Source organism: Dactylosporangium maewongense (assembly GCF_039531485.1).
GTDB lineage: Bacteria > Actinomycetota > Actinomycetes > Mycobacteriales > Micromonosporaceae > Dactylosporangium > Dactylosporangium maewongense.
In genome coordinates this window covers 1-57,075 of record NZ_BAAAQD010000015.1, presented here as the reverse complement: position 1 = coordinate 57,075, position 57,075 = coordinate 1, and the positions used below count along the sequence as shown (strand labels likewise).

Here is a 57,075-nt window from a genome sequence, read left to right as displayed (position 1 = left end):
CTGGGTGAGCACCATGATGACGTCGAACACCTTCAGCGTGTAGATCAGCCCGAGCGTGAGCACGACCGTCGTGACGGGCCGCAGCAGCGGGAGCGTGATGTGCCGGAACCGCCGCCACGCCCCGGCGCCGTCCAGCGCGGCGGCCTCGTAGAGCTCCTCGGGGATGGACTGCAGCCCGCCGTACAGGATCACCATGTTGAACGGGATCCCGACCCAGACGTTGACCAGTGTGACGGCGGTGAGCGCCACGCTCGTGCTGGCCAGCCACGGGATCGGCTCGTCGATGAGGTGCAGGCCGAGCAGCGACTGGTTGAGCACGCCCGAGTCCGTCTCCAGAATCCACCGCCACGCCGTGCCGGACACCACCAGCGGCAGCAGCCACGGCACCAGCAGCAGCGAGCGCAGCACGCCGTTGAGCGGGAACCGGCGGCGGAAGAACACCGCCAGGGCCAGGCCGATGCCGAACTGGAAGGCCAGCGACGCGGCGGTGAACAGGACCGTGTTCGTGACGGTGCCGGCGAACGCCGGGTCACGGAACACCTCGCGGTAGTTCCGCAGCCCGGCGAACGGCGCGGCGCCCGTGTAGAAGGACGAGACCGTGTAGTCCTGGAAGCCCATCCGCACGTTGGTGGCGAGCGGATAGAGGTAGAACAGGATCAGGTACAGCCACGCCGGGGCGACGAAGGCGAGCCGCTTCACTTTCGGGCAGCCGCCTTGAGCGCCTCTTCCGGTGACTTCCCGCCCGCGAGGCAGGCCTGGATCGCGTTGAACAGCGCCTCGCTGGCCTTCGGGTAGTCGGTGCCGAGCTCGGCGGTGCGGGCCTGGGCGGTGGCGATCTCCTCGACGAACGCCGACAGCTGCGGGTCGCTCTGCGCGAGCTGGGCGGCGGCGGCCTGGTTGCTCGGGATGTAGCCGGCCGCCTTCGACCACTCGAGGCTCTTGTCCTGGCTCAGCAGGCACTTGAGCACCGACATGGCCTTCGCTTCGCGCTGCGGGTTGCTGCGCCCGACCGTCCACATCTCGCCGCCGAGCGGGGTCACCGGCTTCGCGGTGGGCGAGGGGATCGGGATCGGCACGATGCCGAACTTGAGGTCGCTCTTCTTGTTCAGCGTCGGCAGCTGCCACGGCCCGTTGACCATCATCGCGGCGTTGCCGGCCATGAACTGGTCGTTGACGTCGGCCTGGGTCCAGGTGACGACGGACTTGGACGCGGCCTTGGCCTCGACGAGGTCCTTCCACAGGGTCAGGGCCTTGATCGCCTCGGGGGAGTCGAGCCGGCTGAGGCTCGCCCCGGCGGTCCAGAAGAACGGCTCGAACTGGAAGCTGCCCTCCTCGGTGCCGACGGCGGAGAAGGCGATGCCGTAGCGGGTGCCCTTGGTGAGCGCCTTCGCGGCGGCGGTCAGCTCGTCCCAGGTCTTCGGCGGCTGGAGGCCCGCGGCGGTGAAGAGGTCCTGGTTGTAGTACAGCGCCAGGCCGTTGACGCCGGGCGCGATGCCGTAGGTGTCGCCCTTGTACTTGCCGGCCGCCACGATGGAGGGGTACAGCCCGTCGGTGGACAGCTCCTTCAGCGGCACCAGGCCGCCGGACGCGGCCAGCTGGGGCAGGTCGGGGTTGTCGACGAGGGCGAGGTCGGGCAGCGACCGGGCGGAAGCCTGCTGCAGCAGCTTCGGCATGAACTGGGCCCGCGGCACCTGCTGGTGCTGGACCTTGACGCCGGCCTGGGCGCCGCACTCGTCGAGCAGCTTCGGCAGCTGGCTGTTCTGCGGCGCGGCCTCGTAGTAGTCGATCTCGGTCAGGGTGTCGGCGCCGTCGTTGGTGCCGCCGGCTCCGTTGCCGCACGCGGTGAGGGCGAGGGCGGTGAGGACGGTGGCCGCGAGCTTTCTCATGGGGGTGGGCCTCTCTCGATTTGTCGAACTGATTCGACAACCGGCGGAAGGGTGTGCGGTGGGCGGGGGTGTCGGTTCAGCGGACCTTGAGCAGCGGGGCCAGCATCGTGACGGAGGGCTGGACCTCGTTGTTGAGCAGCCCGGCGAGGCGCTGCACCGCGGTGCGGGCGAGCTCCTCCACCGGCAGGGACACCGAGGTGACCGGCGTGGTGAGCCGGTCGACGGCGTCGTCGGGGCAGATCGCGACGATGTCGACGTCGGGCCGGCCGAGCCCGGCGAGCCGGTCGGCCACCAGCGGCAGCGCCCACTCGTTGTAGACGACCATCGCGGTGATGTCCGGGTCGCGTTCGAGCAGCTCGCCCAGCGCGTCGACGACCCCGCCGGCGGTCGGCAGGCAGGGCGTCCAGGTCGCCGCGGCGCCCTGCTCGCGCAGTGCGTCGAGGGCCCCGTCGCGGGCGTGGGCGGCGTAGGCCGCGCCGCGGCGGTAGGTTTCGGGGTGCTGCCCGAGGAAGCCCACGTGCGTGTGGCCGCGCTCGACGATGTGCTCGGCGGCGGCGCGCCCGCAGGCGACGAAGTCGAAGTCGACGTACGGCAGGCCGTAGGGGTTGTCCGGCGTGCCGACGAGGACGGCGGGGCACTGCAGCGTGCGCAGGAGCTTGGCCCGGGGGTCCTTCTGCTGCACCTCCATGAGCATCACCCCGTCGACCAGCGCGGTGCCGACGGCGTCCCGGATCGCGGACGTGCCGTCGTCGTCGGTGAGCATGAGCAGCTTCAGCCCGGCGTCCTGGGCGGCGGTGAGGGCCGCCCACACGTACGGCATCTGGACCTGGTTGTGGGGTCCGTGCACGAGCGGCAGCGCCATGGCGATGACGCCGGAGCGCCTGGTGCGGATGGAGCGCGCCCCGGCGTGCGGCCGGAACTGCAGCTCGGCGATGCTCGCCTCGACCCGGGCGATCGTCTCGGGCGAGATGGAGCGGTTGCCGCTGAGCACGTAGGACACCGTGCTGCGCGACACCCCCGCGTGCCGGGCCACGTCCGCGATGGTCACTGCCATTGCCCGAGTCTCCTCCCATCGCCGCGGTCCGGCCGCACTGGGTCGAGCCGGCTCCGTCGAACTGTCGAATCAGTTCGACGCGTGGACCGTAACACCGCGGCAACACGGCGGCAAGACCCGCCGGCAAGGACCGGTCAGTCCGTCGCCGCGATGGCGTCTCTGATCGCTTGCGCGTCGCTGTCGAGGAGCGACCGCTCGCGCTCCGGCGCGTCGTGCTGGAGGGTCCAGCCGTCTCCCGCGTAGCGGGGGATGACGTGAAGGTGGAAGTGGAAGACCGTCTGGTAGGCGACCTCGCCGTCGCAGAGGAGGACGTTGATTCCCTCGCAGCGCATGGTTGAGCGCCGCAACGCCCGTGCCATGTCGTGACCGACCGACCAGGCGTGCGCGCTCGTGACTCCGTCGAGGTCTTCGAGGCCCACCGCGTGCACGCGCGGCACGACGAGGAGGTGGCCGGGTGTGACGGGGTTGAGGTCCATGAAGACCACTACGGTCTCGTCCTCGTACACCACACTGGCCTCGGCCTGCCGGGCCGCGATGGCGCAGAAGATGCACCCCTGCGCCGCCGGCGTCGCGTTCTGTGTCATGCGCGCAATGGTCCCCAGTGCGCCCAGACGGGCGCTACCGGGTTTGCTGCTCTACCGATCGGGGCCGGTGCCTGGCTCGGCCCGCGTGTAGCTGTCGGTGTAGTAGCGGCCGACCTGGTCCCGGTAGCCGGACTGGGTGAAGGTGTCCGGGTCGTACGCGGGGGAGTCCTTCACCTGCTGCCGCGTCCGGTCCACGTGGACGGTGCGCTCACGGTGGTCGACGTGGTCCACGGTCCCGGCCGGGAGCAGCACCTTCCGGCCGAAGATCCACGGGCCGGTGTCCACGACCAGGTGGGCGGTGCCGGTGTCGTGGTTCGCCTCGTCGACGGTGCCGATCCGGCCGTCGGTCGCCTCGACGTGGTAGCCGGTGAGGTCGACGTCGGTACGGCCGTCAGGGGGAGGCGCCGGTGCGGCGGTGTCCACGCCGAGGTCCTCGTCGGGGACGCCGCTGTAGCCGCCGGCGAGTGCCGCCGGGTCACGCCAGGTCCAGGGATCGAACATATCCACGGGTTACCCCGATGGCCGCCGCTCATGCGGATCGAGTCCGTCGAACAGGATCTGGCGGTCGTCGATCACAATGAGAAACCGCCGTCGAGCGTCAGCAATCCGCAAACGACAAACGTGGGAATGGTGCCGTGCCGGCGCCGCCACGAATTCGGCCGGTCTATTCCGGCCCTCAATGCCGGAAGTTCTATTTCGGAATCGGTTTGCGGTCCAGCGGAATGGCGCAACCTTGACATGGGCCAACTGTCCGCCACGCCACAAGTCGACCTGCAGGTCCGGGAGTGAGCCATCGGGCAGATTCCGGGAACCGAATCGACGGCTTGCTGGTCAGGCCTGGTGGCGCTGGCCAAACGGCTATGTGGCTGTATGATTTGCGGCATCGCCGAAACGACGAAGACCGTCATTCTCGGCCGCACCAACAGGTGTGATCTGAGTCACTCCAAACCTGCGCCGATTTGTCCGATCCGGGGCTTACGTGGGTTTTCTGAATCGTACTGCTTCTTAGCTTTGACTTAAGGCTGTTAAAGGTAGCGGTGTGTCTATACCTCAAGGATTCATTCCCTCGCCGAACCGTGGCATGCTTTCGAACGGAATGGTTACGGCAATGTCTCGGACGGCGCTGAACGCCGGTCATCACGCAGCCAATGAGCGTGTACCGCAGACAAAGGAAAGTTGTAGTTAGGTCTGGAACCCCGACCGAACTTTCATGCCGACAAGATCCGACAGGCCAATGGCCGTCGACGGACGGATGTCGACTGACCGGGAGGATTCCCACAGCATGAACCAGCACTCCACCTCGCATGACCTCACCGACGGGCTGCCCAGCGTCCCCGCCGACGAGTCCCCGCTCCACCCCGCGCAGACCTCTTCGCGCTCCGCGACCGGCCGCAGCCCGCTGCGCCGCGCGGGCGTCGGCATCGTGGCGGCGGTGCTCGCCGCCGGCAGCCTGAGCGCGTGCAAGGATCTCCCCGACCTTGGCGCTCTCCCCGCCTATGGCGCGCAGCCCGGCGCCTCCGCGAGCACGGGCGTCGCCCCGTCCGCCTCCACCGGCCTGGGTAGCCCCTCCGCTTCGGCCTCGGCCTCGGCTTCTGCTTCGGCTTCGGCTTCGCCGTCCGGCTCCACGGCTCCCACGCCGACGAGCACCAGCACGACGACGCCGGGCGCGGGCGGCAACCCGACCTACACGGTGGCCGGCTTCCCCGCCGCCAACAACACCGGCTACCCGCAGGGCCTGCCCGGTGACACGCGCAAGAAGGTGACGCTGACGCCGTACACCGGCCCGATGACGATCACGGTCGCCGGCACGGTCATCGACGGCAAGGACATCAACGGCCACATCGAGATCAAGGCCAAGAACGTGACGATCCGCAACAGCCGGATCCGCGTGGCCAACGTGCAGGCCGTGACCTCCACCGACGACAACGCCAACCTGCGCATCGAGGACACCGAGATCGACGGCCAGCTCAAGGACGCGTCGACCGGTGGTATCGCCCTCATCGGCCGCACCGGCTACACCCTCCTGCGGGTCAACGCCCACGGCTCCGGCGACATCCTGCGCATCGACGGCCGCGGCACGGTCCAGGACTCCTGGCTGCACGACCCGGGCGGCTCCGGCTCCGCCCAGCACAACGACGTCATCCAGTCGACGAACGCGACGTACGTCCGCATCCTGCACAACCGCCTGGAGAACCAGCACACCCAGACGTCGTGCATCCTGCTCAAGGCCGACATCGGCCCGATCAGCGACGTGGTCGTCGACAGCAACCTGATGAACGGCGGCGGCTACTCGTTCTACTGGTACGACGCCGGCTACAAGATCACCAACGGCAAGGTCACGAACAACAAGTTCATGCGCCAGTCCGGCGGCGGCTTCTGGCCCAAGGGCGGCTACTACGGCACCCAGGCCCTGAACGCCTCGACGCTCCCCACGTGGAGCAACAACACCTGGGCCGACAACGGCCAGCAGATCGGCAGGTAAGTCAGCGGGACCATCAGTCAGGGGGCGCGACCCGGAACTCCGGGCCGCGCCCCTGACTGTGTACGCAGACCCCGGCGTAGCGGCGGTGTGACACGCCGGATGCGCGGACCGTCCGATGGGTCGTGGCGTGTGTTGAACTGGGGCGTGCAGATGCGTCCGGCGGAGTTGGCGGCGATCCGTGCCGGTGATGTCGATGTGGCGTTCCGCCGGTGGGACCGGCCTCGTGTCAAGGTCGGTACCCAGATGCGTACGGCGGTCGGGCTGGTCGAGATCACGTCCGTCGACCGGGTGCCGGTGAGGTCGTTGACCGCAGCGGACGCCCGCCGGGCCGGTGCGGCGTCGCTGGTCGCGTTGCGGGAGGGGTTGGACCGTGTCCACCCGGAGCGTCCGGTGTACCGGATCGGGCTGCGGTACGCGGGCGTGGACCCGCGGCACGCGCTGCGGGAGTCGGTGCCCGACGACGCCGAGATCGACGCGATCGTCGTGTGGCTCGACCGGCTCGACCGTGCCTCTTCGACCGGGCCGTGGACCCGCCAGACGCTGCTGCTGATCGACGAGCTGCCGGCCACCCGGGCACCCGACCTCGCGCAACGGATGGGGCGCGACACCCCGTCGTTCAAGCAGGACGTGCGCAAGCTGAAGGAACGCGGCCTGACCGAGTCGCTCGACATCGGGTACCGGCTGTCGCCGCGCGGCGCCGCCGTCCTGGACCACGAGGGCCATCCCCGGCCGTCCCGGGACCGACCGATGCCCGAGCCGGGTATCCCGCTGCCGCACATCGGCGCGGCCGCGACGCGTGCGCTCACCGCACTCGGCGTGGTCCGGCTCGAACAGGTGGCCGGCCTCAGCGAACGCGAGGTGCTGGCGCTGCACGGCGTCGGGGCCTACGCCCTTCAACGCCTACGAGCGGCGCTGGATGAGGCCGGGCTGAGCTTCCGCGACGATCCAGGCGCATCGTCGTAAGGCCTCAGCGCAGTCGCAATTCAAGTTGTCACGTGGTCGCGGTGCCGGAAGGGCCGAATCCGGGCGAACCGCTTGACGGTGAAAATGAAAACCGATACCACTAACGTTGTGAAGACAGCGTTTGTGGGCAAGGGTGGCAGCGGCAAGACGACGCTGGCTGCGCTCTTCGCCCGGCACCTTGCCCAACAGCACGTCCCGCTCCTGGCGATCGACGCGGACATCAACCAGCACCTGGCCGTGGCGCTCGGCGCCGGACAGGACGAGGCCGCGCTGCTGCCGGCGCTCGGCGACCACCTCGACGAGATCAAGGAACACCTGCGCGGGGACAACCCGCGGATCGCCTCGGCCGCGGCGATGCTGAAGACCACGCCGCCCGGCGCGGGGTCGCGGCTGGTCGGCGTCGGCGACGGCAACCCGATCTACGACCGCCTCGTCCGGCCGGTCGGTGGCGTCCGGCTCGCGGTGACGGGCCCGTTCGCCGTCGACGACCTCGGCGTCGCGTGCTACCACTCGAAGGTCGGCGCGGTGGAGCTGCTGCTCAACCACATGCTCGACGGGCCGGGGGAGTACGCGGTGGTGGACATGACCGCCGGCGCCGACTCGTTCGCCTCCGGGCTGTTCACCCGCTTCGACCTGACGTTCCTGGTCTGCGAGCCGACCGTGCGCAGCGTCGGGGTTTACCGGCAGTACACCGGCTACGCCCGCGACCACGGGGTGCGCGTCGCCGTCGTGGGCAACAAGGTCGACGACGCCGACGACGTGGCGTTCCTGCGCGACGAGGTCGGCGACGACCTGCTGGGCTGGATCGGCCGGTCCGCGTTCGTGAAGGCCGCCGAACGCGGCCGGCACCTGCCGATCGGCGATCTGGAGGCGGGCAACGCCGAAGCCCTGCGCACCATGCGGGCCGCGCTGGACGGCTGCGGCAAGGACTGGCCCCGGTACGCCGCACAGGCCGCCGAGTTCCACACCCGCAACGCGACCGCCTGGGGCAACGCCCGCGCCGGCGCGGACCTGACCGCGCAGATCGACCCCGACTTTGTCCTGCAGCCGGCGACCGTCGCCGCGCACTGACCGAAGGAGCACACGATGTCACTCGACGTCCCCACCGCACTGCTGGAGCGGGCCGAGGCCGGCCCCGTCGACGATGCCGAGTTCGTCGCCTGCGTGCGCGACTCCCTGCCGTACGCGTGGACGGTCATCAGCGGCGTCGCCGGCGACCTGCACGCCACCGGCGTCGACTTCGCCGACCACGAGGTGCCGCCGCCGAGCGAGGCCGAACGTGGCCAGCTGCTGCGCGCCCTGGCCAGCGACGCGATCCGCGGCGGCCTGGAGCGGCACTTCGGGGTGAAGCTCGCGTTCCAGAACTGCCACCGGGTCGCCGCGTTCACCCCGGCGGCGGTCGGCGGCGAACGGTACCAGGCGTTCGTCTCCCCGCGCGGTCAGCTGCTCAACCAGTCACCGGAGCTTCGTGACTGCTGACCCGGGCACGGGCATCGGCCCGGCCGGCGGGGCGTTGCGTGTCGACGCGTTCCTGCTGGCCGGGCAGTTCCCCGGCGCCGGCCACGGCGACGCGCTGCGCGCCGCGGTCACCTATGCGCAGGCGGCCGAGCGGGCCGGCTTCGACGGCGTCTGGCTCGCCGAGCACCACTTCGTCACGTACGGCACCTGCCCGTCCGCCGTCGCGATGGCGGGGTTCGTCCTCGGCCGGACGCACCGGCTGCGGGTCGGCACCGCCGCGGCGAACCTGTCCAACCGGCACCCGGTCGCCTTGGCCGAGGAGGCCGCGCTGCTCGACGCCGTCTCCGGAGGCCGGTTCGATCTCGGCGTCGCCCGCGGCGGCCCATGGGTCGACCTCGAGGTCTTCGGCACCGGCCTGGACCGTTACAGCCCGGACGGCTTCGCCGAGGCCCTCGACGTCCTGCTCGCCACGCTCGGCGGCGCCGGTACCGTCCGCGGCGAAGGAGCACGGTTCGGCTTCCGTACCGTCCCCGTCGTACCGCGGCCGCCGCGTGCGCTGCCCGTCTGGGTCGCCGCGACCTCACCCTCCACTGTGGACCTCGCCGCCGGTCGCGGGCTGCCGCTGCTGCTCGGCGTGCACGACACCGACACCGGCAAGGCCGATTTGATCCTGCGTCACGCCCAGCCGGGCGCCGGACACGTCTCGGCGCATCTGGCGTACGTCGCGGACACCACCGCACAGGCCGAGGACGTCCTCCGCGACACGCTACCCACCTGGCTGGCCAGGGCGGGCGAACACGTCCGCATCGACGGCACCACCACGACCAGGAACCTCGCCGACTACGTCGAACACCTGCTGGCCATCCACCCGGTCGGGCCACCCGACCGGTGCGTGCGGCGGCTCGCCGGCACGCTCACCGGCACCGGCGTCCGGCGGGTGCTGCTCATGGTCGAGGCCGGCGGCACGCCGGAGCGGACGATCCGCAACATCGACCGGTTCGGCGCCGAGGTGCTCCCCGTGCTGCGCCGCCTGCCGGCCGCCGCTCAGCCTCCAGCCGGGCAACGATAGCCCGCACCACCGGCCCACATCACCGGCCGCACCGCCTGCCTGCGCCGGCGTGCGTTCCGCATGCGCACATTGCGATGCGACGGCTCGTTATTGAAAATGAAAACGAGTATCGTCTGGCTCGCTCGGGCGGCTGACTGCCCGACGGACGACTCGAATCCGAGGAGCAACCGATATGAAGCTGCGAACACTCGCAGTCGCCGCCGCGCTCACCGGCCTGGCGGCCGGGCTCGCCGCGTGCGGCGACGACGCGGGCACGACGGCCCAACCGGCGAACGCCGCCGGCGCCAAGCTGGCCGTGGTCGCGACCACCACCCAGGTCGCCGACTTCGCCCGCAACATCGGCGGCGACCGGGTCGCCGTCACGCAGCTCATCAAGCCCAACATCGACCCGCACGACTACGAGCCGACCCCGGCCGACCTCACCGCCATCAGCGCCGCGAAGGTGCTCGTCAAGAACGGCGTCGGACTGGAAGGCTGGCTCGACGCGACCATCAGCTCCGCCGGGTTCAAGGGGACCACGGTCGACGCCAGCGCCGGTGTGAAGATCCGCCAGGGCGAGGGCGACGAGGCCGAGCACGGCGACCCGCACATCTGGCACGACCCGCGCAACGCCAAGCTGATGGTGCAGACCATCGAGAAGGCGTTCAGCGCCGCGGCGCCGGCGGACGCCGCGACGTTCGCCGAGCACCTCGCCGACTACAGCGCCAAGCTGGACCAGCTGGACGCCGACATCGCCGCGAAGATCGGCAAGCTGCCCGCCGGCGACCGCAAGCTGGTCACCAACCACGACGCGTTCGGCTACTACATCGACCGGTACCAGCTGCAGTTCGTCGGCTCGATCATCCCAAGCTTCGACACCTCCGCCGAACTGTCCGCCAAGGACGTCGACGACATCGTCGCGAAGATCAAGCAGAGCGGCACGAAGGCCGTGTTCTCCGAGAGCTCGCTGCCGCCGAAGACCGCCGAGGCCATCGCCCGGCAGGCCGGCGTCAGGGTCGTCGCGGGCGAGGACGCGCTGTACGGCGACACCCTCGGCCCAGAAGGCTCCGCCGGCGACACCTACCTCAAGATGGAAGCCCACAACACCGACACCATCGTCAAGGCGCTCGGTGGCTGAGCCCGCGTCGGGACCGGCGACGCCGACGGCCCTCCCCGTCGGCGTCGCCCTGCGCATCGAGCACGCCACCGTCGCCTACGACGGCACCCCCGCCCTGCAGGACGTCGACGCGCAGGTGCTCCCCGGCGAGACCGTCGCGCTGATCGGCCCCAACGGCGCCGGCAAGTCCACCCTCATCAAGGCCGTCCTCGGCCTGGTACCGGTCACCGCCGGCACGATCACGGTCCTGGGGAAGCCGCCGGCCGCGGCCCGCCGCGACGTCGCGTACGTCCCGCAGGCCGACACGCTGGACCCCGAGTTCCCGATCTCCGTGGCGCAGGTCGTGCTCATGGGCCGCTACCGCCGGACCGGCTGGCTGCGCCGGCCCGGCCGCGCCGACCGGCGCATCGCCGCGGAGGCCCTCGCCCAGGTGGGCCTCGCCGACCGGGCAAAGGCCAGGTTCGGCACCCTGTCCGGCGGGCAGCGCCAGCGCGTGCTGCTCGCCCGGGCCATCGCCCAGCAGCCCCGGCTGCTGCTGCTCGACGAGCCGTTCAACGGCGTCGACGCGCTCAGCCAGGACGCGCTGCTCACGGCGATCGCGGTACTCAAACGCCGCGGCGCCGCCGTCGTCATCAGCACCCATGACCTGACCCTGGCCCACCTGGCCTGCGACGCCGCCTGCCTGCTCAACCGGCACATGTACGGGTTCGGGCCGGTCCACGACGTGATCACCCCAGCCCTGCTGCGCGCCACGTACGGCAGCCAGGCCCTGGAACTGCGCGGCGACCGCGTCATCGTCGCCCACCCGATCGCGAACCGCCATGCGTAGCGTCCTCGTCGAGCCGTTCACCACGCCGTTCATGGGCCGCGCCCTGGCCGAACTGCTGCTCCTGGCACTGCTCGCCGGCGTCGTCAGCACGTTCGTGCTGGTCCGGCGGCTCGGGTTCGTCGCCGACACCATGACCCACACCGTCTTCCCCGGCGTCGTCGTCGGGTTCCTCGCCGGCGGCGCCGGCGGCGTGTTCCCCGGCGCGCTCGTCGCCGCGGCGGTGACCGCGGTGCTGCTGACCCTGCTCACCCGGTCCCGGCGGGTCACCGACGACACCGCCCTCGCCGTCCTGCTCGCGGCGATGTTCGCCGTCGGGGTCATCCTCGTCTCCCGCCGCAGCTCGTACAGCGCCGACCTCACCGCCTTCCTGTTCGGCCGGCTGCTGGCCGTCACGCCCACCCAGCTCGCCCAGACCGCGGCCGTGACCGGGGTCGTCCTGCTCACGCTCGGCCTGCTGGCCAAGGAGCTTCGGCTGCGGGCGTTCGACCCGCAGACCGCGGCGGCCATGGGCTACCGCGTGTGGCTGCTGGATCTGCTGCTCAACCTGAGCGTCGCCCTCGTCGTCGTCGCGGCCGCCCAGTCCGTCGGCACCATCCTCGTCGTCGCGCTGCTCGTCGTCCCCGCCGCGACCGGCCGGCTGCTCTCCGTCCGCCTCGCGGTGATCGCTGCCGCCGGCGTCGTCGCGGCAGCCGCCGCCGGCTACGCCGGCCTCGTCGTCAGCTACCACGCATCCGTCACCTACGGGCTGCGCCTGGCCAGCGGCGCCACCGTCGTGCTCGCCCTCGTCGCGCTGTACCTGCTCGCGCTGCTCGTCCCGCCGCTGCGCCGGCTCGCCGGCCGCGTCACGCACCGCAGGAGGCACGCCGATGCCGTCGCTTGACGTGGCCCTCAACCAAGCCCTCAACCAAGCCCTCAACCAAGCCTTCAACCGCGCCCTCGTCGAGGCGGTCCTCATCGGCGCCGCCACCGGCCTGCTCGGCGTCCAGGTCGTGCTGCGGCGCCTGTCGTTCTTCACCATGGCGATGACCCACGCCACCTTCCCCGGCGTCGTCATCGCCGCGGTCGTCGGTGTCGACCTGTACCTCGGCGGCGCCACTGCCGGAGTCCTCGCCGCCCTTGCCGTCGTCGCGCTGTCCCGGCGGCGCGGGCACGACCCGAGCACCGCGACCGCCGTGGCGCTCGCCGCCGGGTTCGCGCTCGGCGTGGTGCTGCTGTCCGCGCAACGCGGGTTCACCAAGGACCTCACCGCGTACCTCGTCGGCTCGATCCTCACCGTGACCACCGAGGACCTGTACGTCGCCGCGGCGGTCACCGTCATCGTCGCCGCGGCGCTGGGCGCCGGCCACAAGGCGCTCACGTACACGGCGTTCGACCGTGCCGGTGCCCGGGCCGCCGGCTACCGCACCACCGCCATCGACCTGGGGCTCCTGCTGCTGATCTCGGCGGTGGTCGTCACCGCCGTGCCCGCCGTCGGCACCATCCTCACCCTCGCGCTCGTCGTCGCCCCGGCCGGCGCGGCCCGGCTCTGGACCGACCGGATCGCCACGATGACCGCCGTCGCCGTGAGCCTCGCCGTCGCCAGCACCATCGGCGGCCTGCTGCTGTCACGCAGCTGGGACGTCGCGGCCGGCGCGGCGATCAGCCTGGTCGCCGCCGGCTGTTTCGCCGCCTCGATGCTCGCCGGACCACGCCGCGGCCTGCTCGCCCGGTGGCTGCGCCGCCGCCACCGTGGACCGGACGAGGGCTTCCCCCCGGGCGGCGGGAGGGCGCGGATACTCATACCGTGATCGCGGCGGGAGCCGCCGCTCGCACGGCCTGGGAAGAGGACGCATGGGGACCACGGAGGACGCCGCGGAGCTGGACGAATACGCGCTGCCGGCGGTGGTGCAGACACCGGCCCGACGGCCGCCGCGCGGCGGTCCGGTGGCCCGGTGGCTGTTGCGGCACCGGGTGCAGCCGGTCGGGCCGGCGGCGGGGGAGGCGCACGCCGAGCAGCACGCCTGGTGGAAGGTGATGTGCCTGACCGGCGTCGACTACTTCTCCAGCCTCGCCTACGTGCCGGCCATCGCGGCGACCGCCGCCGGGGCGCTGTCGCCGCTCGCGACGCTGCTGATCGTGGCGCTGACCCTGTTCGGGATGCTGCCGATGTACCGGCGGGTCGCGAAGGAGAGCCCGCACGGCGCCGGGTCGGTGTCGATGCTGGAGCAGCTGCTGCCGTTCTGGCGCGGCAAGATCTTCGTGCTGGTCCTGCTCGGGTTCGTCGCCACCTCGTGGATCATCACGATCACGCTGTCCGCGGCCGACGCGAGCCTGCACGTGCTGGAGAACCCGCACGCGCCGGGCTTCCTGCACGGCCACGCGGTGGCGCTGACCGTGATCCTGCTACTGGTCCTGGGTGGGGTGTTCCTGCTCGGGTTCAGCGAGGCGGTCAGCGTCGCCATCCCGCTCGTCGCGGTGTTCCTGACCCTCAACGCGGTCATCGTCGTCGTCGGCGTGGTCGAGGTCGTCACCACGCCGGGCGCGTTCTCCACCTGGACGACCGCGTTGACCGCCGGCGGCACCGGCTTCACCGACCTGGCGCTGCCGGCCGTGCTGGCGTTCCCGCTGCTCGTGCTGGGCCTGTCCGGCTTCGAGACCGGCGTGAGCATGATGCCGCTCGTCGCCGCCGAGGGCGAGGACCCGCAGGAGCGACTGCGGGCGCGCATCCGCAACGCCCGCAAGCTGCTGACCGTGGCCGCCGCCATCATGAGCGTGTACCTGCTGGCCAGCAGCTTCGTCACCACCGTGCTCATCCCGCCGGCCGAGTTCGAGCCAGGCGGCCAGGCGAACGGCCGGGCCCTCGCCTGGCTGGCGCACGAGCAGCTCGGCGAGGTCTTCGGCAGCGTGTACGACCTCAGCACCGTGCTCATCCTGTGGTTCGCCGGCGCGTCGGCGATGGCGGGCCTGGTCAACATCGTGCCCCGGTACCTGCCCGGCTACGGCATGGCCCCGGAATGGGGCCGGGCGGTGCGCCCGGTGGTGCTCGTCTACACCGCGATCAGCGTCGCCATCACGATCGCGTTCGGCGCCGACGTCGACGCCCAGGCCGGCGCGTACGCCACCGGCATCCTCGCCATGATGGTCTCCGGCGCCTTCGCCGTCACCGTGTCCGCGTTCCGGCAGCGGCACAAGGCGGCCGGGTCCGGCTTCGGCCTGCTCACCGCCGTGCTGGCCTACGCCCTGGTGGAGAACATCCGCGACAAGCCCGACGGGCTCGCCATCTCGGGCATGTTCATCGCCGGCATCATCACCATCTCGCTGATCTCCCGGGTGTCACGCACGACGGAGCTGCGCGCGGACCGCATCGAGTTCGACGACACCGCCCGCCGGTTCGTCACCGAGACCATCGCCTACGACGGGCGGATCAACCTGATCGCCAACCGCCCCGGCACCGGCACGGCGGCCGAGTACGCGGAGAAGGAGCTCGAACAGCGCGGCGAGAACGCCGTCCCCGGCTCCGCCGATGTCATGTTCCTCGAGGTTACGGTCGTCGACCCGTCGAGCTTCAGCGACACCCTCACCGTCCGTGGCGCCGAGGTCGACGGGCATCGCGTCCTGCGCGCCGAGGCCCCGGCGGCACCGAACGCCATCGCCGCGATTCTGCTCGCCCTGCGCGACACCACCGGCGTCCGCCCGCACTGCTACTTCGCCTGGGCCGAGGGCAGCCCGCTGGTCCACATGGTCCGCTACTTCCTGCTCGGCCGCGGCGACACCGCCCCCGTCACGCGCGAGATCATCCGCGAGCAGGAACCCGACCCGCAGCGCCGCCCCGGCATCCACGTCGGCGCCTGACGCCCGACGGCGATGCCGGCGGCGCACCGGCGAGGGCGGCAGACGTATGCAGGCGGTCGAAGCTCATGGGGTGCCGTATCCGCCGCCGCCGGGTGTCTCGACGACCAGGACGTCGCCCGGCTGGACGTCGACGGAGCCGCAGCCGGCGAGGTGGACGACACTGCCGTCGGCGCGTTCCACCCGGTTGGTGCCGAGCGCGCCGGGTGAGCCGCCGGCCAGGCCGTACGGCGGCACGCGCCGGTGGCCCGACAGCGTGCTGACGGTCATCGGCTCGCGGAACCGGATGCGGCGCACCGCGCCGTCGCCGCCCCGCCACCGGCCGCCGCCGCCGCTGCCGTGCCGGACGGCGAACTCGTCCAGGAGCACCGGGAAGCGCCATTCGAGGACTTCGGGGTCGGTCAGCCGGGAGTTCGTCATGTGGGTCTGCACCACGGAGGCCCCGTCGAACCCGTCGCCGGCGCCTGAGCCGGAGGCGACGGTCTCGTAGTACTGGTGCCGCTCGTTGCCGAAGCTGACGTTGTTCATCGTCCCGGACCCTTCGGCCTGGACGCCGAGCGCGGCGTAGAGCGCGCCGACGATCGCCTGCGACGTCTCCACGTTTCCGGCGACCACGGCCGCGGGGTGCACGGGCGCGAGCATCGAACCGGCCGGCACCACGATGCGCAGCGGGCGCAGGCAGCCGTCGTTGAGCGGGATCTCGTCGGTCACCAGCGTCCGGAAGACGTACAGTACCGCCGCGGTGACGACCGACGAGGGCGCGTTGAAGTTCGTCGCCAGCTGTGGTGACGTGCCGCTGAAGTCGATCGTCGCGGCGCGGCCGGCGCGGTCCACCGTGATCCGGACCGCGATCGCCGCCCCCGAGTCCATCTCGTAGCGGTACCCGCCGTCGCTGAGGGCGTCGATGACGCGCCGTACCGCCTCCTCGGCGTTGTCCTGGACGTGCCGCATGTACGCCTGCACCACGTCGAGGCCGAAGTGGCCGATCATCCGTCCGACCTCTTCGACACCCTTGGCGTTCGCGGCGACCTGGGCGCGCAGGTCGGCGAGGTTGGTCGCCGGGTTCCGGGACGGGTACGGCGCCTCCGTGAGCAGCCGGAGCGTCTCCTCTTCGCGGAACCGGCCGTCCTCGACGAGCGGCCAGGTGTCGAAGAGCACGCCCTCCTCGTGGACGTCGCGGCTGTTCGCGGGCATGGAGCCGGGCGTGAGTCCGCCGATCTCCGCGTGGTGGCCCCGGGAGGCCACGTAGAACAGCACCCCGGACCGGTCGGCGCCGAAGACCTGAGTGCCGAAGACCTGGGCGCCGAAGACCGGGGTGACGACGGTGATGTCGGGCAGATGGGTGCCGCCGTGGTACGGGTCGTTGATCGCGTACACGTCGCCGGGCCGCATGCCGGCGCGGCGGCGACGGATGACCTCCTTGATGCTGGCGCTCATCGAGCCGAGGTGCACGGGGATGTGCGGCGCGTTGGCGATGAGACTGCCGTCCGGGTCGAACAGCGCGCACGAGAAGTCCAGCCGCTCCCGGATGTTCACCGACTGCGCGGTCGACTCCAGCCGGGCGCCCATCTGCTCGGCGATCGACATGAAGAGGTTGTTGAAGATCTCCAGCAGCACCGGGTCGACCTGGGTGGTCGCCTCGGAGGCCGGGTCGCTCGGCCGCATCCGTTCCAGCAGCAGGTGGCCGAACTTCGTCACCGCCGCCCGCCAGCCGCCGTCGACCACCGTGGTCGCGTCCGCCTCGGCCACGATGGCCGGACCGCCGACGGTGTCGCCGGGGCGCAGGCGTTCCCGCTCGTACAGCGGCACCTCCCGCCATGCTCCGCCGGTGTACAGGCGGGTCGTGCCGAGCGGCCGTGCGGCGGCGCGTCCGGGCGTGCCGGCGGGATCGTCCGGCCGGGAGAGGTCCGGGGGCTCGGTCAGCCCGACGGCCTCGACCGAGACCGCCTCGACGATCAGCGGCCGGTCCATGAGGTACGCGTACATGCGCCGGTATGCCGTCCGGAACGACGTCACCATCGTGTCCAGGTCGGTGAGCTCGACCGGCAGCGCGGTGTCGGTGCCCTCGAAGCGCAGGTGCGCGCGCCGGTGCACCCGGATCCGCCGGGCCGGCACGTCCTCGTCCAGCAGCTGCGAGCGGGCCGCCGCCTCCAGCGTGTCCGCGACGCCGGTCAGCTGCCGCATCGCCGCGGGCTCCAGGCGGCGCTCCACCGACTGTTCGCGCATCGCGGTGGTGTCGGCGAGACCGATGCCGAGCGCGGACAGCACACCCGCCATCGGCGGCACGAGCACGGCGCCGATCCCCAGCGAGTCGGCCACCGAGCACGCGTGTTGCCCGCCGGCACCGCCGAACGTCGTGAGCACGTATCCGGTGACGTCACGGCCCTGCTGCACCGAGATCCGTTTCACCGCGTTGGCCATGTTCGCGACCGCGATCTGCCGGTACCCCTCCGCGACCTGCTCCGGCGTGCGCTCGTCGCCGGTGCGCCCGGCGATGGCCGCGCTCAGCTCGGCGAACCCGCGTCGCACCACGCCGGCATCCAGCGGCTGGTCACCGTCGGGCCCGAAGACCTGGGGAAACGTCGAGGGCTGGATCCGGCCGAGCATCACGTTGGCGTCGGTGATGGTGAGCGGCCCGCCGTTGCGGTAGCAGGCCGGCCCGGGGTCGGCACCCGCGGAGTCCGGCCCGACGCGGTAGCGGGCGCCGTCGAAGTGCAGGACCGACCCGCCTCCCGCCGCGACGGTGTGAATGTCGATCATGGGGGCGCGCAGCCGTACCCCCGCGATCTGGGTGTGGAAGACCCGCTCGTACTGGCCGGCGTAGTGCGACACGTCCGTGGAGGTGCCGCCCATGTCGAAGCCGATCACCTTGTCGAAGCCGGCCAGCTGCGACATGCGCGCCATGCCGACGATGCCACCGGCCGGACCGGACAGGATCGCGTCCTTGCCGCGGAAGTGCCCCGCCTCGGCCAGGCCCCCGTTGGACTGCATGAACATCAGCCGTACGCCGCTCAGCTGCTCCGCCACAGCTTCGACGTACCGGCGCAGCACCGGCGACAGGTACGCGTCGACGACGGTGGTGTCGCCGCGCGGCACCAGCTTCATCAACGGGCTCACCTCGCTGGAGCACGAGACCTGGTCGAAGCCGACCCGCTCCGCCAGCCTCCCGATGTCCCGTTCGTGGGCCGGGTACAGGTGGCTGTGCAGGCAGACCACCGCGACAGCGTGGATGCCGCTGTCGTGCGCCCGCCGCAGGTCGTCGGCCAGCCGGTCGAGGTCCGGTGAGCGCAGCACGGTGCCGTCGGCCGACATCCGTTCGTCCACCTCGATCACGCGCTCGTACAGCACGTCCGGTGGCACGATCCGCCGGTCGAAGATGCGTGGCCGGTTCTGGTAGCCGATGCGCAGCGCGTCGCCGAAGCCCCCGGTGATGACCAGCGCGGTGCGTTCGCCCCTGCGCTCCAGCAGCGCGTTCGTGGCGACCGTGGTCCCCATCCGCACCGCCTCGATCCGGTCCACCGGTATCGGCACCGCGTCGGGGACACCGAGCAGCGCCCGGATTCCGGCGACCGCCGCGTCGGCGTAGCGTGCCGGGTTGTTCGACAGCAGCTTGCGTGTCACCAGCCGGCCGTCGTCCGGCCTCCTGGCGACGATGTCGGTGAACGTGCCGCCCCGGTCGATCCAGAACTGCCACCGTCGGCCTACCATCGCGGGCCCTCCTCTTCCGGTGCCGGTGACGCGTCGCCGCGGGGGCGCGGACGGGATACCGTTGGCGGAGTCTGCGGGGAGGCGAATTCCCGGTGGCACACCAGACGGTCGGCGTCTACAGCGAGACCGCGCCCGGCGAGCGGCGCGTGGCGGTCGTGCCTGCGGCCGTCCGTTCCATTCTCGACCTCGGGCTCGTGGTCGTCGTCGAAACCGGCGCCGGGTGTGCGGCCTGGTTTCCCGATGCCGACTACGCCCGGGCCGGGGCGACGCCGGTGCCCCGCGCCGAGGTGTTCGACACGGCCGACATCCTCATCGGTGTCCGGCCACCGAACGTCGCCGCGACCCACCGGTTCCGTGCCGGGCAGGCGCTCATCTGTCTCCTGCGACCGCTGTGCGTGCCGGATCTGGTCCGCCGGTGGGCCGAGCAGGGTCTCACCATCATCGCCGCCGACCTGATGCCGCCCACTCCCGGCCATGCGGGGCCGATGGACTTCCTCGGTGCGCAGGAGCGGGTCGCCGGCTACCAGGCGGCGCTGACCGCCGCTGACGTCTTCGGCCGCGGCCTCTCCGGACCCGCTCGCGGCGGCGCGGTCCGGCCCGCGCGGGTCCTCGTCATCGGCCGTGGACCCGCGGGTTACGAAGCCGCTGTCACCGTGCGCCGGTTGGGCGCGGAGGTCCACGTCTGCGAGGCCCGTCGACGCTCGTGCGCGGACATCACGGCGGGCGTCCGGGACAGCGACATCGTCATCGCCACGGCCGAGATTCCGGGCCGGCGGCCGCCGGTGCTCGTGTCCGCGCGAGACCTGCGGACCATGCGGCCGGGATCCGTCGTGCTCGACACCACGACCGACGGGTTCGGCCGCGTTGTCGAGCTCGCGGAGCCCGGCGCCGCACGGGTGGTGGATCCCGGTGTCACGGTCGTCGGCGACGACAACCTGGCGTCCAGGACACCCACCGGCGCGTCGAATGCCTATGCGACGGGCATCGCGGTCCTGCTCACGCATCTCGTCCACGACGGTCGGCTGTCGATCGACCTCGCCGATCCCGTCCAGGCCGAGCTGGTGGTGGCGCACCATCGGGACATCCTCAACGACGCGGTGTGGCGGCGGATCCTGGACGGGATCTCACTGGCGGGCCTGCCCTGATGCGTGCCGCGCCATGGAACCCGCGAGTTCGGCGCAGTGCGTGTAGTACCGGCAGGCCAATGCGGCGTCCAGCGCGGCGTCCACGTCGACCGGAGCCGGCTCGTGCAGCAGCAGGTGGTCGAGCCGTCGCCGCAGCCGGCCCACCTCGGCACCGGCCGCCTCGATCCGCGCCTCCGTGCCGGCCGGCGTCGCCCCGGTGCCGCCCGCCGTGGCCATCAGGTCGGCGCAGACCCGGCCCATGCGGCTGACGACGGCCCGCACCTCGGCCGGCATCGCCGGCCGCGACGGCCGCGACCCGGCGATCTCGGCCAGCCGCTTCGCCAGCCCTGCGACGCACTCCGCGTCGGCGTTCACCTGCGCGGCGGCGAGGATCGCCCGCACGGCGCCGGCCGGCGCCGCGTCCCTGGTCTCCTCGATCGCCAACGCCTGGTCGTCGACGGCCCGGCGCAGCGCGTACAACGCCTTCTCGGCACTCTGCAGCGCGTCCGCGGCGGAGGGGCCGGAGTCCGACAGCGCTTCGGTGACGTGCTCCACCGCGACCCGCGAGCGCTCGATCACCGCGGCCAGGTGACCGCCGAGCCCGCTCGTTTCCTGAGGATTCCACACGCTGGGCTCCCGCTGGATGGTCGCGACACCGGATCGTGTTGCGCCGCCCGGGGCGCGTGGCGTCGTGCACGGCCGACTACCCCGGACGCCGCGCGCCAATCACCCGCGGCCCCGCCGATGCCTCACCCGGTCCGACCGGGCATACGGTGGACGATCACCCCATCGGGTGGTCATGAACGCGGTCGTGTGGGCAACACGAGTCCTTGGCATACCGGATCTGGTGAGCGAGGAGCCATGCCGGGAGACATCGCACCGATCGTGGTCGGCGTCGACGGGTCGGCGGCGAGCCGTGGCGCGGTGCGCTGGGCCGCGGACGAAGCGGCCCGGCACGGGTGTCCGCTGACGGTGGTGCACGCGCTGGGCATCCCGGTCCCCTTCGGTCTCTACGAGCAGGAGTCTGCTCCCGCCGGCGACGCGGCCGCGCTCGTGCGCGGATGGGAACCGACGGTCGAGGTCGAGACCGTCGTCGCCGCCGGCGAGCCGTCCGACGTGCTGTGCGAACAGTCCCACCGCGCGCGGCTGGTCGTGATCGGCAGCCGCGGGCTCGGCGGATTCGCCGGACTGCTGCTCGGTTCCGTCGGTATGCACCTGAGCTCGCATGCCGCGTGCCCGGTGCTGGTCGTCCACCACGCCGAGCGGTGGGCCGGCCCCGAGACCTCGCTGCCCTCGCTGCCGCAGGACGGCCCGGTCGTCGTCGGTGTCGACGGCTCCTCCGGCTCCGTGTTGGCGCTCGAACTGGCCTTCGAAGAGGCGGCCGCCCGCCATCTCCCGCTGGCCGTCGTCCGAGCCTGGCAGGGGCCGGACTCCGGCTCGGCCTCGGCCGAGGCGGCCGCGGGTCACGCACTGGCCGCCGAGGTCGAGCCCTGGCAGGCGAAGTATCCCGAGGTGCGGATCGATCTCCGGCTTCTCCCGGGCGCCGCGGCCGAGGTGCTGACCCGCGCGTCCGAGCACGCCGTGATGGTGGTGGTCGGCGTCCGGGGACGTGGCGGGCTCACGGGATCGCGGCTGGGCTCGGTCAGCGGGCAGGTCCTGCACCACGCCGCAGGCCCGGTGCTCATCGCCCGCGCCGCGGGGGCCACGACCGAGACGGCGGCGGACCGGCCGTACCGGCGGATCGGCGTGGGCGTCGACGGCACCGAACCCGGCTGGACCGCCTTGTCCTGGGCCTGTGATGAGGCCGACGCCGGCGCCGCCGACGTCACCATCCGTCACACCGATCCATCGCACCAGATCCGCGACCCCAGACCCGACGAGTCGGCACTGGAGCGCGTCGATCCCGTTCTGGCCCGGCACCTGCACGCCGTCCGCGACCGCCTCGGCGGGCACGTCGACTTCGAAGTGGCCGACGGCGGTGCCGTCGACGCCTTGCTGGACCTGGCCGACCGCGCCGACCTTCTCGTGCTCGGCGCGGCCGTGCCGGCCCGTCTGGGACACCTGTCGACCGCCGCCCGCGTCGCCGCCCACGCGCCCGTGCCCGTGGTGCTCGTGCCCGCTCCGGCGCCGCCGCACCGTCAAGGGCCGTTCGCCGGGCACGTCGTCGTCGGTGTCGACGGCTCGGCCGAGTCGCACGCCGCCATCAGGTTCGGCTACCGGTACGCCCACCTGCACCGCGTGCCGCTCGCCGCGGTCCATGTCAGTGCCCGGGCGGCGGGAGACTTCTGGTTCGACGAGACGACCCTGGAAACACACTTCGCCACCGAGCCGGAATCGACCGAGCTCCTGGCCGCCGCGGTCGAACCGGTCGCCGCCCGGTTCCCCCAGGTGCCGCTCAAACGCGCGGTCTTCCTCGGCCCACCCGTCGAGGGCCTGCGCCGCGCCGCCGACGGCGCTGTGCTGCTCGTCCTCGGCCGCCGCGGACACCGCCTGCCGGCGCCGCTGCGGCTCGGCTCGGTCAGCCGGGCATTCGCCGACCGGCCCCCGGGTGTGGTGGCCATCGTCGGATCCCCCGGATGACCGGGCCCACCCTGCTGTCGCGATGCCCCGATGACTCACCCCACGCGGTCACGCCCTCGACGTAGCTTGGGCGGTAGGCCTACGAGACGTGCGGGAGAGCCCAACTGGGTGACAGTTGAGCTGAGAGGCTGAACGACCGAGAGGTCGACCGCGATCCCCACGACCTGATCCAGGCAATGCTGGCGAAGGAAAAACGCCTCGTAGGTCTCTTGGCGCGCATGGCCTGGTCGTGCAGCGGTGCCGGTACGCGGGCCCCGGGATCCGGTGGTGCTCTGACGATGTCAGCTCGAGTGCCGGCCGTGCGTCGTGGCAAGGTGCCGAAGGTACGGGTCGGGCTCGGCGCCGACCGGCGCCAGGCGCAGCTTCACGTCGACCGCGGTGCAGCCGCGCGGGCCGACGAGGACCGGGTTCAGGTCGAGCTCCGCGATCTCGGGGAAGTCCTCGGCGAGGCGGCCGAGGCGCAGCAGCAGATCCTCCAGCGCCGAGGTGTCCGCGGGTGCTGCGCCGCGGTAGCCGGTCAGCAGCGGCGCGGCGCGCAGCCCGCCCCGCATCGCCGCGGCGTCGCGGTCGGTGAGCGGCAGCAGCCGGAGCGTCCGGTCGCCGAGCAGGTCCGTGTACACGCCGCCGAGGCCGAGCATGAGCAGGGAGCCGAACAGCGGGTCGTGGACCACGCCGGCCACCATCTCCACGCCCGGATCGGCCATCGGCTGGACGGTCACGGCGGGCCGCTCGGTGCCGATGGCAACGCCGATCGCCCGGTACGCCGCACGGACCGCGGCCTCGTCGGCGAGACCGAGCCGCACGGCGCCGATGTCGCTCTTGTGCACGAGATCCGGTGCGGCGGCCTTCAGCGCCACCGGATAGGAGATCACCTCGGCGTCGCGCAGCGCCTCGTCGGCGTCCGTGGCGATGCGGGTCTCCACCACCGGCACGCGGTAGCAGGTCAGCAGCGATCTGGCCACGTCGGCGGGCTGCCAGCCACCGCCGGTCGCCAGTGCCCGCCGCACGATGCCACGGGCCGCGCCGTGGTCGACGTCGTGCAGGGCAGGGCGGTTCCCGACCGGCTCGCGGCGCCAGGCCGCGTACCGCGCGGCGCGGCCCATCGCCAGCACCGCCGGCTCCGGCAGGTCGAACACCGGCACCTTGCGGACCCCGAGGGTGCTCGGCACGCCGGGCGCGCCGACCACGACGACGGCGACCGGCAGGTGCGGGCAGTCGTCGGCAGCGGCGGCGATGGCCGCGATCGTGGCGGGGGTGTCGTTGGTCCTCGTGGAGACGAACGTGACGACCAGCAGGTCCACCTCGCCGGACCGGGCGACCACCCGGATCGCCTCGCGCACGGTCTCGGCGGTGGCTTCGGCGCCGAGGTCGATGGGGTTCACGGCGGCCGGCGTGCGGTCGGGCAGCGTCAGCGTGGGCACGATGAGGCCCGCGGCCGGGGCGGCGTCGGCCGCCAGCACGTTCAGCCCGCCCGCGTTGCCCACCACGGCGAGGCGGTTGCCGGTGGGCAGCGGCTGGTCGGCCAGCACCCGTGCGGTGTCCAGCAGTTCGCCGAGCGTGTCGGTGCGAATGACGCCGGCCTGTTCGAACAGCGCCGCCACCGCCGTCTCCGGCGCCGCGACGGCGGCGGTGTGCGAGGCACCCGCCCGCCTGCCGCCTTCCGAGCGGCCGCTCTTGACGGCCAGCACCGGCTTGCGGCTGGCCAGGGCCCGGGCGATCCAGGCGAACCGGCGCGGGTTGCCGAAGGACTCGACGTACAGGGCGACTGCGCGGGTCGCCGGATCGTCGGCCCAGTAGCTGAGCAGGTCGTTGCTGCTGATGTCGGCCTTGTTGCCGAGTGACACGAAGCTGGAGATGCCGATGCCGCAGCCGGCGGCCGCGTCGAGGATGGCCACGCCGATCGCGCCGGACTGTGACGCCACCGCCAGGCCGCCAGGGACGGGCGGTGCCGGGGCAAACGTGGCGGTCAGCCGCACGGCGGGGTCGGTGTTCACCACGCCGAGGCAGTTGGGGCCGAGGATCCGCATGCCGTGCCGGCGTGCCTGGCGGACGAGGGCCGCCTGGGTCGCCGGTTCGATGCCGGCGGTCAGGATGACCGCGGCGCGCACGCCCGCGGCGCCGCACTGGCGCACCACCTCGGGGACCGCCGCCGCGGGAACGGCGATGACGGCGAGGTCCACGGCGTCGCCGATCGCCGCCATGCTGGGACGGGCGGCGATCCCGCATACCTCGGCGGCGTTCGGGTCGACCACGTGGAGGGCTCCGGTGTAGCCGCCGGCCCGCAGTGCCGCGAGCACCTCGCGGCCGATCCCCCCGGGGCGCCGTCCGGCACCGATGACGGCCACCGAGGCCGGGGTCAGCAGGGGCCGCAACGAGTGGTGCGCCGCGGTGCGGTCCCGCAGTCCGACGGCGGCCAGCGCCGCCTCGTCCGGCAGCGTCGGCACCCGGATCTGGAGCGTCCCGGCGTCGGCCTCGAGCCGCCGGGCGACACCCGGCGCGAGGTCCCCGCCCACCTGCAGCATGGCGGCGTTGTGCGGCAGCACGTCGCCGACCAGTTCGGTGATGCCCGCCCGTCGCGCGGCGGCGGCCAGATGCTCCAGCAGCAGCGTGCCGAGACCCTCGCCGTGGTGGTCGTCGTCGACCACGAGCGCGAAGTCGGCCCGTGCCGCGTCGATGCGTTCGTAGGAGCCGGCGGCGAGGACGCTGTCGCGCTCCTCGACGAGCAGGTGTACGTGGTCCGGCCCCGACGGGCGGGTGAGCCTGCGGACCTCGCCGTCCAGTGCCGTGCCCGCGCTGAAGAACCGCAGGTACCGGCTCGCCGGGGAGAGCCGCTGGTGCAGGGCGAGCAGGGCCGGCGCGTCCTGCGGCCGGATCGTGCGGAGCCGGACGATCCGGCCGTCCGTGGTCAGGCAGTCGACGGCGCTCATCGCGGGCTCCGGGCGGCGGGCGGCCGGCCGGACGTGGAGCCGAACTTCAGCAGATCGGCCGTCGCCGCCGGGTCGAACAGGTCGTCGACCGCGGCGGCGCTGTGTGGCGCGCCGAGCGGGTCGCGCACGACGGGGCAGCGGACAACGTCCCGGCCGGACCCGTTGAGCGCCATCCGGTAGGTCATGGTTGCCTCCAGCCCGTGATGCCGCTGTCCGCGGCGTTCGGAGGAATGCGCCCTGCCCGTACACGTCATTCTTGCCCAAGACCGGGGCGAACGGCAGGGGGCGGGTGACGGCTCGGCGGGCGGATCGGTCGCGTCCGGGTGTGGCGGTCGCTGAAGTGGAGCGCGGAGTCCGCGGTCGTCATGGTGTCCCGCGGCCGGGCTCCAGCGCGCCGGGCTCCAGCGCCGCCGGAAGAGGGCCGCTGCGCCGGCGGGTGAGGTCGGCCGCCTCCAGCTCCGCCAGCTGCAGGGTCCGGGCGGCGAGCGCGGCCTCCAAGGCCGGGATCCAGTGGCGGTCCAGGGCCCGTACCCGCCGCCGGGTGGCGGCCATCTCGCTCTCGACGGCGGCGAGCGCCGCGTCGGCGGCCGCGTGCCTCACCGCGGCGAGCGCCGCAGCGCGGTACGCCGCCTCGGCCTGCGAGAGCGCGGCCCCTCCCGGCGCCGGCAGCTGCGCGGGGCGCGGCGGGATCAGCACCGACGGCTCTCCCGGGCAGCGGACGCCCATCACCGCGGTCCACGGCACGCAAACCTCGGCCGGCGGCATCTCGGCCGCCGCGTCGATCGCCTCCAGGCCGTCGAGCAGCACGGCACGTTCGAGCCGGCCGCGGGCCGCCGCGTCGGCCGCCGTCCAGTCCCTGGCCGTCTCGGCATGGCGCCGCCGGAGGCGGTCGTGCTCGGCGGCGAGCAGGGTGAGCTTGCGCCGCAGGACGCTGCTGCCGTGCCGGGTGACCTCGAGGCGGTGACGCAGCCACAGCAGGCCCGAACGGCCCACCGGCACGTGGCGAAGGGCGATCATCCGGCCGCCCCGGTGGGGTGGGCCGCGCGGATCGCCTCGGGCAGCATGACGAGCTCCCGATCCGGCAGGGTCCGCACCGCCTGCCAGGCCCGGTCGAGCGTGTCGTCCAGGGTCCGGGCCTCGTCCGGCCGCTGGTCGATCAGTCGCTGTTCGACGACGTCGGCGAAGCCGAGGTACTGGCGGTCGACATCGCCGAGCGCCGCCGCCCCGATCAGGTCGGCCAGCTCGCGGGTCTGCCGGGCGCGCGACAAGGCGGCGAGCACCTGCGCCGCGAGCGGAAGGTGATCGTCCCGGGTGCGGCCCGGGCCGGCCCCGTGGCGCATGAGCCGGGAGAGCGACGACAGCGGGTCGGCCGGCGGATACACGCCCCGGCCGTGCAGTTCGGCGGAGAGCACGATCTGCCCCTCGGTGATGTACCCCGTGAGGTCCGGCACCGGATGCGTGATGTCCCCGGCCGGCATGGTCAGCACCGGCAGGATCGTCACCGAGCCGGGCCGGTGCCGGATCCGGCCGCACCGTTCGTAGAGCGAGGCGAGGTCGGTGTAGAGGTACCCCGGATAGGCCCGCCGGGCGGGAAGCTCGCCACGGGCCGACGACACCTCCCGCAGCGCCTCGGCATAGCTGGTCATGTCGGTCATCACGACCAGGACGTCCCGGCCGCCGGTGAACGCGAGATCCTCGGCCACTGTCAGTGCCAGCCGCGGCGTGAGGATCCGCTCGATCACCGGATCGTCGGCCGTGTTCAGCAGCAGCACCAGCTCACCGGCGGTGGCCCGCTCGTCCAGGGCGTCCCGGACGTACGCGGCGTCGGCGTGGGTGAGGCCCATGCCCGCGAAGACGACGCTGAACGGTGCGCCGCCGACATGGGACTGCGCGGCGATCTGGACGGCCAGTTCGAGGTGCGGCAGGCCCGCGACGCTGAACACCGGGAGCTTCTGGCCGCGCACCAGGGTGGTCAGCGCGTCGACCGCGGAGACGCCCGTGATGACCGGCTCGGCCGGCGGTTCGCGCCACGTCGGGTTGAGCGGTGCCCCGGCGACCGCCGCGCTGCGCTCACCGGTGACGGGCGGGCCGCCGTCGATCGGCGCGCCGCGGCCGTTGCAGGTGCGCCCCAGCCAACGGTCGCCGACAGCGATGCGCATCGGTGCGCCGGCGAACGCGACCGTGCTGCCGTGGCGGCCCATGCCCGCCGTTCCCTCGAGCACCTGGACGACTGCCGTGTCGCGGTCCACCTCGAGCACGACGCCGTGCCGGTGGGCGCCGCCGGGCAGGCGGACGGTGACGACATCGTCGTAGCCGGCTCCGGAGACGCCGCCGACGACGACCAGGGGGCCGCGCAGCTCTCGGATGTCGCCGTACTCGACCACGGGCCACGCGGTCATGCCGTCGTCCCCGGGGCCGTCGCGTTGAGCTGGGCCAGGACCGCGTCGCGCAGCCGGGCGACGCCACCGGCGTCGGCGGGACCGAGCGTCTCGCGGGCACGGGCCAGCGGGCCGAAGTCGATCGCCTCGATGGAGGCCGGTGCGGTGCCGGCGTCGACGAGCGCGTGACAGCGGTCGCAGACGGTGAGGACGGCGTCGAGCAGCGCCGCCGACTTCACCGCCGTGCAGTGGGCATCGGTCGCGACGAGGGCGTTCTGTCGCAGGACGCCGTCGCGCAGGAGCCGGCCGGCGAGCAGCGTCATCCGCTCGTGCGCCGGCAGCCCGCCCGTGCCGACGAGGTCGGCGAGCGCGGCGATGCGGTCGGCGTCGGCGAGCACGTCCAGCGCCCACGCCCGCCGGGCGTCCCAGCCCGGATCCCCGCGACGGGCGTAGTCGGCGCCGACCAGGCCGGTGTCGCGGGAGAACGACGCCGACCAGGACACCGCGGGGTAGTGGCGGGCGTACGCGAGATCCCGGTCGAGGGTCCACCGGCAGCGGACGAACCGCTCGGTGTTCGCGACGACCGGCTCGGTCATGTCGCCGCCGGGCGGGGACACCGCGCCGACGATCGTGACCGAGCCGGAGCCGCCGCCGAGCGTCCGCACGGCGCCGGCCCGTTCGTAGAAGGCGGCCAGCGCCGAGGCGAGGTCGGCGGGGTAGCCTTCCTCGGCCGGTGGTGTTCCGCTGCGGGACGCGAACTCGCGCAGCGCCTCCGCCCAGCGCGATGTGGAGTCGGCGATGACCACCGCGTCGTAGCCCATGTCGCGGTAGAACTCGGCGACGGTGACGCCGGTGTAGATGCTGGCCTCCCGGGCCATCATCGGCATGTTCGACGTGTTGGCGATCACGACGGTCCGGTCGAGCAGGCGGCCCCCGGTCCGGGGGTCCTCCAGTGTGGACAGTTCGCCGACGACGTCGGCCATCTCGTTGCCGCGCTCGCCGCATCCGACGTAGACGATGACGTGGGCGTCGCACCACTTGGCGATCTGCTGCAGCAGGAGGGTCTTGCCGGTGCCGAAGCCGCCCGGCACCGCCGCCGTGCCGCCCTTGGCGATCGGGAAGAACGCGTCGACCACGCGCTGCCCGGTGAGCAGCGGTGCGTCCGCGGCGCGGCGGGCCGTGTACGGGCGCGGGGTGCGTACGGGCCACGACGTGGTCATCGTCACCGGTGCCGTCCCGACGGTGACGAGGACGTCGTCGGGTCCGTACTCGCCGGGTGCGGCGACCTGCTGGACGGTGCCGGACACGTGCGGCGGGACGAGCACCCGGAACTCGATCGGGCCGCCGGTAGCGACGACGCCGAGGATCCCGCCCGGTCCGGCCGTGTCGCGCTCCGCCACCCGCGGTGTGAAACGCCGGGCGGTGCCCTGCGCCGGCGGGGCGGCGAGTGACCCCGCGGTGAGCCAGACCGGGCCGCCGGCGAGGGGGCGCAGCAGGCCGTCGAACAGCCCACCGAGCAGCCACGGCCCGAGCGGCGCCGCCAGTGGACGGCCGAGCGGGACGGCGGCGTCTCCCGGGCGGAGGCCGCCGGTGTACTCGTACGCCTGCACGGTGACGGCCGGGCCCCGGACGGCGACCACCTCACCGGGCGAGCGGCACGGGCCGAGCTCGAGCACGTCGTGCATGGCGGCGTCCGCGCCGTCCACCTGCACCAGCGGCCCGCTGACCCGCGTGATCCGGGCGGCCTGCGTGGAGTCGCTGCCCCGTGCGGTCATCGCCACAGCTCCGCTACCGCTTCGGCCGACTCGACGGCATGCGCGGTGAGCGACGCGACGGAGCAGTCCACGCACCGGTCACCGAGGCGGGCCGTGAAGCCGCCACCGGTCGCCGGTGCGACCGTCGCGCCCGGACCGAGGGCGGCGGCGGCCCGGGCGGCGAGCGCGGGGCCGAGCCGTCTGTCGTCGAGTGCCGCCCGCAGCGCCTCGGCCACGCGACGGCACAGTTCCTCGTAGACGTCCCGCTGCGCCGCGAGCACGAGCGCGTGGGCGGCACGGCGGGTGTGCGCCTCCTCGGCCTTGGCGAGGCGTGCGGCGTCGGCGCGGCCGGTGCCGCGCGCCATCTCCAGGAGTCGTTCGGCCTCGGCGCCGGCGTCGGCCAGCAGCCGGGTGCAGGACCGTGCGGTCTCGGCACGGACGGCGGCGGCGTCCGTCTGCGCGCGGTGCAGCAGGGCCGAACGGACCGGCTCGAGGCTCTTACGGACCGGCGTGCTCATGCGGCACCGTCCGGGTCCGGCAGCACGGCGAGCAGGCGGCCACCCGGCCCGCCGGCCGCGGCCACGGCCCGGGCCGCGGACGGGGTGACGATGACGATGCCGACCCGGTGGTCGAGCTCCCGCCATGCGGCCTGGGCCGCCCGTTCGTCCTCGGCGGCGACTACCGTGACCCCGGCCAGGCCGTAGCCACGGACCAGGCGGGTCTCGCCGATCGCCGCGACGCGAGCCGTCGCGTCCATGCTCACGCCTTGCCGATCAGGATGATCGCGACGATGAGCCCGTAGATCGCGATGCCTTCCGCCAGGCCGACGACCACCATGGCACGGCCGAACAGCTCAGGACGCTCGCTCAACGCCGCCAGCGCCGCGGCGCCGGTGTACGCCACGGCGATCGCCGCGCCGATCGATGAGCCGGCCACCGCGATGGCCGCGCCGAGCAGCGCGGCCCAGCTCGCGTCACCCGTCCCGGCCTGGGCGACCGCCGTGGTGCCCGCACCGGCCCGGGACGGGGTGAGCAGCAGCGCCGCGGCGGAGACGGCGGCGGCGAACAGCACGGCGTTCACCAGGACCAGCGCGCGGGTCACCAGCCAGGGCCGCCGGGTGGCGGATCGCCGTACGGCCCAGGCGACCATCAGGACACCCGGCACCGCGCCGAGCCAGAGTGCGTTCACCGCTGAACCTCCTTCGAAGCCGGAACACAGCGCCACGGCCGGAAGGGCCGGCCGGTCCCCTCGAACACCCGGGAGAACAGCTCGTAGTACTCCAGGCGCAGCGCCTGAACCCCGGCGACGACGGCCTCGAGGCCGAACGCGACCGCGTTGCCGAGCACGAAGACGGTCACCGCCGTGACCGTCCACACTCCGCCCCGGTGCCACAGCCCGGTGGTCCCGGCCCACACGAGCGCGCCGAGTGCTGCGTGCGTCAACCCGAACGCGGCCAGCCGGGCGAACGAGATCAGGTTCGCGCAGATACGGACGACGAGGTCGAAGAGCTGGACGACGGTCTGCGCCACGGCGGCACCCTCGCCCGCGGCGGCATGCAGGCCGGCGGCGGCGAACGCCAGTCCCGCGGCCGCGACGGCCGCCGAGACGGCGACGAGCGGGGCGCTCGCGGCGAAGACTCCGGCCGCGAGCAGGGCCAGGCCGGCGAAGACGGCGGCACCCGCGACGCCGGACGGCGCGTACAACGCCAACCCGGCCGAGCCCTCCCGCCAGCGGTTCACGATGCCCACCACGTAGGCGACGGCCAGGAACGCCCCGCCGAGCCCGACCGCGGCAACCAGCAGCCGCACCGGCTCGGCCAACGGCCGCAGCCAGAGCGCCGGCAGCAGCCCGGTCGGCCCGAAGAACTCTCCGTAGAGCACCCCGAAGACGGTGCTGGCCAGGCCCGCGCCGGCGACGAACGGCCACGCGTCGCGAAGCCGGGGGTACCGCCGGGGTGGGTGCCGGGCCAGCAACACGGCCACCAGCACCAGGACGAGTCCGTGACCGGCGTCGCCGAACATCATCCCGAACATCACCACGTAGGCCACGCCGGCCGGCAGCGTCGGGTCGACGTCGGCGTAGGGCACCGCGCCGTACGTCTCGACGATAGGCGCGAACGACCTGCTCACCCGCCCGGCCCGGGTGAGCAGCGTCGGCGGCTCGGCTCCGGGCGGCGGCCGCAGCGCGGCGAGCGCACCACCGAGTGGTGCCAGCCGGTCGGCCAACGCCCCCCGGGACGGCTCGGGACACCAGCCCAGGTACGCGGCCGCGCCGTGGCGGCGCAACGCCGCGGCCCGCATCCGGTCGAAGCCCACCTCGTCCGGATCGCCGGCGCCGTGGTCGACGGGCTCCAGCTCGACCACGCCGGCGAGCCCGACCTCGGCCAGGACCGCGTCGAGCGTGTCCTCGGGCGCCACCAGGGCGACGCGCGTCATGCGCACCGGCCGCAGCCGTTGCCGCCACGACGCCGGCCCGGGCGTGGTCACGGTGTGCCCGGGCCCCGGCCGGCGCCGTACACCTCGTCCAGCGCGGCCGAGACGATCGACGGCGCGGCGATGTCGAGGCGGTCCCAGGCGCGGGCACGCAACGCTTCGGCCGTGCGCTGCGCCTCGTCCATGACGGTCTCCATGGCGTGGGCGGTGTCGGCGCGTGCCACGGCGAACGCCTCGGCGCGAGCCTGTTGTGCGCGGGCGTGCGCGGCCGCCACGATCCGTTGCGCCGCGACACCGGCCCGCCGTCGTCGCTGCGCGGCCGCCGCCTCCGCCTCGGCCCGGATCGCGGCGGCTTCCGCGTCGGCGGCGGCGAGCAAGGAGAAGACCGGGCGCAGTTCCTCCTCGGCCCGGGCCACCCGGTCGGCGGGCACCGCGGCCTGCCCGGCCGCGCCCGGTGGGCCGGCCGGCCGGAAGCGTTGCAGGAGTTGCCGCAGCGTCGTCACGGTCGCTACCTACCCCCGCCGGACGGCGGGCAACGGCTCGCCGCGGCCGATCCTGGGCGCATCCTGGGGGTATGCGATCCGGTGCGGCACATGTCGCCGGCGCCGTGCGGGCACGCGCCCTCGTCCGGCGTTGTGTGGGTCCGGCCTCGGCGCGGGTGCTGGCCGGGAGCCCGGGGCTCGACGCGGCGATCGGCATGCTGGCGTCGGGTCCGTACGGCCGTGAGGTGCGGCCGGGCCAGGACGCGCAGTCGGTGCAGGACGCGGTGTCCCGCACGGCGCTGTGGCACCTGCGGATCCTCGCGGGATGGCTGCCGCGGGACGGCGTCGAGCAGTTGCGGGCGCTCGCCGGCTGGTTCGAGATCCGCAACGTGGAGCGGATGTTGCGCCGTGGACGGGGGTATGGACGGGGCCACGACGGCCCCGCACCGTTCAGGCTGGGGTCGTTGGCGGTCGTCCGGCCGCCACTGTCCGCCACGTTCACAGTGGACCAGGTGCGGGCGGCGCTGGCGTCATCCGCGTGGGGTGACCCCGGGGCCGCGACCGCCCGCGCGATCGGACAGGGCATGCGGGCCACCTGGGCGGTGCGCGCCGCGGCGGTACCTGCGGCCGAGCCCTGGGCCGCGGGCGGCCTCGCGCTGACGGTGGCGCGGGAGCGCTGGCTCACCGGCCGACCGCTCACCGAGGCGGCCCACACCCGCGCCGCCGGTCTGCTCGGCCGGCGCGCGCTCGACGCCGCTTCGTTCGCCGGCTTCGTCGCGGCACTTCCGGCCCCGGCCGCGTGGGCACTCGCCGACGTCCGGGAGCCGGATGCGCTCTGGCGGGCGGAGGCGGGCTGGTGGGCACGGGTCGACCGGGACGCTCACGGGCTGCTGCACGCAGCCGGGTTCGACGGCCGTCCCGCCATCGGCGCGGCCGCCGCACTCGCGGTCGACGCCTGGCGGGTCCGGGCGGCCGTGGCCGCCGCGACGGACGGTGCCGGCACTGGGCGGTACGACGCGATGATGGACGCCGGCCACCAGGAGTGACGGGTGAGAAGTCCCGGACTTTCGTGTGCGGATGCGTGCGCGAGGACGAGACTTGAACTCGTGCAGACGGTCGCGACGCGGGTGGCGCGCCGTATCGAGGTCCGTGGGACGGTGCAGGGCGTCGGCTTCCGGCCGTTCCTCTACCGGCTGGCCCGCGGGCTGGGCCTGGACGGCTGTGTCCGCAACGACGGCGGCGTCGTGGTGATCGAGGCCGCCGGCCCTGCCGAGGCATTGCGCGCGCTCGTCGCCCGGCTGCGGACCGAGGCGCCCGTCCAGGCCCGCGTCGCCGACGTGCGGGTGAGTGAGCTGCACGGTCGCGCGCCGGCACCCGGCACCGGCTTCCGGGTCGGCCTGTCGATCCGCCCGCGCCCGGCCGGTGCCGCGCCCGGCCGGATACCGCCGGACCTCGGCACCTGCGACCGGTGCCTGGCGGAGCTGTTCGATCCCGGGGACCGGCGGCACCGCTATCCGTTCGTCAACTGCACCGACTGCGGTCCCCGGGCGACGATCGTCGACGCCCTGCCGTACGACCGGGCACGCACGAGCATGCGGGAGTTCCCGATGTGCGCGGGCTGTGCGGCGGAGTACGCCGATCCGGCGGACCGGCGCTTCCACGCCGAACCGATCGCCTGCCCGGCTTGCGGCCCGCGACTGGCATGGCACGGCGTGTGCGACACGGTCGCGGCCGCCCACGGCGACGACGCCCTCGCCGCGGCGGAGCACCTCATCCGCCGCGGCGGTGTCGTCGCGCTCAAGGGACTCGGCGGCTATCAGCTCGTCTGCGACGCGACCGACGGGACCGCCGTCGCCCGGCTGCGCGAGCGCAAGCATCGCCCGGCCAAACCCTTCGCCGTCATGGTGGACGGCGTGGCGACGGCGCGGCGGCTGGCCCGGGTCGGCGGGGCGGAGGCGGCGCTGCTGACCTCGCCGGCGCGCCCGGTCGTGCTGCTGGCCCCGCTGGCGGGCGGCCTCGTGGCGGACGCCGTCGCGCCCGGCGTGCCGCGGCTCGGGCTGTTCCTGCCCACCACGCCGCTGCACCATCTGCTGCTCGCCGATCTGGCCCACCCGCTGGTGGTCACCAGCGGCAACGTCTCGGACGAGCCGATCGTGGTCGACGACGACGAGGCCCGGCGGCGGCTGGCCGGGATCGCCGACGGCTTCCTCGGCCACGACCGGGCGATCCGGTCCCGGTACGACGACTCGGTGACCCGCGTCGTCGCCGGCCGGGCGTCGCTCGTTCGGCGCGCCCGCGGCTACGCCCCCGAGCCGATCGCCCTGCCGGTGCCCGCGCGGACGCCGCTGCTGGCCGTCGGCGCTCAGCTCAAGCACACGTTCACGCTCGCCGCCGGCGGCACCGCGTTCGTCGGCCCGCACACCGGCGACCTGGAGCAGCAGGCCACGATGGAGGCGTTCACGGCGAACCTCGCGCAACTGTCCCGCGTCGTGGGCGTCACGCCGGGCGCCGTCGCGCACGACCTGCATCCGGGGTACCTGTCGACGCAGTACGCCGCGGCGCTGCCGGTCGGGCGGCGGATCGCGGTGCAGCATCATCACGCGCACGTCGCGTCGTGCGCGGCGGAGCACGGTGTGACCGGCCGGTTCATCGGCGTGGCGTACGACGGGCTGGGGCTCGGCGACGACGGCACCCTGTGGGGCGGTGAGGTGTTCGTCGCCGACCTCGCCTCGTACCGGCGGGTGGCACGGTTCGCCCGGGCGCCGTTGCCCGGCGGTGAAGCCGCGGTGCGGCGCCCGGCCCGCATGGCGCTCGGCTATCTGTTCGGCTCCGAACTGCCCGACGAACGTGTGCCGCGCGCAGCCGAGCCGTTCCTGCGCCGGTTGCCCGATCGCGAGGTCGTCACCGTGCGCCGGATGGTCGAGCGCGGCGTCAACTGCCCGGTCGCGTCGAGCGCGGGGAGGCTCTTCGACGCGGTCGCGGCGCTGCTCGGCGTCCGCGACGACGCGACCTACGAAGGGGAGGCGGCGGTCGCGCTGGAGGCGCTCGCCGCCGGCTTCGCGGGCGCGCCCGAACTGCCGTGGCGGCTGACGGCACGGGACGGCCTGGTGGTGTACGACCCCTCGCCGACCCTGCTGGCACTGCTGGACGCGGCGCGGGACGGCGCCGGCGCGGGACCGCTCGCCGCCGGGTTCCACGCCACGATCGCCGCCGTGACCGTCGCCCTGTGCGCCGACGTCGCCGCGCGGCACGGGCTGCGGACCGTCTGCCTGTCCGGCGGGGTCATGCAGAACCAGCTCCTGGTGGAGGCCGTCGTCGGGGGACTGGCGGCGGCGGGGCTGGAGCCGCTGGTCAACGAGCTGGTGCCGGGCAACGACGGCGGGATCAGCTACGGCCAGGCGGCGGTCGCCGCCGCCCGGGTGCGGAAGAGGTGAGCCGGATGTGTCTGGGCATTCCGGGCCGGATCGGGTCGGTCGACGACGCGAGCGGCCTGCACATGGGCACGGTCGACTTCGGCGGCGTGGAACGCGAGGTCTGCCTCGCCTACGTCCCTGAGGCGCGGGCGGGCGACTACGTGATCGTGCACGTCGGATTCGCCATCAGCGTCGTGGACGCGGCCGAGGCGCGGCGGACACTGGAGGTCCTGGAGGCGATGGGCGACGTCCTGGAGCAGGAGCTCGCCGGCGGACCGGGGGCGGCGCCATGAGGTACGTCGACGAGTACCGCGACCCGTCCCTCGCACGGCGCCTGTTCGCCGAGATCCGCGCGGCGGCCACCCGGCCGTGGACCCTGATGGAGGTGTGTGGCGGCCAGACCCACACCATCGTGCGGCAGGGCATCGACGAGCTCCTGCCGGCAGGGCTGCGGATGATCCACGGGCCGGGGTGCCCGGTCTGCGTGACACCGCTGGAGCTCATCGACAAGGCTCTGGAGATCGCCGGGCGCGACGAGGTCGTCTTCACGTCGTACGGCGACATGCTGCGCGTGCCGGGCAGCCGGACCGACCTGCTGTCGCTGCGGGCCCGCGGCGCCGACGTCCGCGTGGTCTACTCGCCGCTCGACGCGGTCCGTGTCGCCGCCGACCGTCCCGACCGTGAGGTCGTGTTCTTCGCCGTGGGCTTCGAGACGACCGCCCCGGCCAACGCCATGGCCGTGCTGCGGGCCCACCAGCTCGGGCTGCCCAACTTCAGCATGCTGGTCAGCCATGTGCTGGTGCCGCCCGCGATGACCGCGATCCTCGACGCGCCGGACTGTGAGGTCCAGGCGTTCCTCGCCGCCGGGCACGTCTGCGTGGTGATGGGCTGGACGCAGTACGAGCCGATCGCCGCCCACTACCGGGTGCCGATCGTGGTGACCGGGTTCGAGCCGCTCGACCTCCTCGAAGGCATCCTGATGGCCGTCCGGCAACTCGAGGACGGCCGTGCGGCGGTGGAGAACCAGTACGCCCGCGCGGTGCGCCGCTCGGGTAACACCCAGGCGCAGGACGCGATCCGGCGCGTGTTCCGCATCGGCGACCGCGCCTGGCGTGGCATCGGCACCATCCCGGGCAGCGGCCTGATGCTCACCGACGAGTTCGCCGGATACGACGCCGAGCTGCGCTTCGCCGTGGCCGGCCTGAGCGCCCGGGAGCACCCCGCCTGCATCGCCGGCGACATCCTCAGGGGCACGCGCGTGCCGACCGACTGCGCCGCCTACGGGACCCTCTGCACCCCACGCACGCCGCTCGGTGCGCCGATGGTGTCGACCGAAGGGACGTGTGCCGCCTTCTACAACGCGGGGCGCACGCGCCCGGCGGTCACGGCGGGTCCGCGATGACCGCCGCCGACCTGTCCCGCGCCGGGTGCCCGGTGCCACTCGCCGAGACCGAGAAGGTGCTGCTCGGCCACGGCAGCGGCGGCCAGCTGTCCGCGGAGCTGCTGCGCGACGTCGTGGTGCCGGCACTCGGCGCCGCCGCCGCCGAGACCGTGCCGGAGGACGCCGCCGTGGTCTGTGTCGACGGCCTGGACCTCGTCGTGAGCACCGATGCGTTCGTGGTCAGTCCGCTGTTCTTCCCCGGCGGTGACATCGGCGTGCTGTCGGTGCACGGCACCGTCAACGACGTGGCGATGATGGGTGCGACGCCGCTGGCGCTCGCGGTGGCGTACGTCATCGAGGAGGGATTCCCGGTCGCAGATCTCCGGCGGGTCACCGCGTCGGTCGGCGCGGCCGCGGCGGCCGCCGGAGTGCCGGTCGTCACCGGCGACACGAAGGTGGTCGGGCGCGGCGCGGCCGACGGCCTGTTCGTGACCACGACGGGACTCGGCCGCCGGCTGCCCGGCGCCCGGGTTTCGGCGGCGCTCGCGCGCCCTGGGGACGCGGTGCTGCTGTCCGGGCCGATCGGCGCGCACGGCACGACCATCCTGAGCACGCGCGAGGCACTCGGGTTCGAGGCCGACATCGCCTCCGACACCCGCCCGCTGCACCGGCTCGTCGCGGCGATGGTGGCCGGGACCGGGCAGGCGATCCACGTCATGCGTGACCCGACCCGGGGCGGGGTGGCCTCGACGCTCAACGAGATCGCCGCCGCGGCGGGGGTGGGAATCGAGATCGACGAGGCGGCGGTCGCGGTGCCGGCCCCTGTGGCGTCGGCATGTGAGCTGCTCGGCCTGGATCCGTTGCACGTGGCCAACGAGGGTTGCCTGGTGGCGGTGGTGGCGCCAGAGTCCGCCGAGGCCCTGCTGGCCACGATGCGGGCGACGCCGGAGGGGCAGGACGCGGTCCGGCTCGGGTCGGTGGTGGGGGAGCACCCCGGGCGGGTGGTCATGCGCACCCTCATGGGCGGCCGCCGCATCGTCGACATGCTCGTCGGTGAGCAACTGCCCCGGATCTGCTGACATCGGGGTCAAACGGCCTTTAAAGGGTAGTGGTGCAGAGACGCTCAGTTGTGGAGGCGCGCTCGATGGCCCCGGTGGTGTTGTCCCGGCTCGACGACCTCTTCGCCGCCCTGCGACAGGACGGACTCACCGTCATCGGCCCGACGGTGCGCGGGCACGCGATCGTGCTCACCGAGATCGGCGGTGCGGCGGATCTGCCGTACGGTTGGCGGACGGAGGTCGAGGCTGGCATCTACCGGCTGCTGCCCGGCGACGAGCGGCTCGCGTTCACGCACACGTCCGGGCCGCAGTCGTGGAAGCAGGTCCTCCATCCACCCCGGCAGCGGCTGTGGTCGGCCGACCGATCCGCGGACGGCTTCACGGTCGCCGACGAACCCGAGCCGCCGCGGCGGCTGGCACTGTTCGGCGTCCGCCCGTGCGACCTGCGCGCGATCGGCGTGCTCGACCACGTCCTGGGCGACGGCGGACGCTACGCCGCCCGCCGCGCCGAGGTGCTCATCGTCGCGGTCAACTGCACCGAGCCGGGCGGCGCGTGCTTCTGTGTGTCGGCGGGTGGCGGGCCCGGCGCCGACACCGGCTACGACATCGCGCTGACCGAACGCTCCGACGGGACGTACCTGGCGAGCGGCGGCACGGCCGACGGCGAAGCGCTGCTCGCCCGTATCCCGGCGACGCCGGCCTCCGCCGACGACATCAGGTCCGCGGAACGGGCGGTGGAGTCCGCCGCGACGCGGATGGGCCGGACCCTGCCCGAGGCCGACCTGCGCACGCTGCTGGCCGGTCACCGGGCGGACCCGCAGTGGGACGACGTGGCGCAGCGGTGCCTGACCTGCGGCAACTGCACGATGGTCTGCCCGACCTGCTTCTGCACCTCGGTCACCGACACGACGGATCTGACCGGTGACCACGCCGAGCGCTGGGAGTCCTGGGAGTCCTGCTTCGACCTGGAGTTCACCTCGCTGCACGGCGGGCCGGTGCGCGAGTCGAACGCCGGCCGCTACCGCCACTGGCTCACGCACAAGTTCGGCACCTGGCACGACCAGTTCGGCGAGTCGGGATGCGTGGGCTGCGGCCGCTGCATCGCCTGGTGTCCGGTCGGCATCGACGTCACCGCCGAACTGCACGCCCTCAACGCACACCCGCCCACGCCGGCCGAGGACACGCCATGACGACCACGTACGACCTGCTCGTCACGCACCCGTTCCTCGCCGGGCTGCCGACGGAGCACGTCGAGCGCCTCTCGCGCTGGGCGTCCCCCGCGCCGTTCAGCGCCGGCACGCGGATCTTCGAGGAGAACGACCGGGCCGACCGGTTCTGGCTCATCCGCGGCGGCAGCGTCCACCTCGACATCCGGGTGCCCGGCCGCGGCGACGCCGTCATCGAGACGATCGGCGCCGGCACGGTCCTCGGCTGGTCCTGGATGTTTCCGCCGTTCCGCTGGCACTTCGGCGCGGTCGCCGTCGACCAGGTGCGCAGCATCGCGATCGACGGCGCCGCGGTCCGTTCGCTGCTCGACGCCGACCCCGGCTTCGGCTACGAGCTGACCAAGCGGTTCATGGCCGTCGTCGTGGAGCGCATGCAGGCGACCAGAATCCGGCTGCTCGACCTGTACAAGGCACCTGCATGACCACGATGACCGCCGCCCGCTACCGGGTGACCGAGCGCTGGCGGGAGACCGGCGACACGGTCACCCTCGCGCTCGAACCGGTCGACGCGCCGTTGCCGGTGTTCCGGCCCGGCCAGTTCGCGATGCTGTACGCCTTCGGGGTGGGCGAGGTGCCGATCTCCGTCTCCGGCTACGGCACGGCCGGCCTGCTGCACACGATCCGGGCGGTCGGGGCCACCACCGGCGCCCTGTGCGGAGCCGGTCCGGGCGCGATGCTCGGCGTGCGCGGGCCGTTCGGCCGCGGCTGGGAGCTGCCCGCGCCCGTCGGTGCCGACCTGGTCGTCGTCGCCGGCGGGCTCGGGCTGGCCCCGCTGCGGCCGGTCGTCCTCCACGCGATGGCCGACCGGGACCGCTACCGGCGGGTGGCCGTGCTGATCGGTGCCAGGACTCCGGACGACCTGCTGTATCCCGGCGAGTACGAAGGCTGGCGGGCCGCCGGGCTCGACGTGTACACGACGGTGGACCGCGCCACCACCGAGTGGAGCGGTCACGTCGGAGTGGTGACCGCGCTGTACGACCGGCTCGACCACCGGCCGGCCGCCACGGTCGCCTGCGTGTGCGGGCCCGAGATCATGATGCGGTTCGCCGCGCGGGGGCTGGTCGGCCTGGGCGTGCCCGCCGGGCAGGTATGGCTGTCGCTGGAGCGCAACATGCAGTGCGGACTCGGCCACTGCGGCCACTGCCAGCTCGGCCCGCTGCTCGTCTGCCGCGACGGCCCGGTGGTCGCCTACGACCGGGCCGGCCCGCTGATGACGGTCAAGGAGCTGTGATGACTGTGACGGCACGGCCGAAGCTTGCGGTGTGGAAGTTCGCGTCCTGCGACGGCTGCCAGCTCACCCTGCTCGACTGCGAGGACGAGCTGCTGCCGCTCAGCGAGCACGTCGACATCGCCCATTTCCTGGAGGCGTCCAGCGCGGTGGTGGAAGGCCCGTACGACGTCTCCCTCGTCGAGGGATCCGTCACCACCCAGGACGACGTCGAGCGGATCCACCGCATCCGGGAGCAGTCGGGGATGCTGATCACCATCGGCGCGTGCGCCAACGCCGGCGGCGTCCAGGCGTTGCGCAACTTCGCCGACGTCCAGGAGTTCCGCTCGGTCGTGTACGCCAGCCCGCAATACGTGGCGACCCTGGCCGAGTCGACGCCGATCTCGGCCCACGTGCGGGTGGACCTGGAGCTGCCGGGGTGCCCGATCGACCGGCGTCAGCTCATCGGAGTGCTGACCGCGCTGCTGGCCGGTCGGCGTCCGGGCCTGCCCGTGCACAGCGTCTGCCAGGAGTGCAAGCTGCGCGGGACGACCTGCGTGACGGTGGCGCAGGGCATTCCGTGTCTGGGGCCGGTCACCCGGGCCGGCTGCGGCGCGCTCTGCCCCGCGTACGGCCGCGGCTGCTACGGCTGCTTCGGCCCGATGGCGAAGCCCAACACCGCCGCCATGGTCGCCTCGCTGCGCAGCCTCGGCATGTCCCCGGCCGACGTGGCCCGCGTCTTCCGGACCTTCCACGCCGCCAAGCCGGAGTTCCGGGCCGCCGCCGAGCAGGGGGAGCGGCGATGAGCCACCGCAACGACCGATCACTGCGCGTCGGTGCGCTCGCCCGGGTCGAGGGGGAGGGGGCGATGCACGTGCGGGTCGACGGGGCGACGGTGACCGACGTGCAACTGCGCATCTACGAACCGCCCCGGTTCTTCGAGGCGTTCCTGCGCGGCCGTGGCCACCTCGAACCGCCCGACATCACCGCCCGCATCTGCGGCATCTGCCCGGTGGCGTACCAGATGAGCGCCTGCCTGGCGATCGAGGACGCGTGCGGCGTGCGGGTCAGCGAGCCGGTCGCCGAGCTGCGCCGGCTGCTGTACTGCGGCGAGTGGGTCGCCAGCCACGCACTGCACGTGTACCTGCTGCACGCACCCGACTTCCTCGGCTACCCCGGCGTCGTCGAGATGGCGCGGGACCACCGTGCCGCCGTCGAACGCGGACTGGCACTCAAGAAGGCCGGCAACGCCATCCTCGAGCTCATCGGCGGCCGCGCGATCCACCCGATCAACGTCCGCGTCGGCGGCTTCTACCACGCCCCGTCGTCGGGCGAGCTGCGCGCGCTCGCCCGCGACACCCTGCGACCGGCCCTCGATCACGCCTTCGCCACCGTCGACTGGGTCGCCGGCTTCCCGTTCCCGGATTTCACCATCGACCACGAGCTGCTCGCGCTGACCGACCCGGACCGGTACCCGATCGATCGGGGAGAGCCGCGGACCTCGGCCGGCCGGTCGTTCCGGGTGCGCGACTTCGAACACCACATCGTCGAGACGCAGGCGGCGCACTCGACCGCCCTCCACGCGGCACTCACCGGCGCCGGGAAGTACCTCACCGGTCCCCTCGCCCGGTACACGCTCAACCATGCCGCGCTGTCCCCGCCGGCCCGCCGGGCCGCCACAGCGGCAGGCCTGGGGGAGCGCTGCGACAACCCGTTCCGCAGCATCGTCGTCCGCGCGGTGGAGATGGTCTACGCCCTGGACGAGGCGCTGCGCATCATCGAGGCGTACGAGCCTCCGGCACCGCCTCACCTGGCGGTGCCGCCGCACGCCGGCATCGGATACGGCGCCACCGAAGCACCCCGCGGAACCCTCTTCCACCGCTACGAGCTCGACGCTGCCGGCACGATCGTCAGCGCCCGGATCGTGCCGCCGACGGCGCAGAACCAGCCGAGCATCGAGGACGATCTGCGCCGCTACGTGCAGGACCGCCTGGACCTCGACGACGAACGACTCACCTCCGAATGCGAGCAGGCGATCCGCAACTACGACCCGTGCATCTCCTGCGCCACCCACTTCCTGGACCTCACCGTGGAGCGCCGATGAACCCGCCGGTCGTCGTGATCGGGGTCGGCAACCCGTTCCGCCGCGACGACGGCGCCGGCCCGGCGGTCATCGAGCGGCTCAGGCTCGCCGGCCTGCCCGGGGTCGACCTGGCCGAGAGCGACGGCGAGCCGGGCACCCTCATCACCCTGTGGGAACAGCGCCGGCTGGCCGTCGTCGTCGACACGGTCCACACGTCCCACGCCCCGGCCGGACATGTCCACCGTCGGCTCATGGCCCGCAGGCCGTCCGGACCAGGGGGCAGTACCAGCTCCCACGCCATGGACCTCGGCGACGCCGTCGCCCTGGCCCGGGAGCTCGACCGGCTTCCCGACCGCATGCTGCTGCTCGGCATCGAGGCGGCGGGCACCGGCTACGGCACCGGCCTGACCCCGGCCGTGGCCGCCGCCGTCGACCGCGTGGTCGAGCACATCGTCGCCGCGGTCCACGAACTGCGGCCGGAGGTCGCGCCGTCCCGGGACCATCGGCCTGAACCGGCGCACGGAACCCGGCAAGGCTTGAAGTGAGCTCGGGAAGCGAAGGATCGGGCAGAGCGAGGACGGAGGCGAGTGCAATGACCGCGACGACGATCGAGGCGACGACAGAGCGGAAGGCGCGTCCGGCACCGGCACACACGTGGCCGCCGACCGCCGACACCGGCGACGTGATGCTGCGACTGTGCCGCGCGGAACGGCGTGTCGAGGCGCTGGCGCTCGCGGTCCAGCTGCTGTGCGGCGAAGACACGACACCCGCCCGGCGGCAGGCCGCCGAGCTGCTCAACGAGCTGAGGCTGTAGGCGTCAGCCCGCGGCGGGACCCAACGGCGCCGGGCGTTCTGCCCGGCGCTCACGGCTGTGCGGCGTGCGTCAGTGGCGGGCGACGAGGACCGGGGCCGAGGCGTGGTCGAGCACCTGCTGGGTCACCGAGCCGAGCCTGAGGTCGTCGAAGCCGCCGGTTCCGCGGGGACCGAGGACGATCATGAGCGCGTCGCGGCCCGCGTCGAGCAGCGCCGCGGCCGGCGCCGCCTGGACGGTGCGGGGCTCGACCGGCACGGACGGGTACTTCGCCCGCCACGGTGCCAGCTCGGCGGCCAGCGCGTCGTGGGCCGTGGCGGCGCACCGGGTGAGGTCCGTGGCACGGCCCCACCGGTGGGCGGGCTCCTGCCAGGCGCGCACCGCGATCAGTGGCACCCCGCGCGACATCGCCTCCGCGAACGCCAGCTCCACCCCGACCTCGGCGTGTGCCGAGCCGTCGGCGCCGACGACGATCGGCTGATGCTGCGGCAGCGGCACCTCCGGGCCGGCCCACCGCTCCGCGTGGTGCACGACCAGGACGGGACAGCCCGCGTGCGCGGCCAGCTGCAGCCCGACGGAGCCGATCCGCAACGAGTGGAAGCCACCCGTCCCTCGGCTGCCCACCACGACGAGCGCGGCGGATTGCGACTGGTCGACGAGCACATGGGCCGGGCTGCCGCGCCACGTGAACGTGGTGACGAGCAGGCCGGGTTGCCAGTTGCGGGCCTCGACCGCGGCGTGCAGTGCGACCTCGTGCTCATCGGCCGCCGGTTCGAACGCGTCCGGAACGGCGATCACGTGGGCTACCCGTAGCAGCTGCCCGTGACGCATCGCCTCGTCCACGGCCCAGCGGACAGCACCGAAGCTCGCCGGCGAGCCGTCGACACCCACGATCACCGGTCGACGATTGGTGGTCATGACCCCCTCCCGTTTGTCGGCGGGTCCGTCCCTACCCTCACCGTGCCGCGGCATGCGCCGCGGCGGCAGTGGAATTCGGCCCGCGCCTGGACCGTCAGCGCCGGCCGAAGTGCTCGCGGTGGGCCGCTCATCCGGTAGGGCCGGGCCGGGGTGCTGCGGCCGGTCCGGCCCGTGCGGCGAGTACAGCCGCGGCGGTCGCGACGGTGATGGTGATCAGCGCGCCGAGGATCAGCGCGGCGGGTTCGCCGTCGGCCAGCAGGTGCTCCTGCGTGCCGAGGGTCGCCGCGGCGACGGGCACACCGACCTGGGCGGAGGCGAGGGCGGCCAAGGAGGCCGGTTGCCCGGTTGTCCGTGCGACGAGATGTGTCAGCGTTGCGCCGACACCGAGAGCGATGCCGAGCCCGATCAGCGCCGGCCGGTGGCCGAGGGCGGCGAGGTCGAGCGACGCGCCGAGCCAGACGAAGAACACCGGGCCGATGAAACCCTCGGTGACCGCGAACAGTTGGCGTGCGAGCCGGCGCGGCTCACCGACGGCGGCCACGGCGAGTCCGAAGCCGAAACCGGCGAGCATGACCGAGATCCGGGTCGCCTGCGCCACCGCGCCGAGGCCGAACAGCAGTGCCAGATTGAGTCGCAGTTCCAGCGCGAACTTCCGCCGCGCGGACAGTTGGTGGACCGCCTTGCGCCACCCCTTGCGCTCCACCAGTCGCAGCACGGCGAACAGCCCGATTGTGCAGATGATGAGCACGGCCGCGCCGAGCGCGGACCGACCGGCACGCGCCGGATCGATCGCGAGTGGCAGCGCGAGGATGCAGACGGCATCGGCGAGCGCGACCTGAGGCAGCAACTGCAGGATCGGCAGCCCGGTCAGATGCATCGCATCGATGATCGGCAGGACCAGCGCGGCTGAGGACGACGCGAGAAGCACCACATAGAGGGCGATGTGTCCGGTGCCGAACGCGCGGGCGATCACGAACGCGACGGGAACCGCCGCCGCGGCGACGAGCACCGCGCGCAGCGCCCCCAGCGGCAGGGCCGTCCGCAACGCCGGGTCGCGGACCGGCACGTGCGAACCCGCAACGAACATGACCAGCGCGAAGCCGATGTTGGCCAGGAACGTGAACAACGCGTCGTCGGCGTGCAGCACACCCGCTCCCGACGGGCCGAGCGCCACCCCCGTCAGCAACTCCCCGACGACGACGGGCGGTCCCCAACGCCGAGACACCGCCAGCAGCGGACCGGCCAGGCCGGCCACGCAGATCAGCGCCAACAGACCGAGGCTCATCCCGGATCCCCCGGTGTGGAGGGGCCGTCACCGCCGCCGGGCATCCCTGCAGGCGCCGGCGGAACGCTTGCACCGCCCACACCCGTCGCCGGCACGTGCCGCCGTGCCGCCGGCCGATCCGCCAGACCGATCGACATGTTCATGGCGCCGACCTCCCGGCTGTGCACCTTCGCGTCCGCTTCCCCGACCTCACCCACAGCATGGTCTGCGAATGGCGGACGTGCCCACGCCTGTCAGGCAAAGCTACCTACCTACCTGGCTGGGCTGCGGCTCGTCGGAGCCCGGCGCTGACGTGGCCACGTCCGGCGACCTGGTCGCGGTCAACTGTCGTGCGGACGCGTCGATCCCGCCACCGGCACCCTTCGCCGAACTTGTCGCGGATCCGCCGCAGGGAAGCGGTCTTCCACCCCCACCATGCCGCGGCATGCGCCTAGCGGCAGGGCATTCGGCCCGTTCCTGGACGGTCAGCGCCAGTCGAAGTGCTCGCGGTGGATGTTGCGGTTCGGGATGCCGGCCTCGCGGAACCGGCGCACGAACGCGCCGACCATGCCGGCGGGGCCGCACAGGAACACCGACACCGCTCGCGGGTCGTCGTGGCCGGCGGCGGCGGCGAGGACCTCGTCGGGGGTGAGGTAGCCGCGGGCGCTGGTGTCGTGCAGGTGCACCCGGACGTTGTGCGTGCGGGCGACGGCGGTGATCTCGTCGGCGAACGGTGCCGCGCCCTCCGTGCTGTAGAACAGGTCGACCCGGGTCGCGGACGGGAACCGGTCGAGTGCCCGTATCCAGCTGAGGAACGGGGTGATGCCGATGCCGCCGGCGATCCAGATCTGCTGGTCGGTGCCGCGGGCGTGGTCGAAGCGGCCGTGCGGGCCGCCGACGACGGCGGGCATGCCGGGCTGGACGAGGGTCTGGATGCCGGTGGTGTCGTCGCCGAGCGCTTTGATGGTGAAGCGCAGCACGTCGTCGTGGGGTGCGCTGGAGATGGTGAACGGATGCCGTCGCCAGCCGCCGGCGCTCTCCAGGAACAGCATGGCGAACTGGCCGGGGGTGAAGCGCAGAGGCCGGCCGACGGGGGACAGGGCGAGCTCGGTGAGGCCCGGGCCGATCGTGGTGACGGCGGCGACCTGGTAGTCGTGCAGCGGCAGGAAGTACCGGGCGACGGTCTCGCGGTAGACGTAGAAGGCCACGCCGATGCCGCCGGCGACGAGGTAGCTCCAGCGCAGCAGGGCCGACCCGAACGCGGTGCCGTCGAGCAGGCCGCTTCGGCGCCGGCGAGCTGACCCGCGAACGACAGCCACCCGCCGTCGGACGGGCCGACGATGATCCAGACCGCGGCGTACCCGCCGGCCAGCGCCCACACGCTGGCCGGGCCGAGTCGTCGCGCCGGGGGCAGCACCGATCGCACCGATGCGGTGACCGGTCGGGCGAGCAGCGTCACCCCATCACCATCCCACCGCCGGCGACGACCGGCGCGAGATCCGGCAAAGCCGGCGGACCCGTCCCGCCGGCGACGGTCGCGGCGTGCCGCGCGGGTCACAGCGGCATCATGCTGACCCGGTTTCCTCACTGGCCGGCGATCCACGGCGCGATGCGGTGCCGGTTCATGAGCCGAAGTGCGCGGCGTCGAGCGCGGCCTGCAGGGAGCGGCGGTAGCCGTCGCTGGTGACGGTGGCGCCGGACACCGAGTCGAAGTCGGCGCTCTGCGCCCGCAGGACCGCATCACGCAGCGCCGGCACCGCATTCGAGTTGATCTCCCGGTCGCGCCGGTTGCCGCTGGGCACCTGCAGCGCCACCACGTCGGTGATCCGGCCGCCGGAGATGGTCACCCGCACCTGCACCGGCCCCCACCGGGTCTGCGAGACGGTGCCGTTGACGACCGTGGAGCCCGGCGGGGCGGAGGAGCCGGCCGACGGCCCGGGGGCTGGGCCGCCGGGCACCACGCCCGGCGCCGCGCCGACGACGCCGGGCGTGTCCGGGGCCGTCGCACCCATCGTGCTGGTGCGGTAGCTGAACAGCAACACGACCGCCGCCACCGTGGACATCAGCCACAGCGTGATCCGCCTCATCCGTGCCCTCCCTACCAGCTGATCGCTCGGTGTGCACGCGCCGCGGGGTCACGCTGGACGCCGGCTACAGGCCGGGTCGGAAGAGTGCGAGGCACCGTGTCACTGTGCCGCGCGGTTCTTCGAGGATTCTTAGCCCACCGCGTGCCAAGCTTGGGCCCGTGCTCAACGCTCCCGCGCCGCCCAGGCTGCTGCTGGTCGAAGACGACCGGCGCATGGCCGGCGTGCTGCAGGAGTTGCTGGCCGACGAGGGCTACCTGGTGGAGTGGGCCCGCGACGGGCAGGAGGGGCTGCATCTCGGGCTGTCCCGCGCGTACGACGTCATCGTGCTCGACCGGCGGCTCCCGGCGATCGAAGGACTGGACCTGCTGCGCCGGTTGCGAGGGCGCGGCGTCACCACGGCGGCGCTCGTGCTCACCGCCAGGGGCACGGTCGCCGACCGGGTCGAGGGCCTCGACGCCGGGGCCGAGGACTATCTGACGAAGCCGTTCGACGCCGAGGAACTGCTGGCCCGGCTGCGGGCACTGCGCCGCCGCCACCGCGAGCAGGCCGACCAGCTGCCGATCGGGCGCCGGTGGCTCGACGCGACGACCCGCCAGGTGCACGGCCAGTCGGGTGACGTGGTGGCGCTGTCGGACCGTGAGTGCGCGCTCCTGCGGACGCTCGCCGCGCGGCCGCATCAGGTGTTCAGCCGCGACGACCTGCGCACGCTCGTCTTCGACGCCGCCGAGAACCCGGGCGTCGTCGACACCTACGTGCACTACCTGCGCCGCAAGCTGGGCCGCCCGGTGGTCAGGACGGTGCGTGGGCTCGGCTACCAGCTCGGCTCCGCATGACGGGCAGACCCGAGACGCGCCTGCTGCGCCGCGCCACCGCCGTGATCGCCGCGCAGGTCGCCGCCGCCGTCGCCGCGACCGTCGTCCTGGTCAGCGTGCTGGCGTTCTCGCTGACCATCCGCGCCGAGCACCGGGCCGAGGAGCGCACCGTCCGCGTGCAGACGCTTGCCGCCGGTGCGGACCTGATCGGCACCGAAGGTGTGCTGCTGTTGCGCCGCGCACCTGACGGCGCCGTCACGGCGAGCGGCGGCACACCGCCCGCCGTCGTCCGGATGGACGTCACCCGGCTGCGGCCCGGACGCGGCAACGCGACGGTCGGCGGCCGGCACTTCGAGGCGTACGCGGTGGACGGCGCCGACGGCAGCCGGACCGTCGGCCTGCTCGACGTCACCGCCCGCGAGGAGTCCGGCGAGCGCCTCATCGGATCCCTGCTGGTCGCCGGCCTGATCGGGATCGTCGCGGCCGCATCGGTCGGTGCCGTCCTCGGGCGGCGGGCGGTGCGCCCGCTGGCGCGCGCCCTCTCGCTGCAGCGACGCTTCGTGGCCGACGCCAGCCACGAGCTGCGCACCCCCTTGGCCGTGCTGCACACCCGCGCCCAGCTGCTGCAGCGGCGACTCAACCGCGACGTCGACACCGCACGGGTACGCGCGGATGTGGCCGAGCTGGTGGCCGACACCCACGCTCTCGGCGAGGTGGTCGACGACCTGCTGCTGTCCGCGGAACTGTCGCACCGGCCCACCGGCGGCGTCGCGGTCGACGCCGCAGGCCTGGCGCGGGAGGTTGCCGCGTCCGTGGAGCCGCACGCCGGTGCGCAACACGTCACGTTGCGCACCGACATCGGTGCGGGGCCCCTGGACGTGACCGGGGTGCGGTCCTCACTGCGTCGGGCCCTCGCGGCGCTGGTCGACAACGCCCTCGGCCACGTCAGCGCGGGAGGCACCGTCACGGTCAGCGTCGGCCGGGCGGACGACCGCGTCTGCCTGGCGGTCGTGGACGACGGCGTGGGGCTCGACCCGGCCCGGGCCACTCACCTGCTGGCCCGCTTCGCGCGCGGCGAGGATCCCGTCGACCGGCCCGGCCGCCGCTTCGGGCTCGGGCTGGCGCTGGTGCAGGAGGTCGTCGTCGCGCACGGCGGGCAGCTGCGCATCGACGGCAGCCCCGGGCACGGCGCCCGCTTCACGATGATCCTCCCCGCGGCCCCCGTCCCCGCCGGTCCTGCGGCGGCGGCCGGGGAGTAGGAGCGGTTCGGGACCTTCGGCCTTGGAACGGTGGCCGCGGCGCGTGGACCATGAAATGTGGTCGGTCCGCGGTGCCGACCGGCTCCCCAGGTGGACGGAGGAACGGGATGTCCGTTTGGCGCGGGTCGCTCGTCGGCCGGCTGCGTCCGGCCTCTGTCACCCGGTGGTGGGCCGTCCGGGAGGCCATCCTGTTCTGCCTGGTGGCGCTGCTGCTCATCGCCGGTGTGGTGGCCGCCGCCGTGGGTGCCGGCGGCTGGGCGTCCGCCCTGTGGACCGGTGCGGCGCTGGTCGGGCTGGCCTGGTCGACGGTCACCATCGCCGTCGCGCTGCTGCGCCGCCGGCCCTCGGTGGATGTCATCGCGTGGCTGGCGCTGGCGGGCGCTCTGCTGGTCGGCGAGCCGCTGGCGGGCGCGGTGATCGCCGTCATGCTGTTCACGGGCGGTGTGCTGGAGGCGCGCGCGTCGGCCCGGGCCCGCCGGGAGCTGGGCCGGCTGGCCGCCGGAGCGCCGCGGATCGCCCGCCGGGAAGGCCCGGACGGCGTGGCGGAGATCCCGGTTGACCGGGTCGTGGCCGGCGACCGGCTGCTGGTCGGTGCGGGCGAGCTCGTCCCGGTCGACGGCCGGCTGCTCGGCGACGGCGTGTTCGACGAGTCGGCGCTGTCCGGCGAGCCGCTACCGGTCGAGCGTCGCGCCGGCGACGACATCCGCAGCGGTGTCGTCAACGCCGGGCCGGCGGCGCGGATGCTGGCCACCGAGACCGCGGCCGCGTCGACCTACGCGGGCGTGGTGCGCCTGGTCGAGCAGGCGCAGGCGAGCAGCGCCCCCTTCGTCCGCCTCGCCGACCGGTTCGCGCTGGCCTTCGTACCCCTGACGCTGCTGGTGGCCGGGCTCGCCTGGGCGATCTCGGGTGAGGCGGTGCGGGCCGTGGCCGTGCTGGTCGTGGCGACGCCCTGCCCGCTGCTGCTGGCCGCCCCGATCGCGATCATGTCGGGGGTGTCCCGGGCCGCGCGGTACGGGGTGATCCTCAAGGGCGGTGCGGCGCTCGAGCGGCTGGCCGCCGGGCGGGTCCTGCTGTTCGACAAGACCGGCACGCTGACCCGTGGCAGGCCGGTCCTCTCCGCCGTGATCACGGGCCATGACCTGCCGGCCGACGAGGTCCTGCGGCTGGCCGCAGCGCTCGACCAGGCGTCGGCCCACGTGCTGGCCGCGCCCATCGTGACCGCGGCCCGCGAGCGCGGGGCCGGCCTGCCGACGGCGACGGACGTGCGGGAACGGCCCGGTTTCGGCATCGAGGGGACGGTCGAGGGTCGTCCGGTACGCCTCGGCAAGGCGGCCTGGGTCGTCGACGGCGCCGCACCGGAGTGGGTGCGCCGGGCCCGCCGCCGGGCCGCGCTGGACGGGTCGCTGACCGTGTTCGCGGCGGTGGACGGCCGGCCAGCCGGGGTCCTGCTGCTCACCGACCCGCTGCGGTCCGACGCGCCGCGCATGATGCGGACGCTGCGCAACGCCGGCATCGAGCGCACCGTCCTGATCACCGGGGACCGGGCGGACATCGCCGAAACCGTCGGGCGGATCGCCGGAGTCGACGCCGTGTACGCCGACCGCGACCCCGCGGACAAGCTCGCCATCGTCCGCGCCGAACAGGCCGCCGCGCCGACCGTCATGGTCGGCGACGGGGTGAACGACGCCCCGGCGCTGGCCGCCGCCGGTGTCGGCGTCGCGCTGGCGGCCCGCGGTGTCACGGCCGCCGCCGAGGCGGCCGACGTCATGCTCACCGCGGACCGCGTCGACGGTCTCGCCGACGCGATCCTCGTCGCCCGGCGCGCCCACCGCATCGCCCGCCGTTCGGCGGCGCTCGGCATGGCCCTGTCGCTGGCCGCGATGATCCCCGCCGCGGCCGGGCTGCTCACGCCGGTGGCGGGTGCGCTGTTGCAGGAGGTGATCGACGTCGCGGCCATCGGCCTGGCCCTGACGGTGCTGCTGCCGCAGCGTACGCACACCGTCACCATGCCGACCGCCGACCTCGCCGTGACCCGGCAGCTGTACGCGCAGCACACCGCCATCCGCCCGCTCGTCGAGCGGATCCGGGCCGTCGCCGACGACCTCTCCGTCACCGGAGGCGACCTCGGACCCGTCCGTGAGCTGGTCGACCGCCTCGAGACCGACCTGCTGCCGCACGAGCGGGCCGAGGAGGCGCAGCTGCTGCCGATCGTCGCGCGGGCGCTCGGCGGTCCCGACCCGATCGCGGCGCTCAGCCGTACCCACGCCGAGATCGAGCATCAGATCCGCCGGCTGCGCCGCATCCTGCCGGACAGCGCCGGCCACGCCGAGCCGGAGGACGTGATCGACCTGCGGGCCGGCCTCTACGGCCTGTACGCCATCATGCAGCTGCACAACGCCCAGGAGGAGGAGAACGCGTTCAGCCTCATGCCGGCAGCGTCCGCCCCGACCTGAGCCTGACGACGTGGGCCCCGGGAGGACCTCCCGGGTCCACGTCCTGTGCTGGTCACAGTCCGGAGGCGGGCAGTCCCTCCAGCGTGAAGCGCTCCTGGAGCCAGGGCAGCAACGTCCGGTACGCCGTGATGGTGTTCGGCTGGCCGTTGTCGTGGGACAGCACGATCGAGCCCGGGCGGGTGTGACCCTTCACGTGGCTCACCACGCGCGAGATGTGCGCCGACGCGTCGCTGTCGTGGGTGTGCTCCCAGTCGCGCGGATCCACGTCCCAGGAGATCGAGTCCATGCCCAGCGCGCGTGCCTTGGCCACGAGGGCGGGCGTGAAGTTGCCGCCGGGCGCGCGGAAGTACCGGATCGGCACGTCCTGACCGACCACCGCGCGGATCATGTCGTTGGTGTGCTTGAGGTCCCAGTCGATGTAGGCGTCGTCGCGCTGGGCGAGGTTCAGCAGGTGCTGCCACGAGTGGTTGCACAGGGTGTGCCCGTCGGCGTAGATGGCCCGGACGAGGTCGGGCCGGTCGCGGACCCGGAAACCGACCATGCAGAACGTGGCGTGGATGTGCCGCTCCCGCAGCATTTCCAGCAGCTTGGGGGTGTTGATCGGGTCCGGCCCGTCGTCGAAGGTCAGCGCGACCGCCGGGCTCCCCGTGGTGATGAACGCGCCGAAGCGCCCGTCGCCGTCGTGGAAGGTCGGGCTGGCCGACGGCGACGCCGACGGCGTAGGGCTGGGCGAGGGCGCGGCGGCGACCGGCACCGCGGACACGGCCGGCGGCGGTTGCGCGGGCCGGTGCACCGGGACGCCGTCGCCGCCCAACGTGCCCAGCAGCAGTACCACGGCGGCCAGCAGGCCAGAGATCGTAGGGCGCACGCCTACCAGACGGCCGAACACCGCGACAGGGTTGCAACTGGTGCCGGCCCGAGTCAAGCCGGGTGCGGGTGCACGGTTCATGATCGCGGCACTCTTCCCATGCATCGATGAAGGGCTCTATGATGCTGATCAATTCATTGTGATCTCTGCCGGAGGTGGCAAATGCGGAAAATGACGATCCGCCACAAGAGTGCCGTTCGCCTGTTGTCCGGAGCGCGGCGGCTCTGGCTGGAATGGTGCTGGTAAGACGCGGCCGGGCGGGCGCCTCCGAGCGCCCGCCCTACAACTGCCACCGCGACCTCGGCCCGTACGCAGGGGTCGACGCATTCCTCGCCGACCTCGCCCGCGATCACCCCCGGCAGGCCGCCCGCCACTCCGTCGAGCTGCACTCCATCGTCCCGGCCCTGAATCCGGCCAGGATGACCGCGGCTGACGAGCAGCCGATCCGGTTCCACCCCGTTCGGCGCACGGCCGCCCTCTCGTTCGGGGCGGCGGAGTTCGTGGCCGCGTGCGCGGTACGCCGTCCCCTGACCGTCCACTTCGTCCACGCCGACGCGGCCGACGAGACGACCGCGGAACTGCTCGCGACGCTGACGCGGCGGCTCGCGTCGACTCCGACGGCCCTGCACCTCCACGACGGGGGAGCGCCCGGGCCGGAGGTCGAATCCCGGCCGACCCACCTACGGGCCATGCTGGGCGACAGTCTGGCGCGCGGCTTCTACCACCACGCCGTGCGTACCGCGCGGCGCGGCCGGGCCGCTGTCACACCCGAGACCGACCTTGCCCTCTGGTGGTCGTTCACCACGGGACTGGCCACCGCCCTTGCCGCGGTCGGCCACGCCGTTGAGGCACTCCAGCTGTACGCCGAAGCCCGCGCCGTCACCGACGATCCGAAGATCACGATGTCGGCCGCATACTCCACGGCCATGCTGTACGCCCGCCACCTTCCCCCGGCGCAGCAGGACCCGGCCCTGGCCAGACAATGGCTGGAGACGGCACTTCACCTGGCCGACGGCATCACCGACGAACGCCGGCGCGTCGTGTCGACCATCTTCTACGAGCAGGGCATCGCGCTGTTGGACAGCCGCGAGGGCCGGGTGGACGAAGCGCTGGAACTGGTGAACTCCGGTCTGGTGAAGCTGTCCACCGTCCTGGGCGCCGATGAGCGTCGGCAGGACCAGGCCCGCCTCCGGCACAACCGGGCCCAGCTCCACCTGGCGCTCGGAAAAGCCGCCGAGGCGCTGGCCGACCTCGACGACGTCATCGCCTACGACCCCGAGAACTGCGAGTACTACGTCGATCGGGCGGCCCTGCACCGTGCCGCCGGGCGTACGAGCGCAGCCCTGGGCGACTACGCGGCGGCGATCCGGCTGGGACCACACCTGCCAGAGGCGTACTACAACCGCGCGACGCTGTATGAGGAGACCGGACGGAGCGGGGCGGCACGTGAGGACCTACTGCGCGTCCTGGCCATCGATCCGGCCCATCTCGACGCCCGCGTAGCCCTCGCGAACCTCCATCTCGCCCGGGGCGACCTCGCCGCCGCCGAAGCATGCGTACGCTCAGCCCCGGCCGAGCGGCGCGACGCACCCGCACTGCTGTGCACGCTGGGTCTGATCCGCTCCGAACGCGGTGCCCTCGACGAGGCCGACGATCTGCTGACGCGGGCCCTCGACGCCGCTCCCGGGCTGGCCGAGGCGTGGACCAACCGGGCCGCCGTGCGCTTCGAACGTGGCGACGCCGCCGCTGCCGTGGCCGACCTCGACCGCGCGGTGGTGCTGTCGACCGCAGCCGAGCCCCGCTTCAACCGCGCCACCGCGCTGATGCGGTTGGAGCGCTGGGGCGAGGCTGCCGACGACCTGACTGCCGCGCTGTCCGTGCCCGGCCTGGACGCCAAGCTCCGCCGCGACCTGCGCGCCGGGCTCAACCGCTGCCGGGCTCATGCGTCGTCCCGCCGGCGCTGACGTCATCTTCGCCGCTCAAACCCGCCTGACCAGGGAACGCTCGACGCAACGGACCCGTCGCGGCGAGCGGGAGCGGTCACGACGCCACCGTCCGGCGGTATCTGGGGGCGGTCTCTTGCAGCAGCGCGTCGATCACCGGGGTGCAGCGCTCGTCGCCGGTCGCCTCGCGCAGGACCACGAGCGCCCGGCCGCGGGCCAGGTCGCAGCCCAGCCGGCGCAGTGTGTCGGCGGCGGCACCGGCCAGCTCGGCCGCGCCGTCGCGGTCGCCGGTGCGCAGCAGTGCCAGCGCGCGGGCAGTGTCCGCGACCGCCGCGGGCTGCCGGTAGTCGCATGCCCGCGCCAGGTGGGCCGCCGCCCGGGCGTGGTCACCGGCCCGGTCGGGGGCGCCTGCGGCGAGGTCGGCGTGCGCGAGCCCGGTCAGCGCCGCGACCCGGCCCTGTGCCGTCTGCGAGACGGTGGCCAGGCGCAGCGCCCGCTCCAGGTAGCGCCTGGCTACCTTATGGTGGCCGTGTTCCAGGCGTACCGTGGCCAAACTGTGCAGCACGAGCGCCTCGGCGGCCGGGTCCGCGCCCGAGCGCAGGGCGGCGAGCCCGGCCACCGCCGAGGCCAGCGCGGCCCGCAGGTCACCCTGCAATGCCTGCACGACGGCGAGGTGCCCGGCGGCGGCGGCCTCGCCCTCGATGTCGCCGAGCCGCTCATAGCCGGCCGCGGCGTCTGCCAGGCAGCGGTGGGCGCGCCCGAGCTGGCCGCGGTGCAGGTGGATGACGCCGAGGTTGATCCGGGCGGACTCGGCGCCGAGCCGCGAACCTGACCGTTCGTGCAGCGTGAGCGCCTCCTGCAGCACTTCGGCCGCCGTGTCGAGGTGGCTGGTCAGGGTCCGGACCACGCCGAGGTTGTTGAGGGTGGTCGCGGCCCCGCTCGGGTTGCCGGCCGCGCGGTGCTCGGCCACGATCGCGGTGAAGTGCCGCGTGGCGCTGCGGGAGCGGCCCAGCCGGGACTCCAGCACCGCGGCGAGAGAGCGTGCGGCGAGCTGCCCGGCCGGCCAGCCGGCCCGGACGCTGAGCCGGCGGCCGTGCCCGGCGTGCCGCACCGCTTCGTCGGGGTCGCCCTTGATCGTGTGCGCGACCGCCAGGCTCACGTGGAGCGCCGCGCTGGCCCGCACGGCCCCGTCGCGCTGCGCGGCGGTGAGCCCGGCGGCGGTCACCGACAGCCAGCTCGGCAGGTCACGGTTGGCCATGAACGGCACCCTGAGCGGCACCGCGAGCCGCCAGGCCATGTCCGCGACCCCGCGGCCGGGGGCTGCCAGCGCCGCGGTGCACAGGTTCGGGTACTCAACGGCGAGCCAGGCCCGGGCGTCCGCGGCCTCGGGGAACAGGCTCCGGTCGGCGGGTTCGTCGTCGGCGCGCGGCACGTTCGGGGCGAGCCGGGCGGCTGCGGCCCGGCACCGGTCGACGTACCACTGGTAGGCGCGCCGGGTCGCCGCCTCGCGCCGGCCGGGTGGCTCGGTCGCCGCGGCCAGCGCGGCGGCGAACTCGCGGAGCAGGTCGTGCATCGCGTACCGGCCCGGGCGCACGGTGCTGAGCAGGTTCGCGTCGGTCAGCCGGACCAGCAGGGGCGCCACCTCCGCCGCCGGCAGG

The 57,075-nt window shown here is 73.6% G+C and carries 52 protein-coding genes (1 of these 52 only partly in view); 29 read left to right on the top strand and 23 right to left on the bottom strand.

Annotated elements, in window-relative coordinates; genetic code table 11:
* The 5 genes from ABD332_RS33720 to ABD332_RS33700 form a co-directional block, all read right to left on the bottom strand.
* Positions 1–699, bottom strand: the 5' portion of a protein-coding gene (locus ABD332_RS33720) for a carbohydrate ABC transporter permease (RefSeq protein WP_344506398.1). 162 nt of this gene lie to the left of the window's left edge; only the first 699 of its 861 coding nucleotides appear in the window; the start codon lies at positions 697–699; the stop codon falls past the left edge of the window.
* Positions 696–1,886, bottom strand: coding sequence for a sugar ABC transporter substrate-binding protein (locus tag ABD332_RS33715; RefSeq protein ID WP_344506397.1), 1,191 nt, complete (start codon positions 1,884–1,886; stop codon positions 696–698). Before ABD332_RS33715 ends, ABD332_RS33720 begins: the two co-directional genes overlap by 4 nt.
* 76 nt (positions 1,887–1,962) lie before the next feature.
* Complete coding sequence (locus tag ABD332_RS33710; protein WP_344506396.1) at positions 1,963–2,940, bottom strand: LacI family DNA-binding transcriptional regulator; 978 nt, start codon at positions 2,938–2,940, stop codon at positions 1,963–1,965.
* Positions 2,941–3,074: 134 nt separating this feature from the next.
* Positions 3,075–3,524, bottom strand: coding sequence for an HIT family protein (locus ABD332_RS33705; protein WP_344506395.1), 450 nt, complete (start codon positions 3,522–3,524; stop codon positions 3,075–3,077).
* 51 nt (positions 3,525–3,575) lie between these two features.
* A complete protein-coding gene (locus tag ABD332_RS33700) occupies positions 3,576–4,025 on the bottom strand; it encodes a PRC-barrel domain-containing protein (RefSeq protein WP_425552336.1) in 450 nt (149 codons plus the stop codon).
* A gap of 30 nt (positions 4,026–4,055) precedes the next feature.
* On the opposite strand from ABD332_RS33700, the gene ABD332_RS33695 reads away from it, so the two are divergent.
* From ABD332_RS33695 to ABD332_RS33645, 11 genes are all read left to right on the top strand, one after another.
* Complete coding sequence (locus ABD332_RS33695; RefSeq protein ID WP_344506393.1) at positions 4,056–4,313, top strand: hypothetical protein; 258 nt, start codon at positions 4,056–4,058, stop codon at positions 4,311–4,313.
* Positions 4,314–4,806: 493 nt separating this feature from the next.
* Entirely contained in the window at positions 4,807–6,006 is a 1,200-nt protein-coding gene (locus ABD332_RS33690) for a hypothetical protein (protein WP_344506392.1), read from the top strand.
* Positions 6,007–6,249: 243 nt separating this feature from the next.
* A complete protein-coding gene (locus ABD332_RS33685) occupies positions 6,250–6,969 on the top strand; it encodes a helix-hairpin-helix domain-containing protein (protein WP_344506391.1) in 720 nt (239 codons plus the stop codon).
* 108 nt (positions 6,970–7,077) lie between these two features.
* Complete coding sequence (locus ABD332_RS33680; RefSeq protein WP_344506390.1) at positions 7,078–8,040, top strand: ATP-binding protein; 963 nt, start codon at positions 7,078–7,080, stop codon at positions 8,038–8,040.
* 15 nt (positions 8,041–8,055) lie between these two features.
* Positions 8,056–8,448, top strand: a complete 393-nt coding sequence (locus ABD332_RS33675) for an SCO5389 family protein (RefSeq protein ID WP_344506389.1) — start codon at positions 8,056–8,058, stop codon at positions 8,446–8,448.
* Complete coding sequence (locus tag ABD332_RS33670) at positions 8,438–9,496, top strand: LLM class flavin-dependent oxidoreductase (protein WP_344506388.1); 1,059 nt, start codon at positions 8,438–8,440, stop codon at positions 9,494–9,496. Before ABD332_RS33675 ends, ABD332_RS33670 begins: the two co-directional genes overlap by 11 nt.
* Positions 9,497–9,668: 172 nt before the next feature.
* Positions 9,669–10,613, top strand: a complete 945-nt coding sequence (locus ABD332_RS33665; protein WP_344506387.1) for a metal ABC transporter substrate-binding protein — start codon at positions 9,669–9,671, stop codon at positions 10,611–10,613.
* Positions 10,606–11,421 (top strand): metal ABC transporter ATP-binding protein, encoded by an 816-nt coding sequence (locus ABD332_RS33660; RefSeq protein ID WP_344506386.1) that lies wholly within the window; start codon positions 10,606–10,608, stop codon positions 11,419–11,421. Before ABD332_RS33665 ends, ABD332_RS33660 begins: the two co-directional genes overlap by 8 nt.
* Entirely contained in the window at positions 11,414–12,301 is an 888-nt protein-coding gene (locus tag ABD332_RS33655; RefSeq protein ID WP_344506385.1) for a metal ABC transporter permease, read from the top strand. Before ABD332_RS33660 ends, ABD332_RS33655 begins: the two co-directional genes overlap by 8 nt.
* A complete protein-coding gene (locus ABD332_RS33650; RefSeq protein ID WP_344506384.1) occupies positions 12,288–13,208 on the top strand; it encodes a metal ABC transporter permease in 921 nt (306 codons plus the stop codon). The genes ABD332_RS33655 and ABD332_RS33650 overlap by 14 nt, the downstream gene beginning before the upstream one ends.
* A gap of 43 nt (positions 13,209–13,251) precedes the next feature.
* Entirely contained in the window at positions 13,252–15,252 is a 2,001-nt protein-coding gene (locus tag ABD332_RS33645; protein ID WP_344506383.1) for an APC family permease, read from the top strand.
* 63 nt (positions 15,253–15,315) lie between these two features.
* On the opposite strand, the gene ABD332_RS33640 is transcribed toward ABD332_RS33645, so the two are convergent.
* Entirely contained in the window at positions 15,316–18,957 is a 3,642-nt protein-coding gene (locus ABD332_RS33640; RefSeq protein WP_344506382.1) for a hydantoinase B/oxoprolinase family protein, read from the bottom strand.
* 92 nt (positions 18,958–19,049) lie between these two features.
* Here ABD332_RS33640 and ABD332_RS33635 point away from each other — a divergent pair, with 92 nt between their 5' ends.
* Positions 19,050–20,102, top strand: coding sequence for an NAD-binding protein (locus tag ABD332_RS33635; RefSeq protein ID WP_344506381.1), 1,053 nt, complete (start codon positions 19,050–19,052; stop codon positions 20,100–20,102).
* Here the strand turns inward: ABD332_RS33635 and ABD332_RS33630 are convergent.
* Positions 20,082–20,708, bottom strand: a complete 627-nt coding sequence (locus ABD332_RS33630; protein WP_344506380.1) for a phosphate signaling complex PhoU family protein — start codon at positions 20,706–20,708, stop codon at positions 20,082–20,084. The two genes, ABD332_RS33635 and ABD332_RS33630, sit on opposite strands and share 21 nt — an antisense overlap.
* A 234-nt stretch (positions 20,709–20,942) precedes the next feature.
* Between ABD332_RS33630 and ABD332_RS33625 the strand changes: the two genes are divergently transcribed.
* Positions 20,943–22,661: a universal stress protein gene (locus tag ABD332_RS33625; protein ID WP_344506379.1), complete on the top strand. Its 1,719-nt coding sequence runs from the start codon at positions 20,943–20,945 to the stop codon at positions 22,659–22,661.
* 281 nt (positions 22,662–22,942) lie between these two features.
* Here the strand turns inward: ABD332_RS33625 and ABD332_RS33620 are convergent, their stop codons facing one another.
* The 10 genes from ABD332_RS33620 to ABD332_RS33575 all read right to left on the bottom strand — a co-directional run bounded on the left by ABD332_RS33620 (position 22,943) and on the right by ABD332_RS33575 (position 32,655).
* The gene (locus tag ABD332_RS33620; protein ID WP_344506378.1) at positions 22,943–25,588 is read right to left on the bottom strand and encodes a bifunctional acetate--CoA ligase family protein/GNAT family N-acetyltransferase; all 2,646 of its coding nucleotides are present in this window, start codon (positions 25,586–25,588) and stop codon (positions 22,943–22,945) included.
* Complete coding sequence (locus tag ABD332_RS33615; protein WP_344506377.1) at positions 25,585–25,773, bottom strand: hypothetical protein; 189 nt, start codon at positions 25,771–25,773, stop codon at positions 25,585–25,587. The genes ABD332_RS33620 and ABD332_RS33615 overlap by 4 nt, the downstream gene beginning before the upstream one ends.
* A 178-nt stretch (positions 25,774–25,951) precedes the next feature.
* The gene (locus tag ABD332_RS33610; protein ID WP_344506376.1) at positions 25,952–26,605 is read right to left on the bottom strand and encodes a V-type ATP synthase subunit D; all 654 of its coding nucleotides are present in this window, start codon (positions 26,603–26,605) and stop codon (positions 25,952–25,954) included.
* Entirely contained in the window at positions 26,602–27,987 is a 1,386-nt protein-coding gene (locus ABD332_RS33605; RefSeq protein ID WP_344506375.1) for a V-type ATP synthase subunit B, read from the bottom strand. The genes ABD332_RS33610 and ABD332_RS33605 overlap by 4 nt, the downstream gene beginning before the upstream one ends.
* A complete protein-coding gene (locus ABD332_RS33600) occupies positions 27,984–29,741 on the bottom strand; it encodes a V-type ATP synthase subunit A (protein WP_344506374.1) in 1,758 nt (585 codons plus the stop codon). Before ABD332_RS33600 ends, ABD332_RS33605 begins: the two co-directional genes overlap by 4 nt.
* The gene (locus tag ABD332_RS33595) at positions 29,738–30,238 is read right to left on the bottom strand and encodes a hypothetical protein (RefSeq protein WP_344506373.1); all 501 of its coding nucleotides are present in this window, start codon (positions 30,236–30,238) and stop codon (positions 29,738–29,740) included. The genes ABD332_RS33600 and ABD332_RS33595 overlap by 4 nt, the downstream gene beginning before the upstream one ends.
* On the bottom strand, positions 30,235–30,477 hold the full coding sequence (locus ABD332_RS33590; RefSeq protein ID WP_344506372.1) for a V-type ATP synthase subunit F: 243 nt from the start codon (positions 30,475–30,477) through the stop codon (positions 30,235–30,237). The genes ABD332_RS33595 and ABD332_RS33590 overlap by 4 nt, the downstream gene beginning before the upstream one ends.
* A gap of 2 nt (positions 30,478–30,479) precedes the next feature.
* Complete coding sequence (locus ABD332_RS33585; protein ID WP_344506371.1) at positions 30,480–30,908, bottom strand: ATP synthase subunit C; 429 nt, start codon at positions 30,906–30,908, stop codon at positions 30,480–30,482.
* On the bottom strand, positions 30,905–32,155 hold the full coding sequence (locus ABD332_RS33580) for a V-type ATPase 116kDa subunit family protein (protein WP_344506686.1): 1,251 nt from the start codon (positions 32,153–32,155) through the stop codon (positions 30,905–30,907). Before ABD332_RS33580 ends, ABD332_RS33585 begins: the two co-directional genes overlap by 4 nt.
* Positions 32,156–32,202: 47 nt before the next feature.
* Positions 32,203–32,655, bottom strand: coding sequence for a hypothetical protein (locus ABD332_RS33575; protein WP_344506370.1), 453 nt, complete (start codon positions 32,653–32,655; stop codon positions 32,203–32,205).
* Between the two features lie 71 nt (positions 32,656–32,726).
* Here ABD332_RS33575 and ABD332_RS33570 point away from each other — a divergent pair, with 71 nt between their 5' ends.
* The 12 genes from ABD332_RS33570 to ABD332_RS33515 all read left to right on the top strand — a co-directional run bounded on the left by ABD332_RS33570 (position 32,727) and on the right by ABD332_RS33515 (position 43,816).
* The gene (locus ABD332_RS33570; protein ID WP_344506369.1) at positions 32,727–33,680 is read left to right on the top strand and encodes a hypothetical protein; all 954 of its coding nucleotides are present in this window, start codon (positions 32,727–32,729) and stop codon (positions 33,678–33,680) included.
* 60 nt (positions 33,681–33,740) lie between these two features.
* On the top strand, positions 33,741–36,068 hold the full coding sequence (hypF, locus tag ABD332_RS33565; RefSeq protein WP_344506368.1) for a carbamoyltransferase HypF: 2,328 nt from the start codon (positions 33,741–33,743) through the stop codon (positions 36,066–36,068).
* A 5-nt stretch (positions 36,069–36,073) separates the two neighbouring features.
* Positions 36,074–36,340 carry a HypC/HybG/HupF family hydrogenase formation chaperone gene (locus ABD332_RS33560; RefSeq protein WP_344506367.1) on the top strand — a complete coding sequence of 89 codons (267 nt, stop codon included), beginning with the start codon at positions 36,074–36,076 and terminating at the stop codon, positions 36,338–36,340.
* Entirely contained in the window at positions 36,337–37,449 is a 1,113-nt protein-coding gene (gene hypD, locus ABD332_RS33555) for a hydrogenase formation protein HypD (RefSeq protein WP_344506366.1), read from the top strand. The genes ABD332_RS33560 and hypD overlap by 4 nt, the downstream gene beginning before the upstream one ends.
* Positions 37,446–38,507: a hydrogenase expression/formation protein HypE gene (hypE, locus tag ABD332_RS33550; RefSeq protein WP_344506365.1), complete on the top strand. Its 1,062-nt coding sequence runs from the start codon at positions 37,446–37,448 to the stop codon at positions 38,505–38,507. The genes hypD and hypE overlap by 4 nt, the downstream gene beginning before the upstream one ends.
* 65 nt (positions 38,508–38,572) lie before the next feature.
* Positions 38,573–39,676 carry a 4Fe-4S dicluster domain-containing protein gene (locus tag ABD332_RS33545; protein WP_425552335.1) on the top strand — a complete coding sequence of 368 codons (1,104 nt, stop codon included), beginning with the start codon at positions 38,573–38,575 and terminating at the stop codon, positions 39,674–39,676.
* A complete protein-coding gene (locus ABD332_RS33540; RefSeq protein ID WP_344506363.1) occupies positions 39,673–40,134 on the top strand; it encodes a Crp/Fnr family transcriptional regulator in 462 nt (153 codons plus the stop codon). Before ABD332_RS33545 ends, ABD332_RS33540 begins: the two co-directional genes overlap by 4 nt.
* A complete protein-coding gene (locus ABD332_RS33535) occupies positions 40,131–40,943 on the top strand; it encodes an FAD/NAD(P)-binding protein (RefSeq protein ID WP_344506362.1) in 813 nt (270 codons plus the stop codon). Before ABD332_RS33540 ends, ABD332_RS33535 begins: the two co-directional genes overlap by 4 nt.
* A complete protein-coding gene (locus ABD332_RS33530; protein ID WP_344506361.1) occupies positions 40,943–41,725 on the top strand; it encodes an NADH-quinone oxidoreductase subunit B family protein in 783 nt (260 codons plus the stop codon). Before ABD332_RS33535 ends, ABD332_RS33530 begins: the two co-directional genes overlap by 1 nt.
* Complete coding sequence (locus ABD332_RS33525; protein WP_344506360.1) at positions 41,722–43,023, top strand: Ni/Fe hydrogenase subunit alpha; 1,302 nt, start codon at positions 41,722–41,724, stop codon at positions 43,021–43,023. The genes ABD332_RS33530 and ABD332_RS33525 overlap by 4 nt, the downstream gene beginning before the upstream one ends.
* The gene (locus ABD332_RS33520; RefSeq protein ID WP_344506359.1) at positions 43,020–43,547 is read left to right on the top strand and encodes a hydrogenase maturation protease; all 528 of its coding nucleotides are present in this window, start codon (positions 43,020–43,022) and stop codon (positions 43,545–43,547) included. The genes ABD332_RS33525 and ABD332_RS33520 overlap by 4 nt, the downstream gene beginning before the upstream one ends.
* 47 nt (positions 43,548–43,594) lie before the next feature.
* Complete coding sequence (locus ABD332_RS33515; RefSeq protein ID WP_344506358.1) at positions 43,595–43,816, top strand: hypothetical protein; 222 nt, start codon at positions 43,595–43,597, stop codon at positions 43,814–43,816.
* Between the two features lie 69 nt (positions 43,817–43,885).
* Here ABD332_RS33515 and ABD332_RS33510 read toward each other — a convergent pair whose 3' ends face one another.
* The 4 genes from ABD332_RS33510 to ABD332_RS33495 all read right to left on the bottom strand — a co-directional run bounded on the left by ABD332_RS33510 (position 43,886) and on the right by ABD332_RS33495 (position 48,082).
* Complete coding sequence (locus ABD332_RS33510; protein WP_344506357.1) at positions 43,886–44,731, bottom strand: universal stress protein; 846 nt, start codon at positions 44,729–44,731, stop codon at positions 43,886–43,888.
* A gap of 127 nt (positions 44,732–44,858) precedes the next feature.
* Entirely contained in the window at positions 44,859–46,016 is a 1,158-nt protein-coding gene (locus ABD332_RS33505) for a cation:proton antiporter (protein ID WP_344506356.1), read from the bottom strand.
* A 464-nt stretch (positions 46,017–46,480) separates the two neighbouring features.
* Positions 46,481–47,314: a ferredoxin reductase family protein gene (locus tag ABD332_RS33500; RefSeq protein ID WP_344506355.1), complete on the bottom strand. Its 834-nt coding sequence runs from the start codon at positions 47,312–47,314 to the stop codon at positions 46,481–46,483.
* A 303-nt stretch (positions 47,315–47,617) separates the two neighbouring features.
* On the bottom strand, positions 47,618–48,082 hold the full coding sequence (locus tag ABD332_RS33495) for an FMN-binding protein (RefSeq protein WP_344506354.1): 465 nt from the start codon (positions 48,080–48,082) through the stop codon (positions 47,618–47,620).
* 158 nt (positions 48,083–48,240) lie between these two features.
* Between ABD332_RS33495 and ABD332_RS33490 the strand changes: the two genes are divergently transcribed.
* The 3 genes from ABD332_RS33490 (at position 48,241) to ABD332_RS33480 (ending at position 52,606) form a co-directional block, all read left to right on the top strand.
* The gene (locus tag ABD332_RS33490) at positions 48,241–48,915 is read left to right on the top strand and encodes a response regulator transcription factor (protein ID WP_344506353.1); all 675 of its coding nucleotides are present in this window, start codon (positions 48,241–48,243) and stop codon (positions 48,913–48,915) included.
* Positions 48,912–50,153, top strand: coding sequence for a sensor histidine kinase (locus ABD332_RS33485; RefSeq protein WP_344506352.1), 1,242 nt, complete (start codon positions 48,912–48,914; stop codon positions 50,151–50,153). The genes ABD332_RS33490 and ABD332_RS33485 overlap by 4 nt, the downstream gene beginning before the upstream one ends.
* Positions 50,154–50,260: 107 nt before the next feature.
* Positions 50,261–52,606, top strand: a complete 2,346-nt coding sequence (locus tag ABD332_RS33480; RefSeq protein WP_344506351.1) for a heavy metal translocating P-type ATPase — start codon at positions 50,261–50,263, stop codon at positions 52,604–52,606.
* 52 nt (positions 52,607–52,658) lie between these two features.
* On the opposite strand, the gene ABD332_RS33475 is transcribed toward ABD332_RS33480, so the two are convergent.
* Positions 52,659–53,474 carry a polysaccharide deacetylase family protein gene (locus tag ABD332_RS33475; RefSeq protein WP_344506350.1) on the bottom strand — a complete coding sequence of 272 codons (816 nt, stop codon included), beginning with the start codon at positions 53,472–53,474 and terminating at the stop codon, positions 52,659–52,661.
* 236 nt (positions 53,475–53,710) lie between these two features.
* Between ABD332_RS33475 and ABD332_RS33470 the strand changes: the two genes are divergently transcribed.
* Complete coding sequence (locus ABD332_RS33470; protein ID WP_344506349.1) at positions 53,711–55,438, top strand: tetratricopeptide repeat protein; 1,728 nt, start codon at positions 53,711–53,713, stop codon at positions 55,436–55,438.
* 76 nt (positions 55,439–55,514) lie between these two features.
* Here ABD332_RS33470 and ABD332_RS33465 read toward each other — a convergent pair.
* A partial coding sequence (locus tag ABD332_RS33465) for a tetratricopeptide repeat protein (protein ID WP_344506348.1) occupies positions 55,515–57,075 on the bottom strand: 1,561 nt, incomplete at its 5' end.

Coding starts and splice junctions, on each gene's coding strand:
- ABD332_RS33715 (WP_344506397.1), bottom strand. CDS start 1,886: ATGAGAAAGCTCGCGGCCACCGTCCTCACCGCCCTCGCCCTCACCGCG.
- ABD332_RS33710 (WP_344506396.1), bottom strand. CDS start 2,940: ATGGCAGTGACCATCGCGGACGTGGCCCGGCACGCGGGGGTGTCGCGC.
- ABD332_RS33705 (WP_344506395.1), bottom strand. CDS start 3,524: ATGACACAGAACGCGACGCCGGCGGCGCAGGGGTGCATCTTCTGCGCC.
- ABD332_RS33700 (WP_425552336.1), bottom strand. CDS start 4,025: ATGTTCGATCCCTGGACCTGGCGTGACCCGGCGGCACTCGCCGGCGGC.
- ABD332_RS33695 (WP_344506393.1), top strand. CDS start 4,056: ATGCGGATCGAGTCCGTCGAACAGGATCTGGCGGTCGTCGATCACAAT.
- ABD332_RS33690 (WP_344506392.1), top strand. CDS start 4,807: ATGAACCAGCACTCCACCTCGCATGACCTCACCGACGGGCTGCCCAGC.
- ABD332_RS33685 (WP_344506391.1), top strand. CDS start 6,250: ATGCGTACGGCGGTCGGGCTGGTCGAGATCACGTCCGTCGACCGGGTG.
- ABD332_RS33675 (WP_344506389.1), top strand. CDS start 8,056: ATGTCACTCGACGTCCCCACCGCACTGCTGGAGCGGGCCGAGGCCGGC.
- ABD332_RS33665 (WP_344506387.1), top strand. CDS start 9,669: ATGAAGCTGCGAACACTCGCAGTCGCCGCCGCGCTCACCGGCCTGGCG.
- ABD332_RS33655 (WP_344506385.1), top strand. CDS start 11,414: ATGCGTAGCGTCCTCGTCGAGCCGTTCACCACGCCGTTCATGGGCCGC.
- ABD332_RS33650 (WP_344506384.1), top strand. CDS start 12,288: ATGCCGTCGCTTGACGTGGCCCTCAACCAAGCCCTCAACCAAGCCCTC.
- ABD332_RS33645 (WP_344506383.1), top strand. CDS start 13,252: ATGGGGACCACGGAGGACGCCGCGGAGCTGGACGAATACGCGCTGCCG.
- ABD332_RS33640 (WP_344506382.1), bottom strand. CDS start 18,957: ATGGTAGGCCGACGGTGGCAGTTCTGGATCGACCGGGGCGGCACGTTC.
- ABD332_RS33625 (WP_344506379.1), top strand. CDS start 20,943: ATGCCGGGAGACATCGCACCGATCGTGGTCGGCGTCGACGGGTCGGCG.
- ABD332_RS33620 (WP_344506378.1), bottom strand. CDS start 25,588: ATGAGCGCCGTCGACTGCCTGACCACGGACGGCCGGATCGTCCGGCTC.
- ABD332_RS33615 (WP_344506377.1), bottom strand. CDS start 25,773: ATGACCTACCGGATGGCGCTCAACGGGTCCGGCCGGGACGTTGTCCGC.
- ABD332_RS33610 (WP_344506376.1), bottom strand. CDS start 26,605: ATGATCGCCCTTCGCCACGTGCCGGTGGGCCGTTCGGGCCTGCTGTGG.
- ABD332_RS33605 (WP_344506375.1), bottom strand. CDS start 27,987: ATGACCGCGTGGCCCGTGGTCGAGTACGGCGACATCCGAGAGCTGCGC.
- ABD332_RS33600 (WP_344506374.1), bottom strand. CDS start 29,741: ATGACCGCACGGGGCAGCGACTCCACGCAGGCCGCCCGGATCACGCGG.
- ABD332_RS33595 (WP_344506373.1), bottom strand. CDS start 30,238: ATGAGCACGCCGGTCCGTAAGAGCCTCGAGCCGGTCCGTTCGGCCCTG.
- ABD332_RS33590 (WP_344506372.1), bottom strand. CDS start 30,477: ATGGACGCGACGGCTCGCGTCGCGGCGATCGGCGAGACCCGCCTGGTC.
- ABD332_RS33580 (WP_344506686.1), bottom strand. CDS start 32,155: ATGACGCGCGTCGCCCTGGTGGCGCCCGAGGACACGCTCGACGCGGTC.
- ABD332_RS33570 (WP_344506369.1), top strand. CDS start 32,727: ATGCGATCCGGTGCGGCACATGTCGCCGGCGCCGTGCGGGCACGCGCC.
- ABD332_RS33560 (WP_344506367.1), top strand. CDS start 36,074: ATGTGTCTGGGCATTCCGGGCCGGATCGGGTCGGTCGACGACGCGAGC.
- hypD (WP_344506366.1), top strand. CDS start 36,337: ATGAGGTACGTCGACGAGTACCGCGACCCGTCCCTCGCACGGCGCCTG.
- hypE (WP_344506365.1), top strand. CDS start 37,446: ATGACCGCCGCCGACCTGTCCCGCGCCGGGTGCCCGGTGCCACTCGCC.
- ABD332_RS33545 (WP_425552335.1), top strand. CDS start 38,573: ATGGCCCCGGTGGTGTTGTCCCGGCTCGACGACCTCTTCGCCGCCCTG.
- ABD332_RS33540 (WP_344506363.1), top strand. CDS start 39,673: ATGACGACCACGTACGACCTGCTCGTCACGCACCCGTTCCTCGCCGGG.
- ABD332_RS33535 (WP_344506362.1), top strand. CDS start 40,131: ATGACCACGATGACCGCCGCCCGCTACCGGGTGACCGAGCGCTGGCGG.
- ABD332_RS33530 (WP_344506361.1), top strand. CDS start 40,943: ATGACTGTGACGGCACGGCCGAAGCTTGCGGTGTGGAAGTTCGCGTCC.
- ABD332_RS33525 (WP_344506360.1), top strand. CDS start 41,722: ATGAGCCACCGCAACGACCGATCACTGCGCGTCGGTGCGCTCGCCCGG.
- ABD332_RS33520 (WP_344506359.1), top strand. CDS start 43,020: ATGAACCCGCCGGTCGTCGTGATCGGGGTCGGCAACCCGTTCCGCCGC.
- ABD332_RS33515 (WP_344506358.1), top strand. CDS start 43,595: ATGACCGCGACGACGATCGAGGCGACGACAGAGCGGAAGGCGCGTCCG.
- ABD332_RS33510 (WP_344506357.1), bottom strand. CDS start 44,731: ATGACCACCAATCGTCGACCGGTGATCGTGGGTGTCGACGGCTCGCCG.
- ABD332_RS33505 (WP_344506356.1), bottom strand. CDS start 46,016: ATGAGCCTCGGTCTGTTGGCGCTGATCTGCGTGGCCGGCCTGGCCGGT.
- ABD332_RS33495 (WP_344506354.1), bottom strand. CDS start 48,082: ATGAGGCGGATCACGCTGTGGCTGATGTCCACGGTGGCGGCGGTCGTG.
- ABD332_RS33485 (WP_344506352.1), top strand. CDS start 48,912: ATGACGGGCAGACCCGAGACGCGCCTGCTGCGCCGCGCCACCGCCGTG.
- ABD332_RS33480 (WP_344506351.1), top strand. CDS start 50,261: ATGTCCGTTTGGCGCGGGTCGCTCGTCGGCCGGCTGCGTCCGGCCTCT.